Origin of the sequence: Streptomyces sp. P1-3, assembly GCF_050613155.1 — a bacterium.
In the GTDB taxonomy this organism is placed as follows: domain Bacteria; phylum Actinomycetota; class Actinomycetes; order Streptomycetales; family Streptomycetaceae; genus Streptomyces.
The window spans coordinates 3347501-3404762 of sequence record NZ_CP192512.1 but is presented as its reverse complement, the minus strand read 5'-3'; the positions used below and the strand labels follow the sequence as shown (position 1 = coordinate 3404762).

The 57262-nt window shown below is 72.5% G+C and carries 50 protein-coding genes (1 of these 50 only partly in view); 28 read left to right on the top strand and 22 right to left on the bottom strand.

The features are described 5' to 3' along the window. From nadC to ACQUSR_RS14305, 8 genes are all read left to right on the top strand, one after another. Positions 1–372, top strand: the 3' portion of a protein-coding gene (nadC, locus tag ACQUSR_RS14340; protein WP_431042955.1) for a carboxylating nicotinate-nucleotide diphosphorylase. Its footprint begins 720 nt before the window's first position; only the last 372 of its 1092 coding nucleotides appear in the window; its start codon lies off the left edge, out of view; its stop codon occupies positions 370–372. Further along, positions 372–1169 (top strand): type III pantothenate kinase, encoded by a 798-nt coding sequence (locus ACQUSR_RS14335; protein ID WP_431042954.1) that lies wholly within the window; start codon positions 372–374, stop codon positions 1167–1169. Before nadC ends, ACQUSR_RS14335 begins: the two co-directional genes overlap by 1 nt. A gap of 117 nt (positions 1170–1286) precedes the next feature. Further along, on the top strand, positions 1287–3005 hold the full coding sequence (locus ACQUSR_RS14330; RefSeq protein ID WP_431042953.1) for a hypothetical protein: 1719 nt from the start codon (positions 1287–1289) through the stop codon (positions 3003–3005). Between the two features lie 789 nt (positions 3006–3794). Further along, a complete protein-coding gene (locus ACQUSR_RS14325; RefSeq protein ID WP_431042952.1) occupies positions 3795–4934 on the top strand; it encodes a hypothetical protein in 1140 nt (379 codons plus the stop codon). 191 nt (positions 4935–5125) lie between these two features. Then, positions 5126–5305, top strand: a complete 180-nt coding sequence (locus ACQUSR_RS14320; RefSeq protein WP_304463182.1) for a hypothetical protein — start codon at positions 5126–5128, stop codon at positions 5303–5305. 169 nt (positions 5306–5474) lie between these two features. Further along, positions 5475–5870 (top strand): BlaI/MecI/CopY family transcriptional regulator, encoded by a 396-nt coding sequence (locus ACQUSR_RS14315; RefSeq protein ID WP_431042951.1) that lies wholly within the window; start codon positions 5475–5477, stop codon positions 5868–5870. A 22-nt stretch (positions 5871–5892) separates the two neighbouring features. Next, positions 5893–6411 (top strand): amino-acid N-acetyltransferase, encoded by a 519-nt coding sequence (locus ACQUSR_RS14310; RefSeq protein WP_431042950.1) that lies wholly within the window; start codon positions 5893–5895, stop codon positions 6409–6411. Positions 6412–6657: 246 nt separating this feature from the next. Then, on the top strand, positions 6658–6993 hold the full coding sequence (locus ACQUSR_RS14305; protein ID WP_431042949.1) for a histone-like nucleoid-structuring protein Lsr2: 336 nt from the start codon (positions 6658–6660) through the stop codon (positions 6991–6993). Here the strand turns inward: ACQUSR_RS14305 and ACQUSR_RS14300 are convergent. Beyond that, the gene (locus ACQUSR_RS14300) at positions 6924–7517 is read right to left on the bottom strand and encodes an SCO3374 family protein (protein WP_431042948.1); all 594 of its coding nucleotides are present in this window, start codon (positions 7515–7517) and stop codon (positions 6924–6926) included. The two genes, ACQUSR_RS14305 and ACQUSR_RS14300, sit on opposite strands and share 70 nt — an antisense overlap. Before the next feature lie 451 nt (positions 7518–7968). Here ACQUSR_RS14300 and ACQUSR_RS14295 point away from each other — a divergent pair, with 451 nt between their 5' ends. Further along, the gene (locus ACQUSR_RS14295) at positions 7969–10494 is read left to right on the top strand and encodes an ATP-dependent Clp protease ATP-binding subunit (RefSeq protein WP_304463187.1); all 2526 of its coding nucleotides are present in this window, start codon (positions 7969–7971) and stop codon (positions 10492–10494) included. Between the two features lie 83 nt (positions 10495–10577). Here ACQUSR_RS14295 and ACQUSR_RS14290 read toward each other — a convergent pair whose 3' ends face one another. Genes ACQUSR_RS14290 through ACQUSR_RS14280 form a run of 3 tightly spaced genes read right to left on the bottom strand, consistent with a single transcriptional unit; the run spans position 10578 to position 16965 of the window. Next, entirely contained in the window at positions 10578–13583 is a 3006-nt protein-coding gene (locus ACQUSR_RS14290; protein ID WP_431042947.1) for an NACHT domain-containing protein, read from the bottom strand. After that, a complete protein-coding gene (locus ACQUSR_RS14285; RefSeq protein WP_431042946.1) occupies positions 13580–13939 on the bottom strand; it encodes a trypco2 family protein in 360 nt (119 codons plus the stop codon). The genes ACQUSR_RS14290 and ACQUSR_RS14285 overlap by 4 nt, the downstream gene beginning before the upstream one ends. Next, a complete protein-coding gene (locus tag ACQUSR_RS14280) occupies positions 13936–16965 on the bottom strand; it encodes an NACHT domain-containing protein (protein WP_431042945.1) in 3030 nt (1009 codons plus the stop codon). Before ACQUSR_RS14280 ends, ACQUSR_RS14285 begins: the two co-directional genes overlap by 4 nt. A 467-nt stretch (positions 16966–17432) precedes the next feature. Here ACQUSR_RS14280 and ACQUSR_RS14275 point away from each other — a divergent pair, with 467 nt between their 5' ends. Beyond that, the gene (locus ACQUSR_RS14275) at positions 17433–18179 is read left to right on the top strand and encodes a M23 family metallopeptidase (RefSeq protein WP_431042944.1); all 747 of its coding nucleotides are present in this window, start codon (positions 17433–17435) and stop codon (positions 18177–18179) included. Positions 18180–18192: 13 nt separating this feature from the next. On the opposite strand, the gene ACQUSR_RS14270 is transcribed toward ACQUSR_RS14275, so the two are convergent. Further along, positions 18193–18765 (bottom strand): TetR/AcrR family transcriptional regulator, encoded by a 573-nt coding sequence (locus ACQUSR_RS14270; protein WP_431042943.1) that lies wholly within the window; start codon positions 18763–18765, stop codon positions 18193–18195. 308 nt (positions 18766–19073) lie between these two features. Here ACQUSR_RS14270 and ACQUSR_RS14265 point away from each other — a divergent pair, with 308 nt between their 5' ends. After that, positions 19074–20642, top strand: coding sequence for an MDR family MFS transporter (locus tag ACQUSR_RS14265; RefSeq protein ID WP_431047578.1), 1569 nt, complete (start codon positions 19074–19076; stop codon positions 20640–20642). 103 nt (positions 20643–20745) lie between these two features. Here ACQUSR_RS14265 and cseC read toward each other — a convergent pair whose 3' ends face one another. From cseC to ACQUSR_RS14240, 5 genes are all read right to left on the bottom strand, one after another. After that, a complete protein-coding gene (gene cseC, locus ACQUSR_RS14260; protein WP_431042942.1) occupies positions 20746–22065 on the bottom strand; it encodes a two-component system sensor histidine kinase CseC in 1320 nt (439 codons plus the stop codon). Positions 22066–22084: 19 nt separating this feature from the next. Next, on the bottom strand, positions 22085–22792 hold the full coding sequence (cseB, locus tag ACQUSR_RS14255) for a two-component system response regulator CseB (protein WP_431042940.1): 708 nt from the start codon (positions 22790–22792) through the stop codon (positions 22085–22087). Positions 22793–22800: 8 nt separating this feature from the next. Next, on the bottom strand, positions 22801–23499 hold the full coding sequence (locus ACQUSR_RS14250; RefSeq protein WP_431042939.1) for a hypothetical protein: 699 nt from the start codon (positions 23497–23499) through the stop codon (positions 22801–22803). Next, positions 23487–24056, bottom strand: a complete 570-nt coding sequence (locus ACQUSR_RS14245; RefSeq protein ID WP_431042938.1) for a SigE family RNA polymerase sigma factor — start codon at positions 24054–24056, stop codon at positions 23487–23489. The genes ACQUSR_RS14250 and ACQUSR_RS14245 overlap by 13 nt, the downstream gene beginning before the upstream one ends. Positions 24057–24321: 265 nt before the next feature. Further along, complete coding sequence (locus tag ACQUSR_RS14240; protein WP_431042937.1) at positions 24322–25308, bottom strand: A/G-specific adenine glycosylase; 987 nt, start codon at positions 25306–25308, stop codon at positions 24322–24324. Between the two features lie 236 nt (positions 25309–25544). Here ACQUSR_RS14240 and ACQUSR_RS14235 point away from each other — a divergent pair, with 236 nt between their 5' ends. Genes ACQUSR_RS14235 through ACQUSR_RS14225 form a run of 3 tightly spaced genes read left to right on the top strand, consistent with a single transcriptional unit; the run spans position 25545 to position 27935 of the window. Then, entirely contained in the window at positions 25545–27215 is a 1671-nt protein-coding gene (locus tag ACQUSR_RS14235) for a sensor histidine kinase (protein WP_431042936.1), read from the top strand. Positions 27216–27255: 40 nt separating this feature from the next. Continuing rightward, on the top strand, positions 27256–27540 hold the full coding sequence (locus ACQUSR_RS14230; RefSeq protein WP_431042935.1) for a hypothetical protein: 285 nt from the start codon (positions 27256–27258) through the stop codon (positions 27538–27540). Next, positions 27522–27935: a DNA-binding protein gene (locus ACQUSR_RS14225; protein WP_431042934.1), complete on the top strand. Its 414-nt coding sequence runs from the start codon at positions 27522–27524 to the stop codon at positions 27933–27935. Before ACQUSR_RS14230 ends, ACQUSR_RS14225 begins: the two co-directional genes overlap by 19 nt. 9 nt (positions 27936–27944) lie before the next feature. Here ACQUSR_RS14225 and ACQUSR_RS14220 read toward each other — a convergent pair whose 3' ends face one another. Then, complete coding sequence (locus tag ACQUSR_RS14220) at positions 27945–29279, bottom strand: tetratricopeptide repeat protein (RefSeq protein WP_431042933.1); 1335 nt, start codon at positions 29277–29279, stop codon at positions 27945–27947. A 128-nt stretch (positions 29280–29407) separates the two neighbouring features. Between ACQUSR_RS14220 and ACQUSR_RS14215 the strand changes: the two genes are divergently transcribed. The 5 genes from ACQUSR_RS14215 (at position 29408) to ACQUSR_RS14195 (ending at position 31275) form a co-directional block, all read left to right on the top strand. Continuing rightward, positions 29408–29710: a hypothetical protein gene (locus ACQUSR_RS14215; RefSeq protein ID WP_431042932.1), complete on the top strand. Its 303-nt coding sequence runs from the start codon at positions 29408–29410 to the stop codon at positions 29708–29710. After that, positions 29707–29937 (top strand): hypothetical protein, encoded by a 231-nt coding sequence (locus ACQUSR_RS14210; RefSeq protein WP_431042931.1) that lies wholly within the window; start codon positions 29707–29709, stop codon positions 29935–29937. Before ACQUSR_RS14215 ends, ACQUSR_RS14210 begins: the two co-directional genes overlap by 4 nt. Positions 29938–30046: 109 nt before the next feature. Beyond that, entirely contained in the window at positions 30047–30256 is a 210-nt protein-coding gene (locus ACQUSR_RS14205; RefSeq protein WP_431042930.1) for a DUF397 domain-containing protein, read from the top strand. An 11-nt stretch (positions 30257–30267) separates the two neighbouring features. Further along, entirely contained in the window at positions 30268–30453 is a 186-nt protein-coding gene (locus ACQUSR_RS14200) for a hypothetical protein (protein WP_431042929.1), read from the top strand. 87 nt (positions 30454–30540) lie between these two features. Then, positions 30541–31275, top strand: a complete 735-nt coding sequence (locus ACQUSR_RS14195; protein ID WP_431042928.1) for a response regulator — start codon at positions 30541–30543, stop codon at positions 31273–31275. Between the two features lie 65 nt (positions 31276–31340). Here ACQUSR_RS14195 and ACQUSR_RS14190 read toward each other — a convergent pair whose 3' ends face one another. Beyond that, positions 31341–31982 carry a phosphatase PAP2 family protein gene (locus ACQUSR_RS14190; RefSeq protein ID WP_431042927.1) on the bottom strand — a complete coding sequence of 214 codons (642 nt, stop codon included), beginning with the start codon at positions 31980–31982 and terminating at the stop codon, positions 31341–31343. A gap of 174 nt (positions 31983–32156) precedes the next feature. Here ACQUSR_RS14190 and ACQUSR_RS14185 point away from each other — a divergent pair, with 174 nt between their 5' ends. Continuing rightward, positions 32157–32966: a hypothetical protein gene (locus ACQUSR_RS14185; protein ID WP_431042926.1), complete on the top strand. Its 810-nt coding sequence runs from the start codon at positions 32157–32159 to the stop codon at positions 32964–32966. 142 nt (positions 32967–33108) lie between these two features. On the opposite strand, the gene disA is transcribed toward ACQUSR_RS14185, so the two are convergent. Next, positions 33109–34167 (bottom strand): DNA integrity scanning diadenylate cyclase DisA, encoded by a 1059-nt coding sequence (disA, locus tag ACQUSR_RS14180; protein ID WP_304465693.1) that lies wholly within the window; start codon positions 34165–34167, stop codon positions 33109–33111. A 135-nt stretch (positions 34168–34302) separates the two neighbouring features. After that, a complete protein-coding gene (gene radA / locus ACQUSR_RS14175; protein ID WP_431042925.1) occupies positions 34303–35718 on the bottom strand; it encodes a DNA repair protein RadA in 1416 nt (471 codons plus the stop codon). A gap of 389 nt (positions 35719–36107) precedes the next feature. On the opposite strand from radA, the gene ACQUSR_RS14170 reads away from it, so the two are divergent. Then, the gene (locus ACQUSR_RS14170) at positions 36108–37907 is read left to right on the top strand and encodes a BACON domain-containing protein (protein WP_431042924.1); all 1800 of its coding nucleotides are present in this window, start codon (positions 36108–36110) and stop codon (positions 37905–37907) included. Positions 37908–37943: 36 nt separating this feature from the next. On the opposite strand, the gene ACQUSR_RS14165 is transcribed toward ACQUSR_RS14170, so the two are convergent. Further along, on the bottom strand, positions 37944–38882 hold the full coding sequence (locus ACQUSR_RS14165; RefSeq protein ID WP_431042923.1) for a hypothetical protein: 939 nt from the start codon (positions 38880–38882) through the stop codon (positions 37944–37946). 64 nt (positions 38883–38946) lie between these two features. On the opposite strand from ACQUSR_RS14165, the gene ACQUSR_RS14160 reads away from it, so the two are divergent. From ACQUSR_RS14160 to ilvD, 4 genes are all read left to right on the top strand, one after another. Continuing rightward, positions 38947–39879 carry a Ppx/GppA family phosphatase gene (locus ACQUSR_RS14160; protein ID WP_431042922.1) on the top strand — a complete coding sequence of 311 codons (933 nt, stop codon included), beginning with the start codon at positions 38947–38949 and terminating at the stop codon, positions 39877–39879. A gap of 209 nt (positions 39880–40088) precedes the next feature. After that, positions 40089–40913: a sugar phosphate isomerase/epimerase family protein gene (locus ACQUSR_RS14155; protein ID WP_431042921.1), complete on the top strand. Its 825-nt coding sequence runs from the start codon at positions 40089–40091 to the stop codon at positions 40911–40913. Further along, complete coding sequence (locus ACQUSR_RS14150; RefSeq protein WP_431042920.1) at positions 40910–41605, top strand: TetR family transcriptional regulator; 696 nt, start codon at positions 40910–40912, stop codon at positions 41603–41605. Before ACQUSR_RS14155 ends, ACQUSR_RS14150 begins: the two co-directional genes overlap by 4 nt. 136 nt (positions 41606–41741) lie before the next feature. Continuing rightward, entirely contained in the window at positions 41742–43592 is a 1851-nt protein-coding gene (gene ilvD / locus ACQUSR_RS14145) for a dihydroxy-acid dehydratase (RefSeq protein ID WP_431042919.1), read from the top strand. 51 nt (positions 43593–43643) lie between these two features. On the opposite strand, the gene ACQUSR_RS14140 is transcribed toward ilvD, so the two are convergent. Both ACQUSR_RS14140 and ACQUSR_RS14135 read right to left on the bottom strand, forming a co-directional pair. Then, a complete protein-coding gene (locus tag ACQUSR_RS14140) occupies positions 43644–44489 on the bottom strand; it encodes a hypothetical protein (RefSeq protein WP_431042918.1) in 846 nt (281 codons plus the stop codon). A gap of 91 nt (positions 44490–44580) precedes the next feature. After that, positions 44581–46941, bottom strand: a complete 2361-nt coding sequence (locus ACQUSR_RS14135; RefSeq protein ID WP_431042917.1) for a protein kinase domain-containing protein — start codon at positions 46939–46941, stop codon at positions 44581–44583. A gap of 141 nt (positions 46942–47082) precedes the next feature. Between ACQUSR_RS14135 and ACQUSR_RS14130 the strand changes: the two genes are divergently transcribed. Then, a complete protein-coding gene (locus tag ACQUSR_RS14130; RefSeq protein WP_431042916.1) occupies positions 47083–47424 on the top strand; it encodes an SH3 domain-containing protein in 342 nt (113 codons plus the stop codon). A 48-nt stretch (positions 47425–47472) separates the two neighbouring features. Here the strand turns inward: ACQUSR_RS14130 and ACQUSR_RS14125 are convergent, their stop codons facing one another. The 3 genes from ACQUSR_RS14125 to ACQUSR_RS14115 all read right to left on the bottom strand — a co-directional run bounded on the left by ACQUSR_RS14125 (position 47473) and on the right by ACQUSR_RS14115 (position 52222). Beyond that, positions 47473–49707 carry a protein kinase domain-containing protein gene (locus ACQUSR_RS14125; RefSeq protein ID WP_431042915.1) on the bottom strand — a complete coding sequence of 745 codons (2235 nt, stop codon included), beginning with the start codon at positions 49705–49707 and terminating at the stop codon, positions 47473–47475. 266 nt (positions 49708–49973) lie between these two features. Then, positions 49974–51509 carry a SulP family inorganic anion transporter gene (locus ACQUSR_RS14120; RefSeq protein WP_431042914.1) on the bottom strand — a complete coding sequence of 512 codons (1536 nt, stop codon included), beginning with the start codon at positions 51507–51509 and terminating at the stop codon, positions 49974–49976. Between the two features lie 320 nt (positions 51510–51829). Further along, positions 51830–52222, bottom strand: a complete 393-nt coding sequence (locus ACQUSR_RS14115) for a hypothetical protein (protein WP_431042913.1) — start codon at positions 52220–52222, stop codon at positions 51830–51832. 432 nt (positions 52223–52654) lie between these two features. Between ACQUSR_RS14115 and proC the strand changes: the two genes are divergently transcribed. Next, complete coding sequence (gene proC / locus ACQUSR_RS14110) at positions 52655–53464, top strand: pyrroline-5-carboxylate reductase (protein WP_431042912.1); 810 nt, start codon at positions 52655–52657, stop codon at positions 53462–53464. Between the two features lie 264 nt (positions 53465–53728). On the opposite strand, the gene ACQUSR_RS14105 is transcribed toward proC, so the two are convergent. Then, positions 53729–54319, bottom strand: a complete 591-nt coding sequence (locus ACQUSR_RS14105; protein ID WP_431042911.1) for a cysteine hydrolase family protein — start codon at positions 54317–54319, stop codon at positions 53729–53731. A 99-nt stretch (positions 54320–54418) separates the two neighbouring features. On the opposite strand from ACQUSR_RS14105, the gene ACQUSR_RS14100 reads away from it, so the two are divergent. Then, complete coding sequence (locus ACQUSR_RS14100) at positions 54419–55408, top strand: GlxA family transcriptional regulator (RefSeq protein ID WP_431042910.1); 990 nt, start codon at positions 54419–54421, stop codon at positions 55406–55408. 190 nt (positions 55409–55598) lie between these two features. On the opposite strand, the gene trpS is transcribed toward ACQUSR_RS14100, so the two are convergent. Continuing rightward, positions 55599–56666 (bottom strand): tryptophan--tRNA ligase, encoded by a 1068-nt coding sequence (gene trpS, locus ACQUSR_RS14095; protein ID WP_431042909.1) that lies wholly within the window; start codon positions 56664–56666, stop codon positions 55599–55601. Positions 56667–57262 lie beyond the last annotated feature (596 nt).

Genomic DNA, 57262 nt, shown 5'->3' with positions numbered 1-57262 from the left:
GCGCTCGTCAAGGACAACCACGTGGTCGCGGCGGGCGGCGTGGCGGCGGCGTTCACGGCGGTGCGCGCCCAGTTCCCCGACCTGGCGATCGAGGTCGAGGTGGACACCATCGAGCAGATCCCGCCGGTGCTCGCCGAGGGCGCGGACCTGATCCTGCTGGACAACTTCACCCCCGAGCAGACCCGGGCGGCCGTCGAACTCGTCGCGGGCCGCGCCATTCTGGAGTCCTCCGGCCGCCTCACGCTCGACAACGCCCGTACGTACGCGGACACCGGCGTGGACTTCCTCGCGGTCGGCGCGCTCACCCACTCCTCGCCGATCCTGGACATCGGACTGGACCTGCGCGACGACGCCACCGAGGAGCAGGGCTGATGCTGCTCACCATCGACGTCGGCAACACCCACACCACGCTCGGCCTGTTCGACGGTGACGAGATCGTCGAGCACTGGCGGATCTCCACCGACGCCCGCCGCACCGCCGACGAACTGGCCGTGCTGCTCCAGGGCCTGATGGGCACGCACCCGCTGCTCGGCGAGGAGCTGGGCGACGGCATCGAGGGCATCGCCATCTGCTCCACGGTGCCGTCCGTGCTCCACGAACTGCGCGAAGTGACCCGCCGCTACTACGGCGATGTGCCGTCCGTGCTGGTCGAGCCGGGGGTGAAGACCGGCGTTCCGATCCTGATGGACAACCCCAAGGAGGTCGGCGCCGACCGGATCATCAACGCGCTCGCCGCCATCGAGCTCTACGACGGCCCGTGCGTGGTGGTCGACTTCGGTACGGCGACGACCTTCGACGCGGTGAGCGCGCGCGGCGAGTACGTCGGCGGGGTCATCGCGCCCGGCATCGAGACCTCCGTGGAGGCGCTGGGGGTGCGGGCCGCACAGCTCCGCAAGATCGAGATCGCCCGGCCGCGCAGCGTGATCGGCAAGAACACCGTGGAGGCCATGCAGTCCGGCATCCTGTACGGCTTCGCGGGCCAGGTCGACGGCGTCGTCCGGCGGATGGCGCGCGAGCTGGCCGACGATCCGGACGACGTGACCGTGATCGCGACCGGCGGTCTGGCGCCCATGGTGCTCGGCGAGTCGTCGGTGATCGACGAGCACGAACCGTGGCTCACGCTGATCGGCCTGCGGCTGGTCTACGAGCGCAACGTCTCCCGTACGTAGGTCTCCCGCACTTGGGGCGCGGCCCCTGCCGCCACCGCGCGTTCACCACAGGGCAACCATCCGGCCTGGTCGGCTGTCTTGGGGGTGACGAAATCCGGTTCCGGCACGGGGAGAAGCGTGAAGTCCGTAGGGCGCAGAGGAACAGCGGCACAGGTGGCGGCCGCGGGGGCGGTGATCGCACTCGGCGCGGCCGCCGGTGCTCCGGCGGCGTTCGCCGACGGTGGAGTCACCCAGGCGTGGGCCGTCATCACCGCCCCGGGCCAGATCAACCTGGCCGGAAGCGGCCCGGTCGCCCCGTACGTGACCTACTCCTTCGCGGACGGCGGAGCAGAGGTGCCGCTGCCGGAGAACGCCAAGTTCGTCATCGACGCCAGCGGCCTCAAGGGCGTCGCCACCATCAAGGCCAACCACGAGCAGTGCACGGTGTCCGGCGCGGTCGTCACCTGCCTGGACAACGGCAACCTCCACGGCCCGTGGGAGGCGTTCACGCTGACGCCCGAGCCCGGTGCGAAGCCGGGTGCGCGCGGCACGATCACCTACGAGGTGACGGCGGACAAGGGGACCAGTGACACGGACTCGTCCACCGTCGTGGTGGGCTCCCCGAAGCTGGTCGCGGGCAAGCTGCCGGACCGGAAGGGCCTGAAGACCGGCGACACGGTCGACCTCCCCATCGCCGTACGGAACGACGGTGACCTGCCCGCCGAGCGCGTCGAGCTGCGGCTGCGCGGAATTCCCGGCCTCACCTTCGCGAACAGGCCCAAGAACTGCTGGTTCGACGAGGAATACGACGGCCGCCCGGAGGCCCACTGCATGGTGGACGCCACCGTGGAGCCGGGCGCGTCCGCGAAGCTCAGTAACCCGCTGACCGTCAAGGTCACCGACAAGGCGCTCGCCACCTGGGTCGACTTCTCGGCCGAGGCCGTGCCCGCGGGCAGTAACGATCCGCTGGGCGGCACGCGGGGCACCGACGCCCCCCTCGCTTTCGGCCCGTCCGCCGGCGGGGAGTTCGAGACGAAGGCGGAGAGCACGGTCCGCCTCGACGCCGACCACCACGCGGACTTCGCCGCGCGGGGCGGTGCCATCGAGCCGGCGAAGCGGGAGCCCGCGACCGGCGTGCTCCGCTTCGGCCTGGACAACCGCGGCCCGGCCGCCGCGTACCGCCGGGACGGCGAGCCGCTGCTCTACGCGGACGTCACGCTGCCCAAGGGCGTTACGGGCGCGTGGAACGAGCTGGACGAGGAGCCGGACGACGACACCGACGGCGCCTGCCTGACGTATGTCGCCGAGGGCCGGACCAAGCCGTTCGAGCCGGGCCACAGCCGCTACCTGTGCCCCGAGGCATCGAACGAGCTGCCGGGCGGCGGCCAGTCGTATGTCCTCGGCGTGAAGATCGCCAAGGGCGCCGACAAGAAGGCCGAGGGCACGGTCAAGCTGGTGCCGGGCCCGGCGGGCTTCGACCGGCGCGACCCGGACGCCGGCAACGACACCGCCGCGATCACCTTCAAGGACGCCCCGGGCGGCAGCTCGGGCGGCGCGTCGACGGGCGGCGGGGACGGGTCCACGGGCGGCTCGGGCGGCACCGGCGGCGAAACGGATCCGGGCGACGGCTCGGACGGCCCCTCCGACGAGGCGGGCTCCTCGGGCTCCTCGGGTTCCGCGGGCTCTTCGAGCTCCGGTGGCTCTTCGGGCTCCTCCGGCGGCTCTGACGGCGGTTCCCTGGCGCTCACGGGTGCGGGCGGCGTCGGCCTGCTCGCGGGCGGCGCGGCGGCCGCGCTGACCGTGGGCGCGGCAGCGGTGGCCATCACCCGCCGTCGCCGCCAGACCCCCGAGGCCTGACCCATCCGCCGAGCGCCCCGGCGCCGCGACACATCACGCGGCCGGGCGCCCGGGGCACCGAACGCGGGGCGGGCCCGGGGGCGAACCCGGGTGGACCCGGGACCGAACCCTGGGCGGGCCTGGGAGCGAGCCCCGGGGCGCCCAGGGCGCCGAACGGGGGACGGGACCCGGGACCGAACCCTGGGCGGACCCGGGGCCGAACCCGGGGCGGGCCCGGGACCGGACCGCGGGGTGGACCCGGGAGCGAACCCCGGGGCGGGCTTAGGACCGTGCCCCCGGGCAGGCCCCGGGCCACGTCCCTGGGGCGCCTGGGGCGCCTGGGGCGCCTGGGGCGCCTGGGGGCGCCGGACGCGGGGCGGGCCCGGGAGTGAATCCTGGGGCGACCGGGAGCGAACCCCGGGGCGAGCCGGGGCCGACCTCCGGGGCGGGCCCAGGACCGTGCTCCCGGGCAGGCCCAGGCCCGCGTCCCCGGACGGGTCCAGGCGACTCCCGACGCAAGGCCGGGACCGCCCCCTGGGCGAGCCACGGCCGCACCACGGGCGGACCCAGCGCCGCGTCCCCGGACGGGCCAGGCGACTCCTGGCGCAGGCCGGGACCGCATCCTGGGGCGGGCCCACGGCCGCACCCGGGCGGGCTTAGGCCCGCGTTCCCGGGCCACCTCACCCCGCCCCATCACCGCGTCCCCGGGCCACCTCACCCCGCCCCGTCACCCGCCCGCCACCCGCGACATGCCACGCCCGACTTTAAGTGCTAAGCCGATTTTGTCCGGTTAGCACTTAAAGTCACCCCATGCCCACACCACATGGACCCCGCGGCGGAATGGCGTTCAGCGCGGACGAGCTGCGAGTGCTCAGACGCGCCCTCGCCATCGCCCTCCAGCCCACCACCGTTCCCGCGCTGCCCGGCCCCGGCCGGACCCAGGAGGTCCAGGAGTGCCTGCGCCTCGCCCGAGCCGTGGACGCGGCGGTCCGCGAGGGCGGGCGGATGCGCGCCTTTCTCCTCGCCGAACTGGCCCGCTACCGTGCCGCCCTCCCCGGCGCCGCCCCCGGCTACGTCGATCAGCTGCGGCGCGCGCTGGCTGCCGGATACCTGCCGTTGCCCGAGGACCTCGCCGCGCTGCGGCGGCTGTGCGCCGCCCCGTCCGGCGCGGTCGAGAGGGCTCGTCGCCGCGCGCTGCTGAGCCAATGCGAGCGGGTCGCCGAGCGGCGGGTGCGGGCCGTACTCGCGGACCGCGTACCAGGGGCGACGGTGCCGAGCCCGACGGACCACTCCGGTGGAGTGGTGCCCAGGCCGATGGACCGTCGCGATGGGGCGGTGCCGATCCCGTCGGATCACTCTGATGGAGTGAGGCCGATCCCGTCGGATCACTTCGATGGAGCGGTGCCGAGCCCGGCCGACCAACCCGCGGCGGCGCCCAGGGTGACCGGCCCCGTACCGGGCGGCGCCCCGCACCGCGTCCCCGGCGCCCCGGCCGCGCGTCACGCCTTCGGCCCCCTCAGCCCGCACCGCGTGCCCGGCGCACCGCACCCGGCCTTCGGCGCCCCCGCCCACCGCCGTTCCGCCCCGTCACCCCGCTCCCGGGCCGTTCACCCGCTCCGCCCCGGCGGAGGCCGGCTGCTGGCGCTGCCCGGCGGGCTGGCCGCCGCGCGGGGGCAGGGCGCCACGGGCAAGCCCGAGGAGGCGCCGCGCAGCGACCCCAAGCCCGAGCCGCGCAAGAAGCCGGAGGCGCCCGAGCGCAAGCAGCCCCAACGAGCGCAGCCCGATCGCAAGCAGCCCCCCGACCGCGGGCGGCCCGGCCGGGGGGCGCCGAGCCCCGGCAGGCCGGTGCCGACCCCGGCGGAGGTCTTCCCGCCGAAGCGCCGCCCCGCCCCGCCCGCCGGGGCCTGTCTCCCCGCGGACGGGGGCGGCCTGGCCGCCCGTACGGCCTGACCCGGCCACCTGCTGCCCGTACGGCCTGACCTGGCCACCTCGCCGCCCGTACGGCCTGACCCGGCGACCGGCCGCCGCCGCCCCGGGACTCCGCGGCTCCGACCCGCCGCGGCCCCGGTCCCGGGGGCGCGGTCGGCCCCCGTACGACGCCCCGTAATCTGGAAGCCTCACGCAGAAGGAGGCCGAAGGCCATGGATTACGTCTCCGCGCTGGTCCCGCCGATCGTGATGGCGGTGGCCTTCACCGCACTGATCGTGACGATCGTGAAGAGTCAGGGCGGCCCGAACAAGGCCAAGGAAGACGCCGCGGTGGACAGCGCGCTGGCCCGCGCCGAGGCGGCCCGGCAGTCGCAGGGCGCCGAGCAGGCCTGACAGGCGCACGGCACCGAGCGGCCGACCTGGCGCCGGGCGCGCCAGAGGCACTTCAAGGGGCGTACCAGCGGGCGTACGACCCGGCGATCCACCCACGCGCCGGGCCGTACGCCCGTTTCGCTACCGAAATTAAACGGGCATTCGCGACATCTGCCACTATTATTCTCTTGTGCCTCGGCCATTGGGAGACCTCGAAGACGCGGTCATGACGCGGGTGTGGAAGTGGAACCGCCCGGTCACCGTCCGAGAAGTGCTGGAAGATCTTCAGCAGGAACGGTCCATCGCCTACACGACCGTGATGACGGTAATGGACAACCTGCATCAGAAGGGCTGGCTGCGCCGGGAAGAGTCGGGCCGGGCCTATCGATATGAAGCGGTCTCCACCCGCGCCGCCTACTCCGCCGCACTCATGAACGAAGCGTGGTCCGCCAGTGACAACCCCGCGGCCGCGCTCGTCGCGTTCTTCGGGATGATGTCCGAGCAGCAACGGGAAGCGCTCCGCGATGCCATGCGCGTCGTACAACTCGACGAGCCCGGCGAGAGCCCTGGTGAACAGCGCCGCTGACCCATGAGGATAGCGTCCGGCTATGTCCGCTGTATCAAAAGTCGTCACCGTCCGCCGAGCCCGGACCAGCGATGTCCGCGCGGTGCGCCGCCTCATCGACGCCTACGTCGCCGATCGCATCCTCCTCGACAAAGCGACCGTGACGCTTTACGAGGACATCCAGGAGTTCTGGGTCGCCGAGCGGGACACCGACGGCGAGGTGATTGCCTGCGGTGCGCTGCACGTCATGTGGGAAGACCTGGCGGAGGTGCGCACTCTCGCCGTCGATCCCGCCGCCAAGGGAACTGGTGTAGGCCACGCGGTGCTGGACAAGCTCTTGCAGACGGCGCGCTGGCTCGGGGTGCGGCGCATTTTCTGCCTCACCTTCGAAGTCGACTTCTTCGCCAAGCACGGGTTCGTCGAGATCGGAGAGACGCCGGTGGACGGTGATGTCTACAGTGAGCTGCTGCGTTCCTATGACGAGGGTGTCGCCGAGTTCCTCGGACTCGAACGGGTGAAGCCGAACACCCTTGGCAACAGCCGGATGCTTCTGCAACTGTGATCGCGCGTCCTATGTCCGAATCGCTCCCTATCTCGGACCTCGGGAAGAGAGGCTTCCCTCCCGGCTAACTCCCCACACTTCCCCCGCGGCGGCCCCCGGAGGTGTCCGCTGGGATCGGTCGAAGCTTCCCGGGGGTTTGTGTTTTTCCGGGAAAAGCGGTTTCCTAATGCCCCGTACTGTATTTACTGGGGGGTGCCCTTGGAGAGCAGGTGTGCCTCCCCCGGTTTTCTGTGAAAGGAATCCCCCGTGGCCCAGAAGGTTCAGGTCCTTCTTGTCGACGACCTTGACGGCGGCGAGGCGGACGAGACGGTGACGTTCGCGCTGGACGGCAAGAGCTACGAGATCGACCTCAACACCGCGAACGCCGACAAGCTCCGTGCGGCGCTGGAGCCCTTCACCAAGAGCGGCCGTCGCACCGGTGGCCGTGCCGCGACCGGCCGCAGCCGGGCGCGTGCCGGTGTGGGCAGCAGCCAGGACACCGCGAAGATCCGCGCCTGGGCGAAGGAGAACGGCTACGAGGTCAACGACCGCGGCCGTGTTCCCGCGACCGTGCGCGAGGCATACGAGAAGGCCAACGCCTGACGGCGCTGGGCACCCAGCAAACGGGCGCGGTGACACTCCGTCGCCGCGACGCCCACCAGCCGTACGAGATCGGGGGCGCCCCCATCGCCCCCGACGCCTTCGCGCCATCCCTGCCGGAGGCAGGGGGTCGGCAGCGTCGGCTCCACGTCGCACCCCGGCTCGGGAGGGCGCAGCCAGAAGGCGGCCCCCTGCGAGCGACGCCCCCGCGCCCCCGGGGGGTCGGGCGCGAGCATCCTGCCGCCCGATCCGAGGGCGGTCAGATCCAGCGGGATGCCGCCCCACTCCAGCCAGGCGAGCAGCCCCGGCAGCTCGTCCGCGCCGCCCGCGGCCACCAGCAGCCGCATGCGGCGGCCCTCGACCGCGACCGGGCCGGTCCGCGGCACCCGGCGCAGCACCGCGCACCCCGCGTCGGCCGGCAGCTCCAGCACATCGAAGCGCACCCCCGTGAGCAGCTCGACGGGGGCGCTGCCGGTTGTCGGCCAGCCCAGCTCCCGCTCGTACCACCGCCGTACGGAATCAGTCATGTCCGGAACAACTCCCGGGAGCGGAGCGAAGTTACGCTTCGTGTGTGCGGGAATGCGCACTGTGGTGGCAGTGGGGGGTGTGCGACAGGTGAGGGGGCGCAAGGTTGTTCGCTCGTAGCGGAGCGAACCGGTGCGCGCCGCATGGAGTGTCACTCCTTGCGGGTAAGACAGTCCTAGTGGGCGGGGGTGACCCCGCGTGTCGGGTACTCGGCGTTCGCCATCGGCGTACTGATGGCGGGCGTAGATGCCTGGCCTGCGGGAACATCGTCTCGCACCATCGAGTTGGAGCAGTTGTCGGCTGTTCGGGCAGGAGATTCCCCGCGGAAGAGGGGGTGATCCGGACGGGTGTCGGCAGTTGGAATGAGCTGTCCCCTGTTGCGGGACTAGCATGCGGAAGGACAGGGAGGGGATCGTCCCCGATCTTTCTGACCGCTCTGAGGAGCGATTAACGATGTTCGAGAGGTTCACCGACCGCGCGCGGCGGGTTGTCGTCCTGGCTCAGGAAGAAGCCCGGATGCTCAACCACAACTACATCGGCACTGAGCACATCCTCCTGGGTCTCATCCACGAGGGTGAAGGTGTCGCCGCTAAGGCCCTGGAGAGCCTCGGCATTTCGCTTGAGGCGGTCCGCCAGCAGGTGGAGGAGATCATCGGCCAGGGCCAGCAGGCCCCGTCCGGCCACATTCCCTTCACTCCCCGTGCCAAGAAGGTCCTGGAGCTGTCGCTCCGCGAGGCCCTCCAGCTCGGCCACAACTACATCGGTACGGAGCACATCCTGCTCGGCCTGATCCGCGAGGGCGAGGGCGTCGCCGCCCAGGTCCTCGTGAAGCTGGGCGCCGATCTGAACCGGGTCCGGCAGCAGGTCATCCAGCTGCTCTCCGGCTACCAGGGCAAGGAGGCCGCCACCGCCGGCGGCCCGGCCGAGGGCACCCCCTCGACCTCCCTCGTCCTGGACCAGTTCGGCCGCAACCTCACCCAGGCCGCCCGCGAATCCAAGCTCGACCCGGTCATCGGGCGCGAGAAGGAGATCGAGCGGGTCATGCAGGTCCTGTCCCGCCGTACGAAGAACAACCCGGTCCTCATCGGCGAGCCCGGCGTCGGCAAGACGGCGGTCGTCGAAGGACTGGCCCAGGCCATCGTCAAGGGCGAGGTGCCCGAGACCCTCAAGGACAAGCACCTCTACACCCTCGACCTCGGTGCCCTGGTCGCCGGCTCCCGCTACCGCGGTGACTTCGAGGAGCGCCTGAAGAAGGTGCTCAAGGAGATCCGCACCCGCGGCGACATCATCCTGTTCATCGACGAGCTCCACACCCTGGTGGGTGCGGGTGCCGCCGAGGGCGCGATCGACGCCGCCAGCATCCTCAAGCCGATGCTGGCCCGCGGTGAGCTCCAGACCATCGGCGCGACCACGCTGGACGAGTACCGCAAGCACCTGGAGAAGGACGCGGCCCTTGAGCGCCGCTTCCAGCCGATCCAGGTCGCGGAGCCGTCGCTGCCGCACACCATCGAGATCCTCAAGGGCCTGCGCGACCGGTACGAGGCGCACCACCGCGTCTCGATCACCGACTCCGCGCTGGTCGCGGCCGCCACCCTGGCCGACCGCTACATCTCCGACCGCTTCCTGCCGGACAAGGCGATCGACCTGATCGACGAGGCGGGCTCCCGGATGCGCATCCGCCGGATGACCGCGCCGCCGGACCTCCGCGAGTTCGACGAGAAGATCGCCGACGTGCGCCGGGAGAAGGAGTCCGCGATCGACTCGCAGGACTTCGAGATGGCCGCGGGTCTGCGCGACAAGGAGAAGCAGCTCCTCGCCGCGAAGACCAAGCGGGAGAAGGAGTGGAAGGCCGGCGACATGGACGTCGTCGCCGAGGTGGACGAGGAGCTGATCGCCGAGGTCCTGGCCACGGCCACCGGCATCCCGGTCTTCAAGCTCACCGAGGAGGAGTCCAGCCGCCTGCTCCGCATGGAGGACGAGCTCCACAAGCGCGTCATCGGCCAGAAGGACGCCATCAAGGCGCTCTCGCAGGCCATCCGGCGCACGCGAGCGGGCCTGAAGGACCCCAAGCGCCCCGGCGGCTCCTTCATCTTCGCCGGTCCGTCCGGTGTCGGTAAGACCGAGCTGAGCAAGACCCTGGCCGAATTCCTCTTCGGCGACGAGGACGCGCTCATCTCGCTCGACATGTCGGAGTTCAGCGAGAAGCACACCGTCTCGCGGCTCTTCGGCTCCCCGCCCGGATACGTGGGCTACGAAGAGGGCGGCCAGCTCACCGAGAAGGTGCGCCGCAAGCCGTTCTCCGTCGTCCTCTTCGACGAGGTCGAAAAGGCCCACCCGGACATCTTCAACTCGCTGCTGCAGATCCTGGAGGACGGTCGCCTGACCGACTCCCAGGGCCGGGTCGTGGACTTCAAGAACACGGTCATCATCATGACGACCAACCTCGGCACCCGGGACATCTCCAAGGGCTTCAACCTGGGCTTCGCCGCCCAGGGCGACGTGAAGACCGGCTACGAGCGGATGAAGAACAAGGTCAACGAAGAGCTCAAGCAGCACTTCCGGCCCGAGTTCCTCAACCGTGTCGACGACACCGTCGTCTTCCACCAGCTGTCGCAGGAAGACATCATCCAGATCGTCGACCTGATGATCGCCAAGGTGGACGAGCGGCTCAAGGACCGCGACATGGGCATCGAGCTCAGCGGCGACGCCAAGAAGCTGCTCGCCAAGAAGGGCTACGACCCGGTGCTGGGTGCGCGTCCGCTGCGCCGCACGATCCAGCGCGAGATCGAGGACACGCTGTCGGAGAAGATCCTCTTCGGCGAGCTGCGCCCCGGTCACATCGTGGTCGTGGACACCGAGGGCGAAGGTGAGGAGAAGAAGTTCACCTTCCGCGGTGAGGAGAAGTCGGCACTGCCGGACACGCCGCCGATCGAGTCGGCGACGGGTGGGGCGGGGCCCAACCTGACGAAGGACGCGTAAGCGTCCGGATCGCGTGACGGGATCGCCCCGGACCGTTCCTTCGGGAATGGCCTGGGGCGGCTTCGTTTTTGCGCCCGTTTTCTCTACGCCCGTGTTCTTCTGCGCACCCTGAGGCGGTCGCCGAAGAGTTCGGCGCCGATGACGCGCATGGTGTCGTTGAGCACCGTGTTGATCGTCAGCACGAGATTCGTAAGGTCCGCCAGCGGCGTCACATCCAGCTCCTCATGCCCCCTTTCCGGGAAGCTGAAGGAGAGCTTGGTGAGGGAGGGGAACGCCCGCCGCAGCTCGGCCACGTCGATTCCGTCCGACAGGCCCATCAGGAAGAGCTCGCGGACGCCCGGCAGGGCCTGATCCAGGTCGCGGATGGACTGCGGGCAATCGAGCAGCCTCAGCTGGCGCAAGGCGGGTTGGTCGCGCAGGAAGGCGATGTCGGTGAGGTGGGGATTGTCGCGGAACGCCAGATGGCTGGGGGCGATCGCGGCGAGATGGCGGCGGAGTTCGGCCACCGGGAACGGTCCCCGGACGACGAGGCGGCTCAGCGGACCGATGTGCCGCAGCAGCGCCAGTTCCTCACGTCGGCAGACCATCAGCGACAGATCATCCAGCCGAAGCCGCGCCAGCACTTCGGTCGCGTAGGGTTCCGCCGGGTAGTGCAGCCACCCATCCGCCAGACCCTGGCGCACCAGCTTGCTCTCGCTGTCGGCGAAACGCCGCGCGTACGGGATCGCCTCACGGCCGCCCAGCGCGCCGATGAGCCTGGCCACCCGCCATGCCGCCGGTTTGTCCAGACCGCCCGGCCCGGGAAGGTAGGGCAGCAGACCCGGCCCCAGGGACACCAGCCGGCCCAGTGAATCGGAGGACGGGGGCAGCATCGCGCGGATACGGTCGTCCACCTTCCGCCGTACGCCGTCGGCCAGCACCACCGTGTCCAGTGCGCAGCGCGCGGCGAGGATGTGCAGCTGCTCCCGCTTCTCGACCCTCGCCGGGACGGCATCCCCCTGCTCGATGAGGCCCTCGATCAGCTCCCCCAGCTCGCCCGGTCGGCAATGGCCGATGGCCATCAGGATGACGTCCTGCCACTGCTCGTCGCTCGCGTGCCGCAGCAGTTCCTTCAGCCCTCCGCCCTCCACCAGGGCCTTGGCGGCCAGGTAGTCCTGAAAGGTGCGGTGGATGAACTGGACGTCGCCGTCGCCGCGTTCCTGGAGCAGGCCGCTGCGGTTGAGCAGATGCGTCAGTACGGCGGCGGGGGTGCCCTGTTCCCGTACGCGCGGCATCAACCGCAGCGCCAGGTCCAGCTGTTGTTCGGCCTCAGCGCGGGACAGTTGTGCCTGGCCGCCCCGGACCAGCCACACGGCGATCGCCTGGAGCAGTTGCAGGTGCTCCTCCACGCCCATCCGTATGCCCTCGGGAGTGCAGATCCGGCGCTGGTTGTCCCGATCGCCCAGCAGCATGGACAGCGTGGCCCGGTACAGCTCCCAGCGCGTCTCCGGCAGCAGGCCGCCCCGGCGGCGGTGCAGGGCGCAGATGACCGCGCAGAGCAGTGGCGTACCGGCGAGCACGCGCAGCGCCGCGTTGCGCGCGAACTGCTGCTTGAGGTCCTCCTCCAGCTCGGCCAACTCCGCCTGGTCGGTGGAACCCAGACGCGCGGCGCGGTGCCAGGCGGCGACGAACGCCTGGACGTCCTGCTCGCGCATCGGCAGCAGCTTCAGTTCCTCGAACCGCTCCGAGCGCAGCCAGTCGGCGTCGACCGCGCCGGGCCGTACGGTGACCAGGCACCGGGTCTGCGGGTAGAGAGCGAGCAGTTCCGACAGCCAGGCGCGGGCCTCCGCACGGTCCGCGGCGGGCACCTCGTCCAGTCCGTCCACGAGGAGGAACGCGCGGCCGGAGGCCAGCACGCGGCGGGCCCAGCCGTCGGGCGGGTCATCGGACAGGACACCGGCCACGTTCGGCAACTGCGCCGGACCCGGGAATCCGCCGCCCTGCGCGCGCAGCGCGCGCAGCGGCACCACGAACGGGACCAGCCCGTCCAGGGCGGCCAGCTCCGGTCCGAGCGTGCCGCAGGCGGTGTGCGCGGCCAGCCACCACACCAAGGTGGTCTTCCCGGCTCCCGCCTCGCCGCGCAGCAGCACCCGCGGCCGGTCGGCCAGGAGATCGTGGACCCGGCCGGGCTGGCTTCGGGGATGGACCGGGCCTTCTCCGGGCTCCTGTCCGCGAGGCGGGGACTCGGCCTCAAGGGTGAGGTACGCGGCGTCCAGGTCCCACGTGGCGTCACTCGTGCTCAGCGCGTCGATGCCGAAGACCCGGGTCTTGCCGTATCGGGCCCGCAGCGCGCGGGCGTACTCCTCCTCGAAGAGCTGGTCGTGCGGGTGCACGTCGCTGACTTCCGACCACTGGGCGAGCAGCCGCCCGCGCCCCGCCGCGTACGGAGCGTGCGTCCGAGGCCCGACCCGTACCGGTTCGGCCGACGCGTACGGACCGTCGCCGTCCAGCTGGTAGAAGACCGACACCACCGGGACGGCCTCCAGCCGCCGGTGCAGCCGCCCGCGCGGGACCTCCTTGACGACGCCCAGCAGCACCGGGCCCGCGAAGACCGGGGCGCCGGACAGCCCCTCGTACGCCGAGCCGCCGTCGTCCGGATCCGCCACCGACCCGCGCGCCGTCTCGAAGACCAGGGCGTCGCGCATCGTCCCGGCCATCGGCAGCACGCTGCCCTCGTACTGGTCGTATTCGATGTGGCCCGCCTCGTCGTAGCGCTGGACGGCGGGGAAGCCGACGATCTCGCAGTGCGGCAGCGGGGCGCGGGTGGCGAGCCTGCCCAGGCGGATCCGGCCGAGCCGGGCCGTGTCCGCCGCGCCGAGCAGGGGATAGGCGCTGTACAGCACCGCGGCGTCCAGCCGTTCGTCCAGCCAGGCGACCTTGCACGGCACATCGCCGGCGCGGGACGGATGGGCCACCGACACGGCGCGGCGGCCCGCCACCACATGGGCGCTGGTCATGACGGTCCGCTCGGTGAGCAGGACGCCGCTTCCCTGGCCATCCGCCGTGAGGACGACGACGGCGCGGTCGGTGGGCCGGAGCGTGCCGCTCACGAGTCACCCGCCCCCGCGCCGTGACCGAAGCGGTCCGTACTCCCCCGGATGGGGCTGCGGACCCGCCACGGGCTGCCGGTGCGGGCGTCCTTCGCCTTCAAGGTGAAGGAGACCTTGTGGGTCCGGGCCTCGGACCGCGTGTGGTCGGCGCCCGCGTCCACCACCCACGCCTTCACCCGGCCGCCGCCCTTGGTCTCCTTGCGGAGTTCGACCGTGAACTCCATCGCGATGTCGCCGAGTTCGAAGACCACGTCCTGACCGTCCGCGCGCGCGGCGGCGGCGAGCAGTTCGTCCCGCACGGCCTGGACGGCGTCGGCGAGTGGGATGTGTTCGGGGTCGGGTAACGCGTCGCTCATGTCGGGAGTCCCGTCAGTCTCGGTGGCCTGGCATGGGTGGTGATCTCGACGCCGTCCAGGCTCTGTGCGCCGGTCACCGCCGCGCGGGCGATCGAGACCGTCTTCAGCTCGGCGAGGGCGGCCAGCGGGGCCAGGTCGATCCGGCCTTCGTCGGGGCTGCTGCGGAACGTCACGCGGAGGTGGCGCAGCTCGGGGAAGCACCGGGCGATCCGAGGGACGTCCAGCTCTTGGTGGTAGACGTCGAGTTCGAGCCGGGTGAGGAGAGGGAGCGGGGCGCGGGGTATCCGCGGCCCCGGCAGGGTGAGGCGAAGCTGCTCCAGGGTGGTGAGCCTCTCCAGCCCGGCGGGCAGGTCCCGGGGCGGTGGCGGCGCCCAGTCCAGGCTGTGGAGGGACAGCCCGGCCAGCGGGGCCACGTCGATGACCGGGGCACACCGGGTCAGGACGAGGGTGCGCAGCCCTTGGAGGTGGCCGAGGCAGGCGAGGTCGGTGACGTGGCCGCGGTCCAGCCGGAGGTGGGTGAGCTGTCCCGGGGGCAGGAGGGTACGCAGGCGCTCCTTCTCAAAGGCGCCGCGCAGCATCAGCATGCGGTGGCCGTCGGCGAGCAGCATGCGTGCGTGCTCCTCGGTCTCCGCCGTGAGGTACAGGTCGTCCCGGGCAAGGCGGGAGACAACCTCGTCGTAATAGCGCTGGGTGTCGAAGCGCGACCAGCTTGAGGCGAGTTGGGACCGCACCGGGAGGAACGGGTGGCGCACGAACTGCTGTAGGTACGGGATCGCGGCGTCGGTGGGTATGTGGGTCGCCGTGATCACGCATGCTTCGGCTGCCTGATCGATTGCTTCGGCCTCGTTTGTGATGGAGGCGCCCAGCCGCGTGAAGGCCGTCACTCTGTCGGGCAACTCGGCGAGGGGCGGCAGCAGTTCCAGGGCCAGCGGTCCCACCTCGGCCAGCTCGCGGGCCGCTGTGGCGCCAAGAGGGGGGACGACCAACGTCAGACGGTCCATGACCTGGTCGCGGACGCGCGGGTCGAGGTCCGGTGCGTGCTCCAGACAGGCCGCGGCCAGCAGCAGGAGGCGCATCCACGCGGGTTCTTCGGGCAGACCGGCGCGCCCCAGCAGCCCGCTCAGCAGATCCGCCCGCTCACGAGGCCGCGCGTGCGCCACCGCCATCCGGGTCACGTCCTCCCACTGGCTGCTGTGGGAGTTGTTGACCAGCAGGCCGAAGTCCCCTTGCTCTACCGCCGCCTTCGCGCCCAGGTGGTCCTGGAACGTGCGGTGGACGAAGTCCACGGCACCGGCGGCCGGTTCGCGGAGGATGCCACTGCGCAGCAGGAGGTGGTCCAGGACCTCCGGGGCGCCGCCCAGGGCCTGTGCGGAGGGGACGGACGGCAACGCGTCGGCGATGATCCGTTCCGCCTGGGTACGGTCCAGCTCCGCCTGGCCGTTGCGGATCAGCCAGTAGGCGAGCCGCTGGAGGAGCTGGACCTGCGGCTCCTCGTCCAGCAGGACGGGGATCTCCCGCTCGGCGTCCCGCCGGGTGAGCAGCATCGACAGCGCCGCGTCGTACAGCGCCTTGCGGCCGGGCGGCAGATAGCCGTGACGCGCCCGGTGCAGGGCGCAGACCAGGCCGCACATCAGCGGGTTGGTGGTCAGTCTGCTGAGATCTTGCTTGGTGGCGACGGCGGTGAGCAGCTTCCTCTGGTACGTGTCCAGGGCTGCCCGCTCGTCCTCGTCCCGGCAGGTGGTCCGAACCGCGTCGTGCCAGCGGCCGATGAACGCCGTGACCTCGTCGCGGCCCATCGGGGAGAGCGCGAACTCCGTGAAGCCCTGGCCGGACAGCCAGTCGTCGGCGACGGCGGAGGGGCGCGAGGTGACGAGCCACAGGTTGCCGGGGTAGGCGATGAGCAGGTCGTCCAGCCAGGCGCGGGTGCGTTCCCGGTCGCGTTCGGGGATCTCGTCGATGCCGTCGACGAGCAGGACGCCGCGCCGGGCCGACAGCACGCGGTCGGCCCAGCCGGGCGGCTGGGCGCCGTGCAGCGGGTTGCGGACGGCGGCCAGGAGGCGGTCCGGGGTGGGCAGCGCCTCCTGGCGGGCGATGGTGCGCAGCGGCAGCACGAACGGGATGCGGCCGATCAACTGCTCCATCCCGGCCGGGGGCCGCTGCGCGGCGGTCGCGACCGCCAGCCACTGGACCAGGGTGGTCTTGCCGGAGCCCGCCACGCCGCGCAGCAGGACCCGGTCGTGGCCGGACAGGGCCTGGTCGGCGGGGCGCGGGGCGGCCTCGGCGGAGGTCTCGGAGTCCTCGTGCCGGGGTATCGCCTCCAGGCTCAGATAGGCGGCGTCCAGCGGCCAACTCGCCTCCGCCCGGCTCAGATCGACGCCGACGATGGACAGCGTGCCGTACTTGGCGGTGACGTACTTCGCGTACCGGTGCTCGAAGCCGGCGTCCTCGGCGGACTGCGCCGGCAGTCGGCCGATGAGGACGTCGACCTTCGTGATGAGTTCGCCGAGCCGGCCGCTCTGCTCGACGAGGGTGCGGGCGACGAAGGTGGAGCGCTGGGTGAAGAAGTGCAGGATGTGCAGGCAGGTGGTCTCCAGCAGGCGCTGGTACAGGAGGGCTGCGGACGCGCTGAGGTAGCGGTCATGGCCCTGTTCCCCGGCCGTGCCTCCGAGTCGCTGCGCCAGGGCGCGATGTCCCAGCCGCACCGCCTGTACGTCGTCCATGTCGAGGTCGCCGAGCCCGCCAAGCGCGTGAGCCAACGCGTCCGCGACCGCCTGCTCCTCGTCGGCCGGGCAGGGGCGTTCCCCCGGCCCCGCGGCGGCCACGGCCTGCTCCACCAGCTTGGCCGCCAGCTTCCGCAGATCCTTCTCCGTAAGAGTCCGCTTCTCCCCCTTGAACGAGACCAGTGAGGAGATGCGGACCGGCTTGTCGACCAGCCCCGCGCCCGCCCCCTCCCTCACGAACAGTTTCCTGACCAGCGGTGCCACCGCGGTCGATGCCAGGCGTGCGCCGATTGCTCCCGGATCCACGCCGGACAGGCTACCGCCGGCGAGGGGGCCGTTGGTCCCGAACCGGACATGTGGAAAGTCCCGGCGGAAAGGCGTCGATCTTATGTCCCGGTGACATGCGGCACAGGGGTTTTCCCGTCTACGACCCGGAATAGGAGGTGTGAGGTGAAGGCGTCCGGGACTTTCGGCCCCAGGTGCCCGGGACTTTGGTCCGTGAGGGGGGTGGGGCGGTCGTTCTGGTTATTGTTTCCGCAGCTCAGGGTGGGTGTGGAAAAGCTTCTCTCATCCTTTGGGAGGAGGTCCTGTCAGCCTGTTCGGTGATGTCCCATGCCGTCGCGAGGTGTTATTTCCTCGGCTTTCTCTACGAGGGCGGCTAGTAGCAGCGCCTGTTGGCGGCACGGCGATCGCGGGTTACCAAGGAATGGCCATCCCGGCGCGCTGCCGGGATGCATTCATGTTCTGGCGGTCGTCCCGAGAGGCAGTTGTAGATGACGAAGCACCCCCTGACCCGTACCGCGCGCACGTCGGCCCTGCGAACCCGTGCCGCCGTTGTGGCCGCGGGCCTGGGAGCGTCGGTCGCGCTGGGGGCCGGGGTGGCGCTCGCCGCGGACGCCGACGTTTCGCGGACGACCATGCTGACCGCCGCCTCGGCGAGCGTCGCCGACGATGTGCGGGCCCAGGCCGACACGCAGGCGCGGGCCGCCGCGAAGGCCGTCGCCGCGAAGCAGGCCGCCGACCGGGCCGCGAAGCAGGACCGGGCCGCGGCGAAGAAGAAGGCGTCGCGTGGCGCCCCGCGTCCCGCGGTGAAGAGCGTCAGCGACTGGACCTCGCCGCTGCGCTCCTTCGTGCTCGGCTCCACCTTCGGCCTCGCCGGCGACCACTGGTCGCACAACCACAGCGGTCAGGACTTCGTCGTGCCGACCGGCACCTCGGTGAAGGCCGCCCACGGGGGCGTCGTCGTCAAGGCGGGCCCCAACGGCGGCGGTGACGGCCCGGCGTACGGCAACGCGATCGTGATCCGGCACGGCAGCGCCACGTACACCCAGTACGCGCACCTGTCGCAGATCAAGGTGCACGTCGGCCAGTCGGTGGGCAAGGGGCAGGAGATCGGCCTGTCCGGCAACACCGGCAACTCCACCGGCCCGCACCTGCACTTCGAGGTGCGTACGACGCCGAACTACGGCACGGCGGTCGAGCCGCTGAAGTTCCTGCGCGGCCACGGCGTGGGGATGTGATCGCCGGGGAGCGTCACCGGGAGCGGTGAGCCTCCGTGAGCAGATCGAGGGCGACCTCGAGGACGGCCTTGCGCTTGTCCTCGGGGTCGCCCTCGACGTCGTGCAGTGCCATCAGCCCCACGTGCATGGTGAACATCGCGGCCGTGGTGCGGACGTGGTCGGTCAGTGCCGCGTCCGGTGCCCTGAGCAGGTCGGACAGGGTGACCAGCCGCTCCTTGAACGCGCCGCCGATGCTGAGCTCCCGTACGGTCGCCTGGTTCTCCTGGAGGAAGCGGAAGACCGGGGCGGCGTCGGCCAGCGCCTCGCTGTAGCGGCGCAGCAGCTCCTTCTTGGTCTCCAGCGTGTGCGGCTGGGCCTGGCCCCACTCGATCAGCTCGTCCAGCAGCCGCCCGAGGTCCTCGACCACGCTGAGGACGATGTCCTCCTTGGTCTTGAAGTGGTAATAGAGCGCTGCCTTGGTGACCTCCAGCCGCTCGGCGATCTCGCGGAGCGAGGTCTTGTCGTAGCCGCGCTCGGTGAAGAGTTCCAGGGCGACGTCCTGGATGCGCTGACGGGTGTCCCCTCGGCGCGGCTGCGTGCTGGCCACGGTGGCCTCCCCAAGAAACTTACTTGACGACCGGCTAGTGGTCGTTCTACCGTCCCTAGTGTACGCAACTAGCCGGGCGGCAAGTAAGTGTGTGGGTCCGTGTCGCCGGCGTGCACCCAGCCACTTTCGTCAGGGGGAATGACGCCGTGGGGAATGACGCGGTCGGAAAGGCCATCGAGGATGGCGCCGGCGGAAGCAGCACCGGCGGAGGTGACGCCGGCGGAGGCGACGCCCCGGGAATCGACGCCGGCGGGCCGGGTGCCACGCCGGACGGGCGTCCGGATCAGCCGCGCAGCGTGCGCCTCATCATGCTCGCGCTCATGCTGGCGATGCTGCTCGCCATGCTGGACAACATGATCATCGGCACCGCGATGCCGACGATCGTCGGGGAACTCGGCGGCCTGGACCACCTCTCCTGGGTGGTCACCGCCTACACCCTCGGCACCGCGGTCTCCACACCGCTGTGGGGCAAGCTCGGCGACATGTTCGGGCGGAAGGGCGTCTTCCTCACCTCGATCGTGGTCTTCCTGGCCGGGTCGGCGCTCTCCGGCATGGCGCAGACCATGGGGCAGCTGATCGGCTTCCGCGCAGTCCAGGGCCTGGGCGCCGGCGGTCTGATGGTCGGCGCGTTCGCGATCATCGGCGAGCTGATCCCGCCCCGCGAGCGCGGCAAGTACCAGGGCATGATGGCCTCCGTCATGGCCGTCGCCACCGTCGGCGGACCACTGGCCGGCGGCGCCATCACCGACCACCTCGGCTGGCGCTGGAGCTTCTACATCAACCTGCCGCTCGGCGCCGTCGCACTGGCCATGATCACCACCGTGCTGCACCTGCCCGCCCGCCGCTCCCGGGCCCGCATCGACTACGCGGGCGCCGCCCTGCTGGCCGTCGGCATCACCTCGCTGGTCCTGATCACCACCTGGGGCGGCAACGAGTACGCCTGGGGCTCCGCGCAGGTCATCGGGCTCGCCGTGCTCGGCGTCGCCGCCCTCGCCGCCTTCGTGGCCGTGGAGCGCCGCGTCGCCGAGCCGGTCCTTCCGCTGCACATCTTCGGCAGCCGCAACTTCTCGCTCATCACCCTGATCGGCTTTCTCACCGGCTTCGTGATGTTCGGCGCGATGACCTTTCTGCCGCTGTTCCAGCAGACCGTGCAGGGCGCCTCCGCCACCAACTCGGGTCTGCTGCTCCTGCCGATGATGGGCGGCCTGACGCTGCTGTCGCTGGTCGCCGGACGCGTCACCACCCGCACCGGCCGCTACAAGATCTTCCCCGTGGCCGGTGGCGCCCTCATCACCGCCGGGCTGCTGCTGCTCGCCCAGATGGACGTCGGCACCAGCCGCGTCACGTCCGGCCTCTACATGGCGGTGCTCGGCGCGGGCATGGGCCTGCTGATGCAGGTCACCCTGCTCATCGCGCAGAACAGCGTCGAGATGAAGGACATGGGCGTCGCCAGCTCCGCCGCCACCCTCTTCCGTACGATCGGCAGCTCCTTCGGCGTCGCGCTCTTCGGCGCCATCTTCACCCACCAGGTGCGCGACACGATGGTTGGGCGGGCCGGTGAGAAGGCCGCGGACCTGACCTCGGGCGGCGCCCAGATGGACCCCGACAGCGTCGCCGAGCTGCCGGCCGCGATCAAGGACGCCTACCTGCACGCCGTCTCCGACGGCACCCACCAGGTCTTCCTGTGGGGCACGCTGATCAGCCTGATCGGTTTCGCCGCCGCCTGGTTCATCAAGGAGATCCCGTTGCGCGGCAGCGAGCCGAAGCCGAGCCCTGCCGGGCCGGAGGCCGCGGGGGCCGAGCGGGCCGACACGCTCGTGAAGGCCGATCAGCACCGGGCCGAGCCCGTCCCGTCGGCGGCGGCCGACCGCGCCTGACGGGGCGCCGAGGCCGCCCGGCCACAGCCGAGTGGGCGTGCGCCTGTCCTGGGCGCACGCCCTGTCCGCAGGCGCGGGCGCGGTACCAGGCGCGGGCGCGGCCTCAGTCCGGTACGTGGATGACCGGGAAGCTGCCGGTGCTGGTCGGTGCCGACTCCGGCAGCCACAGCACCGCCACCGCGCCCTCCCGGCCCTCGGCGAGCGGTTCGGCGTTGCGGAAGGTCAGACGGGCGCCCAGCACGCGCGCCTGGCCGGCCGCGATGGTCAGCCCCAGCCCGTGGCCCTTGCCCGCCCGGTCCTTGCTGCCCGTACGGAACCGGCTCGGCCCGTCCTTCAGCAGCGTCTCCGGGAAGCCGGAGCCGTGGTCGCGGACCCGCAGCACCCGGCCCTCAACCGTCACCTCGAACGGCGGCTTGCCGTGCCTGGCGGCGTTGGCCAGCAGATTGCCCAGGATCCGCTCCAGCCGCCGCGGGTCGGTGCTGACGTGCGCGTCCCGCAGCACCGTCACCGTCGCGTCCGGCGCGGCCACCCGCACCCGCCGCACCACGAACTCGGCCAGGTCGATCTCCTGGAGCTCCGCGCGCTCGGCGAAGCCGTCCAGCCGGGCGACCTCCAGCACGTCCTCGACCAGGGTGCGCATCGCCTGCGCCCGGTCCCGTACCAGCTCGGTGGGGCGCCCCGGCGGCAGCAGCTCGGCGGCCGTGAGCAGCCCGGTCACCGGTGTCCGCAGCTCGTGCGCGATGTCCGCGGTGACCCGCCGCTCGGCCTCCAGCCGCTCCTGGAGAGCCTCGGCCATGCCGTCCACCGCACGCGCCAGATCGTCGGTCTCGTCCCGTACCCGGCCGCCGATCGCCTCCCGCACCCGTACCTCGGAGTCGCCCTCGGCCAGCTTGCGGGCCGCCATGGCGGCCTTGCGCAGCCGCCGCGAGAGCTGGTCGCCGATGAGCACGCCCAGCGCGATGCCGCCGAGCACCACCGACACCGAGCCGATGATCAGCGCCCGGTCCAGGTCCTTGAGCACCTCGAAGCGGTCCTCGAAGCGCTCGTGCACCGACAGCGTCCGGCCGTCGGGCAACGGGACCGACGCCCACACCTCGGGGGCGCCGGAGCCGGAGTCCTGCAGATAGGTGGCGCGCTGGTCCTTGGCCGTCGCCTTCTTCAGGGCCGTCGGCAGCCGTGAGTCGTTGATCTTGGCGCCGAACTGCGGGATGCCCGTCTTGTCGAACGACTTCTGCGCGGCCACCACGCGCTCGTCCATCACGTCGCGGCTCATGTTCAGCATCGAGACCCTGGCGGCGTTGTGCACCACCAGGCTCAGCGCCACGGCGACCAGCGCGCTCACGGCGGCGATGGCGATACTGACCTTCCACCGCAGACCGGAGCGGAACCACCGCGGGCCGGAGCGGCATACGCGTCTACTCATCGCGTTCCTCGCTCCTCGGTCAGGGCTTGAGTTTGTAGCCGAAGCCGCGGACCGTCTCGATCCGGTCCTGGCCGATCTTGCCGCGCAGTCGCTGCACATGGACGTCGACGACGCGGGTGTCGCCGCCCCAGCCGTACTCCCACACCCGCTCCAGCAGCCGGTCGCGGGAGAGCACCGTGCCCGGCGCCCCCGAGAACTCCAGCAGCAGCCGCATCTCGGTCGGGGTCAGTGCCACCGGCTGCCCGCCCTTGCGCACCTCCATGCCCTCCGGGTCGACCTCCAGGTCGCCGAAGCGCAGCACCCCGCCCTCTTCCTCCTCAGGTTCCGCCGCCTGCCCGGCCCCGCCGGGTCCGCTCGCGTGCCCGAAGCGGCGCAGTACGGCCCGGATCCGGGCGACCAGCACCGTCACCTCGAACGGCTTGGTCACGTAGTCGTCGGCGCCGGCCTCCAGGCCGAGCACGACGTCGATGGAGTCGGCCCGCGCCGACAGCATGATCACTGGAACGGTCGACTCGTCGCGGATCCGGCGGCACAGGCTCACTCCGTCCAGGCCCGGCACCATCACATCGAGCAGCGCGATGTCGGGCCGGTGCGCCCGGAACGCCTCGAGACCGGACAGCCCGTCCGGCGCGGCCGTCACCACGAAGCCGTCCCGCTCCAGTGCGAGCTGGGTGGCTTCGCGGATCACGTCGTCGTCCTCGACGAAGAGGACATGGGTTTCGGCCACCGCCGCTGTCAGCCTTCCGTTCCGTCGCCGGTCGTGGGCCGGTCGTCCTCGCCGTCCCCGCTGCTGTTGTAGTCCGTGGTCCACCGCTTGGTCTCTTCGAACCGGTTCCGGTCCGCCGACCACTGGTACACGATCTGCTCCTCGCCGCTGGGGGCGTCCACGGAGGCGTCCGCGGCGTAGAGCGGCTTGTAGACGTGCAGTTCGCCCTTGCCGACGGGGTCCGCGAAGAGCGGCGCCTGCTCCTCGTCCACGAAGACGTTCTCGTACTTGTCCCCCTGCTTGCGGTACACGTACGCGCCGATCCCCATGCCGTCGCCGCAGGTCAGCACGTTGACCACGATATCGGTCCGGGCGGAGCCGGTCAGCGCGCCGTACGCCACGTCGACCGGGTACTTGTCGTCCACGCACGGCTTGAGGCTGTCCTTGAGCTCTGCGTTGACCTTGGGGTCGGCCTTCACCAGCTCGACGACGTTCACCTTCTTGGGACGCGCACCGGTCGGCTTCGGCGAGGCCGAGGGCTCGCTGTCATACGAATCGGGAGCCGAGCCGGAGCCCTTCGCGGTCTGCGCCTGCCCCTCGTTGCGCACCCCGTCGCTGGTGAAGTCGCAGCCGCCCAGCACCAGGCCGCCGGCGGCGACGAGCGCGACGAGGGAACCGCCCGTGAGCAGGGCGGCCTTGCCGGGAACGGCCTTGGTCAGGCCGCGCACCGCTCCTGCTTCCGTTCGTCGGACGCGTTCCGTTCGCCGGACATGCGGCCGCGGAGGGCACGCTCGTCCAGGTTGCGGTTCTCCAGCTCCTGCCGCAGCCGGGCCAGCGCACGGTGCAGGGTGCTCTTGACCGTACCGGTGGACATTCCCAGGGCCTCCGCCGTCTCCTCCGTGCTCATCTGCTCCCAGTGTCGCAGCACGACGACACTGCGCTGCTTGGGAGCGAGGACGCCGAGGATGTCCATCAGCAGCGCGCGGTCCGCGTGCTGCTCGGTGCTGTCCTCGACACGGGCGTCGGGCAGCTGCTCCGTCGGCACCTCATCGAGCTTACGGGCCCGCCACCACTCCGTACGAGTGTTGATCATCACCCGGCGCAGATAGGCGTCGGCGAGGGACTTGTCGGCTATGCCGTCCCAGCGGCCGTAGGTACGCACGAGAGCGGTCTGGAGGAGGTCCTGTGCCTCGATCGGGTCCGGGACCAGTCGGCGCGCACTGCGCAGCAGCGCGTCCTGCCGGTTGCGTACGTACTCCTCGAAGTCCAGAACCTTGCCGCTCATGTCGCAGCCTCCATTCCGCTCGTTCCCCACGTTGTGTGCCGCCGGTCTTCTGCGGCGCGATGAGGAACTTACGGAGCGGCTGTTGCGGCATTGCGTACGGAAGGACTGCGGCCGTCGCACAGCCAGCCATAGATTGTGTAACAGCGGGGGCGGGAGCGAGGGAGTGTCCTGGACGGGTGCGGGGACTGTCACAGGCGTGTCACAGAAGGGCCCCGCGAGGCCGGGAGCCGGGTCAGGTCACGGCAGCCGATGAGCGGCCGCCGGGTCAGGTCAGCGGCAGCCGGTAGCGGCCGCCGGGCAGCGGCTCCACGAGTCCGTCCGCGACCAGCCCGTCCAGCGCCCGGGCCCGCTGCACCGCCTCGTCCCACACCCGGTCCAGTACGGCCTGCGGCACCGGGTCGACCGCTTCGCGCAGCACGGCGAGCAGCTTGCCGCGCACCTGGCGGTCCGTACCGGCGTAGGTCTGGCCGCGGCGCGGCGGCCCGTCGTGCGCCGGGGAACCGGCCCGCCGCCAGGCGCAGTGCCCGGCGATCGGGCAGCGCGCGCAGTCCGGCGTGCGCGCCGTGCACACCAGTGCGCCCAGCTCCATCGTGGCGGCGGCCCAGCGGGCGGCGGTCGGCTCGTCGTCGGGCAGCAGGGCGCGGGCCAGTTTCCGCTCGGCGGCGGTGGTGGCGTTCGGCGGGTACTGCCGGCCGCCGACGGCGCGCGCGAAGACCCGGCGGACGTTGGTGTCCAGCACCGCGTGGCGCCTGCCGTACGCGAAGGAGGCCACGGCCGCCGCGGTGTACTCGCCGACGCCCGGCAGCGCGAGCAGCTGGGCGTGGTCGCCCGGTACGTCGCCGCCGTGCCGTTCCTGTATGGCGGTGGCCGCGGCGTGCAGCCGCAGCGCGCGCCGCGGATAGCCGAGCCGGCCCCACGCGCGCACGGCCTCGCCGGGCGGCTCCGCGGCCAGGTCGGCGGGGCGCGGCCAGCGGGTCATCCACTGCTCGTAGACCGGCAGCACCCGGTTGACCGGGGTCTGCTGGAGCATGAACTCGCTCACCATCACCCCCCACGCGCCCGCCTCGGGACGCCGCCACGGCAGATCGCGGGCGTGCGCGTCGAACCAGTCGATGACGGGGGCGTGCAGGGCGGGGCCGGGTACGTCCTGGCCTGGTGCGGCGGGGCCTGGTACGTCCTGGCCGGGTACGTGGAGTACGTCAGGGGCGTCGGATACGTCAGGGGCGGCGGGGCGCGCGGGCGTGGCAGTCATGGCATGAACGATCCTGGCACGCACCCACCCCGGCTCGGAAACGTTCGCCTCCGCGCGCCGCGCCTCTCTCTCCCGATCTCGCCTGATCGCTCGTGATCTCTCCCGGGACCTGACCTTCGGCAGGGGCGGTGGGGCGGCGGCCGCTTGTAGCGTCGTACGGGCCGGACCGGGGCGCGCCCCTGGTCAGGCCCGGTCCGGGGCGCGGCCCCGGTGGAGGGGAGACGGGAAGGGGGCCCGTGGACGGTATCGGTGCCCGGCGCCGGCGCGCGCTGGGCGACGCGCTGCTGTGGGGGCTGCTCGCCGTCCCCGTTCTCTGCGGCGACCAGTTCGGACTCGGCGTGCCGCGCCCCTGGTGGCGGACGGCGGCCGGGCTGCTCCTGCTCGCCGTGGCGGTGGCCGGGTCCCGGCGGCACCCGGTGGCGGCGCTCCTGCTGGTCGCGGGCGGGAGCCTGGTCACCTCACCGGCCCTGTTCACGATCTCGTACGGCCCCGCGCTGTCCGTCGTCGCCTACCTGCTGGGCCGCCGGGCCCCGGCCGCGCGCCCCGCGCTGCTCGCCTTCGGCGCGGTGGCGGCGGCCGGGACCGTCCTGACACTCGCCCGCCCGCCCCAGGACCCGGTCGTCGTCTGGCTGCTGCTGGTCGTCACGCTCCTGTTCGGCGTGGTCTTCCCCTGGCTCATCGGGCGCCACCGGCGGCAGGACCGCGCGCTGGTGGCGGCGGGCTGGAGCCGCGCCGCGCAACTGGAGCGCGAGCAGGAGATCGTCGCGGACCGGGCGCGGCTGCGCGAGCGGGCCCGTATCGCCCAGGACATGCACGACTCCCTCGGCCACGACCTGAGCCTGATCGCGCTGCGCGCGGGCGCGCTCCAGGTGGCTCCCGGGCTGGACGAGGCGCACCGCGCGGCGGCGGGGGAACTGCGGGCGGCGGCGTCGGCGGCGACGGAGCGGCTGCGGGAGGTCATCGGCCTGCTGCGGGACGCGGACGCCGCGCCGCTCGCTCCGGCGGGGGAGAGCGTGGCGGCACTGGTCGGGCGCGCGGCGGAGTCCGGACTTCCGGTGCGACTGGTGGGGGCGGTACGGGCGCGGGGGAGCGGGATCGGGGGCGACGCGGGGGACGGGGGCGGGACCGCGAGCGGAACCGGGGGTGGGCTGCCGCCGCTGGCCGAACGGGCCACGTACCGGGTCGTCCAGGAGGCGCTGACGAACGCGGCGAAGCACGCGCAGGGGGCGGAGGTGACGGTGACGATCACCCAGGAGCGGGCGGAGACGGTGGTGGCGGTCACGAACGGCCCACCGACGCGGACGCCGGGCGCCCCCGCGGGGACGGTTCCGCCGCCCGCCGGGGCGGGCACCGGTACGGGTCTGCTCGGGCTGCGGGAACGGGTCCGCCTGGTGGGTGGCACGTTCTCGGCGGGCCCGACGGCTGACGGCGGCTTCCACGTGCTGGCCCGTCTGCCGCACCATCCAGGCCCGGCCGCCCCCATCACGGCCGATCCGCAGCCGGTGCCGGAACCGCCCGCCGCGCACGCGTACGCGCAGGCCCGCAGGGCCACCCGGCGCGGCCTGGCCGTCTCCCTGTGCGTGGCGGGGGCGATGGCCGTGCTCGTGGTGGCCGGGGCGTTCGGCTGGTACGCGTACACCCGCACGCACGCGGTGCTGGAACCGGACGACTTCGCGGCCCTGCGCATCGGCCGGCCTTACGCCGAGGTCGAGCCCGTACTCCCGGACCTGACCGCCACCGACCCACCCACGGAACGCGCCCCAGCGCCCCCACCCGGGGCGGACTGCCGCTACTACCGCGCCAGCCGCGAACTCTTCGTCAGCGTGGACCACTTCCGGCTGTGCTTCCGGGATGGGCATCTGGTGTCGAAGACGGTGGTGCCCCGAGCGGGTACGCGGGCGGGTTAGGCCGCGCCCCAGTTTCCTACTCGTTTGATAAAGTAGATCCATGTCTGAGACATCGCATGGCATCGGCGAGGGGCCGGCGACCCGCGTCAGTCTCTCCCTGCCGGAAGGAACCGCCGAGGCGATCCGTGCGAGGGTGGGCAAGCGCGAGTTCTCCGCGTTCATCACTGACGCGGTGGAACGTGAGCTGCGCGGGCAGATCCTCGATGAGTACCTGGCCGACTACGAGCGCCGCAAGGGGCGGGTCTCCGAAGACGCGCAGAATCGAGCGCGTCAGATCTTCGACGAGGTGTTCGCCGAGGAGGAGCAGTGGCCCGCCGCAAGCTGAGCCACGAGGGGACGCTGGTCCTGGACAGCGAGGGCCTGTCCAAGCTCTTGAGCGATGATGAGTCGGTCGTCGCCCTGGTCGCCGAAGCGCGGCGCCGGGGCATGGAGGCGGTGATCTGTGCGCTCACCGTCATCGAGGCCGTGCATGCCCGGACCGACCGGGCTCGGCTCCGCTGGATTCTGTCCGGTCTCCGTATCGCCCCAGTGGGAGAGGAAGAGGTGAAAGCAGCCTCAGCGCTTCTGATGGATGCTGGGCTGCATGGTCACAAGTACGCCATTGACGCGGCCGTGGCAGCGATCGCCGTGAAGCAGAAGCGTCCTGTGGTCATGCTGACATCCGATGTGGATGACATGACCAAGCTCTGTGGCGATCGGGTTCGGCTCGTCGCTGTGTGAGCTCGCTGATCAGGCCAGTGCCGGGGCGACGGTTCGGGCGCGGTCGTGGAGGTCGCGGGCGTGGCGGTTCTTCAGGTGGGGGCGGATGAGCCGGAACATGTTTCGAAGCCGCTGATCCACCCGCCCGCTTTGTACCAGGGGGTATTCGTCCAGCGCCTCATTCCATGTCGCGCAGGCTGCTTCCAGGTGCCCGGCCTGTAGTTGGAACTCGGCGAGCATGCCCCGCTCCTTCACCCTTGTCCGGCGGTAGATGGCGTAACACAACCTGTCGGACTCCTTCATGGCTTCGACCGCTCCGGGCACGTCGCCCAACTCATGGCGGACGCGGCTGACGTGGTAGTGCAGGGCTGAGGGGTCGTAAGAGCCGAATGCCTTCTCTCGGGACTCGGCCTTCTCCATCGCCACCTCGGCCTCCTTGAGGTGCGTCAGCGCCTTTCTGCGATCGCCTGTCTGTGCGGCGGCATGCGCCTGCTGCCCCGCAAGGAATGCCCGCATACGGGGGCCCGCCTGAGGAGAGGCGGCAGCGGCCGTATCGGCTAGCCGCAGGGCCTCCGGCCCATGCCCCAGGTCGACGGCTTGCACGCTCATCCCGCGCAGTGTTGTGCAGTAGGTGAGGTGGTCCTCGGAAGCCCCCGCCAACTCCAGAGCCTTCACGTAATACCGCTGCGCCAGGCCCTCCAGCCCTTCGTCCACGGCCATATAGCCGGTGAGGTAGCACAGGTCAGACGTGGCCGACATCATCGCCTTGCGTACTGGTTCCGGAGCATCGGCCCTCAGGTACGGCACGACCGTGTTCACGAGGAAGGCAGCGGCCATCGGGCGGGCGTGACGTCCGCCGAACTGGTCGTCAAGCTCTGAAATGCGTTCGGTCATGGCGATGACCGTGTCGACATCGGGCATTCCTACACGCCGGGCCTGACCCGTTTGGACGGCCTCCATCCGGCCCACCACGTCCGGCCAACCGGGGATGGTCAGCGCGACGGAGAACAGGCTCACACCCAGGACACTGCGCCGGGACGGATCCATGTCGTGCCTCCCGAGGTCGACCAGTCCTTCCACCGTACTCGGGCGGGTGTTCGGCTGATTGGCGAGCGGCGGGAAGCCTGCCTCGGCGTGCGTGACGGGGCGGTGCAGCCGACGGGACAGGGCTTCGAGGATCAGCGGTCGGACGTCTTCCCTCGGCACGTGCCCGTTGAGCCACTGGTGCACGGAAGGTTCGCGGTACTTCAGCGGGGTGCCGCGCTCTGTACCGATGCGGTTCACCGCGTGCGCGAACTGCCGCAGGGTCCATCTGGTCTCTCGGTACAGCCGCACAAGTCCAGCGTTCGGCTCACGGGTGCTCATTGCGCCTCAACTCCTCGGTCTGGCCGAGCGCTTAAAGCTCTTAAAACGTGCTGCCGTCGTCACCGTACCGCTCTGCGTAGCCGTGAGGTTGCCTAGAGCGAGGAAGGGTCGCTGTACGGAGGTAATCCATGAGCAGTAGTGGGCCGAGCCCGGGCGCCGCGCGGCTGTTGCCCTGGTCGACGCCGGACGGCAAGCCGTGCTACGTGAACGCCGACGAGCGCGGCGGGCCCGTCTCCCAGCTTGCCATGGGCAGAAGCGTGCTCGGGCATGCGCGTGCGGTCATGGACGACGCCAAGGCGTCGAGGGGGGAACTGCGGTACACGGGCGTGCGGCTGGCCGAGTGCCTGACCGACGCGCTGCGTGTCGCCGAGAGCCGGGGCAACCGGCTGTCCCTGCCGGATCACAGTGACGGCGGGACGGTCCTGCGATGAGCGGTCGCACGGTCATGCGTTACGTCCGGCACCGGATCCGGCACGAACCGGACGGTGGCATCACGGCGGAGGCGTACTGCGTCACGGTCGGCTGCGGCGCCGAATCCGGCCCCCAGGGTGACCTGGACGCCGTACAGCTCTGGTGCCTGCGCCACACCGGACGCACCGGCCATGACCTGTTCCGCAGGGTCTGCACCGACCACGCGCGCGTGACCCGCGAGGAATGACCCCCAGGCTCCCGCCCCGGTCGGGACTTCCCTGACAGGTAGCGCGACCGGGGCGGGGCGCACAACGGCGCGGGGACCGTCTCCCCGCACAGCGAAGGAAGGAAACACCGTGGCGACACGTCCCGAGTTCGCGTTCCGCGCGGCCAGCGCGTGCAAGTACGACAACAACGACCCCAGGTGTGTGGAGGTGGCGACGAACGTCCCCGGCGCGGTCGCCGTCCGCAACTCCGTGACCGGCGAGACGGTCGCGTTCACCACCGTGGAGTGGACCGCCTTTCTCAGCGGTGCCAAGCTGGGGGAGTTCGACCCGGCGGCCTAAAGGGAGCGGCCATGTTCGAGTGCCCCCAGTGCGGTGGCGGCGCGGAGCGCGACCCCGAGCACCAGCGGGTGATCCGCTGCCTGCGGTGCTGGGAAGCCTGGGTGGTCCCGTATGAACCGCGCTGTCCGGGGGCCGGCCGGGGAAGCCTGAGCCCCGCGCTGCGGCTGCTGGAGGACTACCGGCACTTGAACCGCTGACCGTCGTACTCCCCGGCCCCGTCCATCTGCTGATCCACGCGGCAGATGGACGGGGTCGCGCCCCGTGCCGCTGCCTACGCTGGGGGCATGACCGATCCGCACGGCATCCACGGCCTCCATGGCCCTCACGGCGAGCACCCGGCGGCGACGCCGCCCGTACGTGTCGTCCTCGCCGACGACGAGGCGGTGATCCGGGCCGGGGTGCGCGCCATCCTCGCCGCCGATCCCGGGATCCAGGTCGTCGCGGAGGCCGGCGATGGGCGGGCGGCGGTCGAGGCGGTCCGTGCGCACCGGCCCGACGTGGCGCTGCTGGACATCCGTATGCCCCGGCTGGACGGGCTCGCCGCGTGCGAGGAGATCGTGCGGGCGGTGCCGGGCACGGCGGTGGCGATGCTCACGACCTTCTCGGAGGACGCGTACATCGCCCGCGCGCTGGGCGGCGGCGCGACCGGGTTCCTGCTCAAGTCCGGGGATCCGTACGAACTCCTCGCGGGCGTACGGGCCGTGGTGGGCGGTGCGGCGTTCCTCTCGCCCGCCGTGGCACGGTATGTCATCGCCGAACTCGGCGGCGAGCGGCTGGCGCGCGGCGCGGCGGCCCGGGCCCGGATCGACGCGCTGACCGCCCGCGAGCGGGAGGTCCTGGCGCTGGTCGGCGCGGGGCTGTCGAACGCGGAGATCGCACGGCGGCTGCATCTGGTCGAGGGCACGGTCAAGGGGCATGTCAGCGCGGTGCTCGACCGGTTGGCGGTGGGCAACCGGGTACAGGCGGCGATCGTGGCCCACGAGGCGGGGCTGGTCGCGGACCCGGCGGCGGGCGCCTGACCGCCTGACCGCGGCAGGTCCTCCCCGCCTCACCTCACCCCACCCCGTCCCGGTTTCGTCCTCTGTCATCGGACGGGTCGGGTCCTCGGGGCCGCCGGGCCAGGGCCGACCACCCGTGCCGCCACGCCGGGGCGGCGATGCGATGCCGCCGCCGCCCGTATACGCGCCACCCGGGCCGCCACCGGGCCCGCCGGCAGCGCCACGCAGACCGCCGCGGCCAGGGTGCCCAACGCGGCGCCCGCCGCCACGTCGTGGGGGTAGTGGACGCCGACGTACACCCGTGAGGACGCCAGCAGCGCGGCCACCGGCAGCACCAGCGCGGCCGTGCGCCGCCAGGCGAACACCGTGCCCACCGCCAGTGCCGCCGCGAGCGTCGCGTGGTTGCTGGGGAAGGACCAGTCGCCCGGCGGCGGGCACGCGGCGATCGGCGGTGCCGCGCCGGTCACCGCGCGGCAGGGGCGCTCCTCGTCGACGACGGTCTTGAGGGCCTCGCTGCACACGTATGCCGCCACCGTCGCCACCGGCACCAGCAGCGCCAGCGCCATGCCGTGCGCGGTGCCGTGCCGGGCCCGCCACCAGGCCGCGGCGGCGACCGCCGCGAGCAGCAGCAGCCCCGCGTCCGTACCGAATTCGGCCAGTCCGTGCAGCCAGCCGGGCGAGTCGTGGGCGGCGTCGGTGATGTCGCGGTAGAGATCCGTGCTCGTCATGGATCAGGACGGTACGAATCCGTACGCACTCACCACATCGGGCGTTCGGCAGCGGCCGTATCTGACGAAAGTCAGGGGTGCGGCCGCACTGTCCGGTCGGATGATGGGAAAAGTAAGGGGCTTGTGCGGCGGGTACTGGCTGGTGGTACCTCGGATCTCTCGTAGAGTTTCCGCGTGGGATCTCTGCGCAATCCGATCGGGCCGCTCCCCTCCTCCATCTACTGGCGACGGAGGGCAGTTGCGCTGCTCCTGCTCGTGCTTCTCGCCATCCTGGTCATCTGGGCCTTCACCATGGGCGGTTCGGGCGGCGGCAAGCACGACGACAGCAAGGGCACGGGCGGTGGAGCCGCGAGCACCATCACCCCCGGCCCTTCGGCGACCACGCCGGTCAACAGCGATCGGCCCGGCGGGCGCGACGAGGCGGACGACGACGAGGACGGCAGCGGCACGGGCGGCGGTGGCAACGACGGCGCCGCGGGCGGCGGTTCGGGCGGTGGTGGCTCCGGCGGCGGTGCCCAGGGCATCGGTTCCGGCGAGGGCGTCGCCGTACCGGCCGACTCGCAGCTGTCGGACTGCAAGCCCGGCGCGGTCGAACTGACCGTGCGCAGCGTCAAGGGCGGCCGTGTGAAGAACTCCTACGCCGCCGACGAGGAGCCGGCGTTCGAGATCATCGTCAAGAACTCCGCGTCCAGCGCGTGCAAGGTGGACTTCGGCCGCGCCTCGGCGTCGCTGACGATCACCGACTCCGGCAACGACCATGTGTGGGCGTCCGATGACTGCCCGAAGGGCAGCGCGGTCGCGCTGGTCGAGGTCCCCGGTGAGGGCGAGAGCAAGCGCACGGTGAAGTGGGACCGCAAGCGGAGCGCCGAGGGCTGCGCGACCCCGTCGGGCGGTGCCGCCGCCGGGGCCGGTACGTACCTGGTCGAGGCGAAGGTCGGCGGACTCGGCGCCGCGCAGGTGTCGTTCGTCCTCGAGAAGGACTGACGTCCGGTTCCGCCAGTGCCGAGACCGTACGTCCGGTTCCGCCAGTGCCGAGACCGGACGTCCGGTTCCGGCAGTGCCGAGACCGACGGCCGGAGCGCGCACCGCCCGCTCCGGCCGTCCGTTCATACGCGTACGCGCACCGCTACACGTATCGTTCGAGGATCGAGGACTCCGCCAGCCGCGACAGTCCCTCGCGCACCGACCGGGCGCGCGCCTCGCCCACCCCGTCGACCGTCTGAAGGTCGTCCACGCTCGCGGCCAGCAGCTTCTGCAGGCCGCCGAAGTGCTCCACCAGGCGCTCGATGATCGCGCCCGGCAGCCGCGGCACCTTGGCCAGCAGCCGGAAGCCGCGCGGCGAGACCGCCGAGTCGAGGGTCTCGGGGGAGCCGCTGTAGCCCAGGGCCCGCGCCACGATGGGCAGTTCGAGCAGCTCGGCGTGGCTGAGCCGGTCCAGCTCGGCCAGAGCCTCGGCGACCGTGCGGGTCCGCTTCGCCGTCGGCTCCGGGACGTAGTCGCGGATCACCAGCTCGCGCTCGGGCTCCACGCCGGCGATCAACTCGTCCAGCTGGAGGGAGAGGAGGCGGCCGTCGGTGCCCAGCTCGACCACATACTCGGCGATCTCCGTGGCGATCCGCCGCACCATCTCCAGGCGCTGCGCGACCGCCGTCACGTCCCGGACGGTGACCAGGTCCTCGATCTCCAGCGCGGACAGGGTGCCCGCCACCTCGTCCAGCCGCAGTTTGTACCGCTCCAGCGTCGCCAGCGCCTGGTTGGCGCGGGACAGGATCGCCGCCGACTCCTCCAGGACGCGCCGCTCCCCGTCCACGTACAGCGCGATCAGCCGCATCGACTGGCTGACGGAGACGACCGGGAACTTGGTCTGGATGGAGACGCGCTGCGCGGTGCGGTGCCGGGTGCCGGTCTCCTCGGTGGGGATGGACGCGTCCGGGACCAGCTGCACCCCCGCCCGCACGATCTTGGTGATGTCCTTGTCGAGGATCAGCGCGCCGTCCAGCTTGCACAGCTCGCGCAGCCGGGTCGCGGAGAACTCGACGTCCAGCACGAAGCCGCCGGTGCACAGGGGCTCGACGGTCTTGTCCATGCCCAGGACGATGAGGCCGCCGGTGTTGCCGCGCACGACGCGCTCCAGCCCGTCCCGCAGCGCCGTGCCGGGTGCGACGGCGCTCAGCGAGGCGCGCATCAGGTCATCGGCCTTGCCGGGTGCCGCCCGGTCGCCTGCTGCCACTGCACTCCTCCGTCGCCAGGTCTGTCGGTGCCGCGGGCCGTCCCCCGGCCGTCCAGTGGTGCGTACGTACGGGCGAGACCAGGGCAAAGTCTACCGGCGCTCGAGCTCCTCCCGTGGGGCGTCCCGGCGTACGCGCCGCGGCAGCACCCGGAGCGCGTCCCCTATGTCCGCCACCTCCTGAACGCGCATCCCCTCCGGGATCCTGCCGGGGTCGGCCGGGACCAGCGCGTGCGTGAAGCCCAGCCGGGCCGCTTCGGAAAGCCGCCGCTGCACGCCCGTCACCCGCCTGACCTCGCCCGCCAGCCCGACCTCGCCGATCGCCACCAGGTTCTTCGGCAGCGGGGTGTCGCTGGCGGCGCTGGCGAGCGCGAGGGCCACGGCGAGGTCCGCGGCGGGCTCGGACAGCTTCACGCCGCCGACGGTCGCGCTGTAGATGTCGCGCTTGCCCAGAGCGCTGATCCTGCCGCGCTGTTCCAGCACGGCCAGCATCATCGACACCCGCGAGGTCTCCAGGCCGGAGGTGGTGCGGCGCGGTGAGGGGATCTGGGAGTCGACGGTGAGCGCCTGCACTTCGGCGACCAGCGGGCGGCGGCCCTCCAGGGTCACCGTCAGGCAGGTGCCGGGCACGGGCTCGGCGCGGCGGGTGAGAAAGAGCCCGGAGGGGTCGGCGAGGCCGGTGATGCCCTCGTCGTGCAGCTCGAAGCAGCCGACCTCGTCGGTGGCCCCGTACCGGTTCTTCACGCCGCGCACCAGCCGGAGCCGGGCGTGCCGGTCGCCCTCGAAGTGCAGCACGACGTCCACCAGGTGCTCCAGCAGGCGGGGGCCCGCGATGGCCCCGTCCTTGGTGACATGGCCGACCAGCAGGGTGGCCATGCCGCGCTCCTTCGACGCCCGGATCAGCGCCCCGGCCACCTCCCGGACCTGCGCCATACCGCCGGGCGCGCCGTCGATCTCGGGGGAGGCGACGGTCTGTACGGAATCGAGGACCAGCAGCGAGGGCTTGACGGTGTCGAGGTGGCCGAGGACGGCGGACAGATCGGTCTCGGCGGCCAGATACAGGTGGTCGCTGAGCGCGCCGATGCGGTCGGCGCGCAGCCGCACCTGGCTCGCGGACTCCTCGCCGGTGATGTAGAGCGTGCGGTGGTCGTCATCGGCCGCCTTGGCGGCGACGTCCAGCAGCAGCGTGGACTTGCCCACACCCGGCTCGCCCGCCAGCAGCACGACGGCCCCGGGGATCAGGCCGCCGCCCAGCACCCGGTCCAGCTCGGGAACTCCGGTGCCCCGCGCGGTGGCCTGGCGGCCGTCCACCTGCCCGATGGGGATGGCGGCGGAGGTGACCCGGCCGGGCGCGGTGGTCCGCACGGCCGGCGTGCCGAACTCCTCGACCGTCCCCCACGCCTGGCACTCCGGGCAGCGGCCGAGCCACTTGGCGGTGGTCCAGCCGCACTCGGTGCAGCGGTAGGAGGGCCGGTCCTTGGCGGACGAGCGGGAGGTACGGGCAGCCATGCCGTAACGCTAGCGCCGGGGACTGACAACGGAGGACCGGCCCCGGCATGAGGAGCGGGTTCCGGCCGTCGCGCGACGAGTGGGGCACGCCCCCGAGCGATGCGGGGTACGCCTCACCTGCGGCGGGGCGCCCTGTGCGCCTGCGCAACGCGCCGGGGCACGTGCGCCGGGCACATAGCAGGTTGCGCGGAAGTCATCGGATCTTCTGTCCCCCTTTGAGGGAGATGGTCACCCGTAAGGGTTAAACCTGTCCAAGAGTCCCGAGCTGATCTGCATCATCCGCCTACCGTCACCGAGTGATGAGCACACGGTCAGAGCACCCCACGCACGCCACCGGCGCACACCGGGCGCAACGCCGCGTCTCGGGGCCCCTCTCCAGGGGCCCCTCCATGGAGGCACCTTCAGGACGGGGCCCGGGGAACCCGGGAGACGGACATCAGGGAAGCGAGCCTCAGGGAGACGGACCCCGAGGAAACGAACCTTCGGCGAGCGAGCTGCCGGGAAGCGAGCCCGAGGACTGTCATCAGCGCCCTCTGGCGCGCTACGAGCCCTATCTGGACGGCCTCTTCACCTACTGCCTGTCCGTTCTGTGCGACCACGACACCGCGACCGCCGCGCTCGGCGAGGCGCTCGCCGTCTCCGAGCGGCAGCGTGCGCGCGGTCGCCGCACCCCGGCCGACGGCGCGCTGGAACGCCCGTGGCTCTACGCCCTCGCCCGCTGGGCCTGCCAGCGCAAACTCGCCGAGCTGACGGGCTGTGCGCGGCAGGGGACCCGGGAGACGGCACGACGGGGCGGTGCGGGCGGGACCGCCGGCCCGGGCGGCCCGGGGGAGCCGGGCGGGTCGACCGCGCTCTCCGACGCCGTGGCGGCCCAGCGCCACCGCGAACTCGCCGCGCTGGCCTGGCCGGAGGCCGCCGGTACCACCGCCGAGCAGCGCGAGGCCCTCGAACTGGCCGTACGCCACCGGCTTACACCGCAGGAGGTCGCGGCCGTGGTCGGCCGGGAGCGCGACGAGACCCGCGCCCTGCTGGCCAGCGCCGCCTGCGAGGTGGAGCGGACCCGCGCCGCGCTCGCCGTCGTGGAACTCGGGCACTGCCCGGTCGTCGCCCGGCTCGCCGGCGACACGCAGGTGCTGCTGTCCGCCGCGCTCCGCCGGGAACTGGTGCGGCACGTCGACGACTGCCGCGCCTGCCGCCGCCGGGCGGAGCAGGCCACCGCGGGCGGCCCCTGGCCGGGTACCGCCGCCGCGCCCGCCGAGCTTCCGGTGCTCGACGCGCCGCGCCCGGCGGTGCACGCGGCGATGCTGAGCGCACTGCGGGCACGCCCGACCCGTGCGGGCGCGGGACCGCGGTTCGACCGGCTCGGCTTCCCACTGGCCCCCAAGGAGCGCGCCGCGCGCCGCAGCCGGATGCGCAGCCGCGCGATGGCCACCACGATCGTCGCGACGGTGATCGCCGCTCCGGTGCTCGCGCTGTGGGCCGCGTACCGGGGCGCGCCGCTGACCGGCGAGGCCCGCGACGCGGACGCGGTCTCGGCGCAGGAGGACGGTACGGCCGGGCTCGACAGCAGCGGGTACGAGGAGGCGGGCAGCGCCCAGGAGGAGGGCGTCGGCCCGTGGCCGCGCGACGGCTCCGGCCTGGCAGTCGACGTGATCGGTCCGGACGGCGGACGGTGGACGGGGGCGTCGCAGGGCCAGGATGCCTCGGAGGACGAAGGCGCCGACCGCCGTACGGAGCACCGCCGCGCACGCGGCGAGGGGTCGCGGACCCCGCGCCCCGGCCGTCCCGCGCCGGGGCCGGGCCGGCTGACCGTCGACGCGCAGCCGAGCGGCGATGTGACGGTCATCACGCTCACCGCGTCCGGCGGGTCCCCGGTGCGCTGGTCCGCCACCCCGAGCGCCGGATGGCTCCAGCTGAGCCGGACGGCCGGGGTGCTGCGGCCGGGCCAGTCGGTGACGTTCACGGTGTACGTGGACCACGGGCTGGAGCCGGCGGGCCGCTGGAGCGCGCGGGTGGAGGTGGGGCCGTCGGCCGGGGTCGTGGTGATCGAGGGCCGGGGCACGTCCCCGAACCCGACCCCGGAGCCCACGCCGAGCCCGACGCCCCCCACGTCACCCCCGTCGCCGAGCGACCCGCCCCCGGCGGATCCGTCCCCGACCCCGACGCGGGCGACCACTCCGCCGGGCTGAACCGGCTGACCACTCGGCCGGGCTCAGGACGCCGGGTCAGCGGGGCGGGTCGGCCGGGTGGGGGGCCAGGAGCGGGAGGTGTGAGGCCAGGCGGGCCGCGCAGAGCTCCGCCAGCTTCTCGTAGCCCTCCTTGCCCATCAGCTCCGTCAGCTCCGGCCGGTACGACACGTACACCGGGTCCCCGCCGCCGTGCGCCGACGTCGCCGACGTGCACCACCAGTGCAGGTCGTGGCCCCCGGGGCCCCACCCGCGCCGGTCGTACTCGCCGATCGTGACCTGGAGCACCCGGGTGTCGTCCGGGCGGTCGATCCAGTCGTACGTCCGCCGGATCGGCAGCTGCCAGCACACGTCCGGCTTGGTCTCCAGCGGCTCGCGGCCCTCCCGCAGCGCCAGGATGTGCAGGGAGCAGCCCGCGCCGCCCGCGAACCCGGGCCGGTTCTGGAAGATGCACGAGCCCTCGTAGCGGCGGGTCTGGCGGTCGCCGTCCTCGTCCGTCTGCGTCCAGCCCGTCTCGCGGCCGACGTCGTGGAACTGCCAGAGGTCCGGGGTGAGCTTGGCCACCTCGCCCGCCACGCGCTGCTCGTCGTCCTCGTCCGAGAAGTGCGCGCCCAGGGTGCAGCAGCCGTCGGCGGCGCGGCCGGCCTGGATGCCCTGGCAGCCCTGGCCGAAGACGCAGGTCCAGCGGGACGTCAGCCAGGTGAGGTCGCAGCGGAAGACCTGCTCGTCGTCGGCGGGGTCGGGGAACTCGACCCAGGCGCGCGGGAAGTCCAGCCCGGCCTCGTCACGGACGGGACCGGACCCGGTGGCCCGGGCGGACCCGTTGAGCCCGTCGGGCGCGCCCGCGCCGCTCGCGGCGGTACACCCCGCGCCCGCTGCGTCCACGTCCGCGTTCGCGCCGCGCGCCTCCGCCTCAGCCGACCGCTTCACCTTCTTGTTCGCCGTTTTGTCCCGCTTGGCCTTTTTCGTCTTCGCCACCCCACAAGCGTAAGCGGGCGGGGACCCGTGCATGACCGGTCAGCGGGCGCAGTAGCGTGCAGGCATGAGACTCGGAGTCCTCGACGTGGGTTCGAACACCGTCCACCTGCTCGTGGTCGACGCGCACCCGGGCGCGCGTCCCCTGCCCGCCCACTCGCACAAGGCGCAGCTGCGGCTGGCGGAGCTGCTCGACGCGGACGGGGCCATCGGGCCCGCCGGCGTGGAGCGGCTGATCTCGGTGATCAAGGACGCGCTGGTGGCGGCCGAGGACAAGGGCGTGGAGGACGTGCTGCCGTTCGCGACCTCCGCCGTCCGCGAGGCGACCAACGCGGACCAGGTGCTGGCGCGTGTCGCCGAGGAGACCGGTGTCTCGCTGACCGTGCTCAGCGGCGAGGAGGAGGCGCGGCTCACCTTCCTCGCCGCCCGCCGCTGGCTCGGCTGGTCGGCCGGGCGCCTGCTGGTCCTCGACATCGGCGGCGGCTCGCTGGAGATCGCGTACGGGCTGGACGAGGAGCCCGACCTGGCCGTCTCCCTGCCGCTGGGCGCGGGCCGGCTGACCGCCGGCTGGCTGCCCGGCGACCCGCCCGAGCCGACCGACGTCCGCGCGCTGCGGCGGCACGTCCGCGCCCAGATCGCCCGGATCGTCGGCGACTTCAACCGGCTCGGCGCGCCCGACCACGTGGTCGGCACCTCCAAGACCTTCAAGCAGCTGGCCCGGATCGCGGGCGCCGCGCGCTCCGCCGACGGCCCCTACATCACCCGCAAGCTGTCCTTGCGGACCATGGAGGAGTGGGTGCCGAAGCTGGCCGTCATGCCGACGCTCCAGCGCGCGGACCTGCCCGGCGTGTCGGAGGGCCGCGCGGGACAGCTGGTGGCCGGGGCGCTGGTCGCCGAGGGCGCGATGGACCTGTTCGGGGTGGAGGAGCTGGAGGTCTGCCCCTGGGCGCTCCGCGAGGGCGTGATCCTGCGCCGCCTCGACCATCTCCCGACGCCCTGATCGGGCACGGGGCGCCTCGACCGGGCCCCGGGCCCTGGTGCGGCGGGTCCCGGGCCCTGGTCCGGGTGCCGGGCGGGCCCTGGCCCGGGTGCCGGCGCCCCGGCCGCGTCCCCAGGCCCTGACCCTGCTCCGGCGTGTCGACCCACCGCGGGCCTCTTGACGGGCGGCCGTCTCCCTCCGGCTCGCCGGGCGGCCGTACGCTGTCCCTCGTGACAGAGCCAGTGGTGCGCATCCCGGATGCGAAGGTCGCCCTGTCCACGGCCTCGGTCTATCCCGGGTCGACGGCGACGGCCTTCGAGATCGCCGCCCGCCTGGGCTACGACGGGATCGAGGTGATGGTCTGGACGGATCCCGTCAGCCAGGACATCGAGTCACTGCGCCGGCTCTCCGACTACCACCACGTGCCGATCCTCGCCGTGCACGCGCCCTGCCTGCTGATCACGCAGCGCGTGTGGTCCACCGACCCGTGGGTGAAGCTCCAGCGGGCGAAGGCGGCGGCCGAGAAGCTCGGCGCGAGCACCGTGGTCGTCCACCCGCCGTTCCGCTGGCAGCGCGGCTACGCCCGCGACTTCGTCCGGGGCATCTGGCGGATGAGCGACGAGACCGATGTGCGGTTCGCGGTCGAGAACATGTACCCGTGGCGGTACCGCGACCGCGAGATGCTCGCGTACGCCCCCGACTGGGACGTCACCAGCGACGACTACCGGCACTTCACGATCGACCTGTCGCACACCGCCACCGCCCGCACCGACGCCCTCCAGATGATCGACCGGATGGGCGACCGGCTGGGCCATGTCCATCTGGCGGACGGCGGCGGCTCCAACAAGGACGAGCACCTGGTGCCGGGGCGCGGCACCCAGCCGTGCGCCGAGGTCCTGGAGCGGCTGGCCGCGACCGGCTTCGACGGCCATGTGGTCGTCGAGGTCAACACCCGCCGCGCGATGTCCGGCGCGGAGCGCGAGGCGGACCTGGCGGAGGCGCTGGCCTTCACCCGGCTGCACCTCGCCTCGCCGACCAGGGTTCCGCGCTCATGACGTCCGACGACCGCGCGACCGGCTCCGTGACCGGCTCCGCGAGCGGTCCCGTCAGCGGTCCCGCGGGCAGCGGTCCCGCCCCGCGCCGCCGCGGCCGCCCGGCCCGTACCACCGCCGCCGACGGGCCGGCCGCACGCGACCGGATCCTGGACGCCGCCAGGACCGAGTTCGCCGAGCGCGGCTACGACAAGGCGTCGGTGCGCGGCATCGCCAAGGCGGCGGGCGTGGACCCGGCGCTCGTGCACCACTACTTCGGCACCAAGGAGCAGGTCTTCGCCGCCGCCATCGAGCTGAGCTTCGCGCCCGCGATGTCCGTGCCGGATGTGGTGGCCGAGGGCAGCCGGGAGGCGGTGGGGGAGCGGATCGCCCGCGCCATGTTCGGGATCTGGGAGAGCCCGGCCACCAGGGCGCCCATGCTGGCCGTCCTGCGCTCGGCGCTGACCAACGAGACCGCCGCCGCCGTGCTGCGCAAGATGATCGAGCGCCGGCTCCTGGAGCGGATGGCGGGCGAGCTGAGCGACCTGAACGACATCCCGGATCCGAAGTTCCGGGCGCAGCTGGCCTCCGGTCAGCTGCTCGGGATCGCCATGCTGCGGTACGTGATCAAGATGGAACCCATCGCGTCGGCGGAGATCGATGAGATCGTGGCGATGGTCGGTCCGACGATCCAGCGGTATCTGACGGAGAAATGACCGCCGGCGAGGCATGATCACGAACGGCGTGGCCGCGGCCGCGTCGTCCGTAATCCGGACTTCCCGTCCAGATCTTGGATGGGCGGCGTACGCTTCGCAGTAGGCAAGAGCCGTACACACGAGGGAGTGGAGCACTGTGCCCGAGCTGAGGTCCCGCACCGTCACCCATGGCCGCAACATGGCGGGCGCCCGCGCCCTTATGCGGGCGTCGGGCGTAGCGAGCGAGGACATCGGCAAGCCGATCGTCGCGGTGGCCAACTCCTTCACCGAGTTCGTGCCCGGACACACCCACCTGGCGCCGGTCGGCCGGATCGTCTCCGACGCGATCCGCGCCGCGGGCGCGGTGCCGCGCGAGTTCAACACCATCGCGGTGGACGACGGCATCGCCATGGGCCACGGCGGCATGCTCTACAGCCTCCCGTCCCGCGACCTGATCGCCGACTCCGTCGAGTACATGGTCGAGGCGCACTGCGCCGACGCGCTGATCTGCATCTCCAACTGCGACAAGATCACGCCGGGCATGCTGATGGCCGCCATGCGGCTGAACATCCCGGTGGTCTTCGTCTCCGGCGGCCCGATGGAGGCCGGCCAGGCCACGCTCGTGGACGGCACGGTCCGCAAGCTCGACCTGATCAACGCGATCGTCGACGCGGTCAACGAGAACGTCTCCGACGAGGACGTCCTGCGTATCGAGGAGAACGCCTGCCCGACCTGCGGGTCGTGTTCCGGCATGTTCACCGCCAACTCGATGAACTGCCTCACCGAGGCCATCGGCCTCTCCCTGCCGGGCAACGGCTCCGTGCTCGCCACGCACACCGCCCGCCGCGCGCTGTACGAGAACGCCGGCCGCACGGTCGTGGAGATCACCAAGCGGTACTACGAGGACGGCGACGAGACCGTCCTGCCGCGCAACATCGCCACCCGCGCCGCCTTCGAGAACGCCATGGCGCTCGACATCGCGATGGGCGGCTCCACCAACACGATCCTGCACCTGCTCGCCGCCGCCCAGGAGGCCGAGCTCGGATACGACCTCACCGACATCGACGAGGTCTCGCGCCGGGTGCCGTGCCTGGCGAAGGTCGCGCCGAACGTGGCCCCCGGCGGCACGTACTACATGGAGGACGTGCACCGCGCCGGCGGCATCCCGGCGATCCTCGGCGAGCTCTACCGCGGCGGACTGCTCAACGAGGACGTGCACACCGTCCACTCCGCCTCGCTCGCGGACTGGCTCAAGACCTGGGACGTGCGCGGCGGTTCGCCGTCCGCCGAGGCCGTCGAGCTGTGGCACGCCGCCCCCGGCTGCGTCCGCTCCGCCACCGCCTTCTCGCAGTCCGAGCGCTGGGAGTCCCTGGACGTGGACGCCGAGGGCGGCTGCATCCGCTCCGTCGAGCACGCCTACTCCAAGGACGGCGGCCTGGCGGTGCTCAGGGGCAACATCGCCGAGGACGGCAGCGTGGTGAAGACCGCCGGTGTCGACGAGTCGATCTGGACGTTCGAGGGCCCGGCCGTCGTCTGCGAGTCCCAGGATGAGGCGGTCGACAAGATCCTCTCCAAGGTCGTCAAGGAAGGCGACGTCGTCGTCATCCGCTACGAGGGCCCGCGCGGCGGCCCCGGCATGCAGGAGATGCTCTACCCGACGTCGTTCCTCAAGGGCCGCGGCCTGGGCAAGGCGTGCGCGCTGGTGACCGACGGCCGCTTCTCCGGCGGCACGTCGGGCCTGTCGATCGGCCATGCCTCCCCCGAGGCCGCCTCCGGCGGCACGATCGCGCTCGTCGAGGACGGCGACCGCATCCGGATCGACATCCCGGGCCGCTCGATCGAGCTGCTGGTCGACGACGCCACCCTGGCCGCCCGCCGCGAGGCGCTGGGCGGCGTGTACGCCCCCAAGAACCGCGAGCGGAAGGTGTCGGCGGCGCTGCGGGCGTACGCGGCGATGGCGACCAGCGCGGACAAGGGCGCGGTGCGGGACGTGAGCAAGCTCGGCTGACACCTGTATCGGCCCCAGCCGTCACGGCTGGGGCCGTCGCAGCCGGGGTTGTTACAGCAGGGATGCGTCCGCCAGCACCGCGTCGATCTCCTGCCGCCCCTGTTGCGGCGAAAGGCCGAGGAGGAAGGCCGAGCGGCTGTCGTCCACTGAGACGACGGTCATGCGGAGATAGAGGGTGCCGCAGTCGGCGTGGGTCACCTTGAGCACCGCCGTGTGCGCGGGCCGGTCGCTGACCGTCGTCGCCTTGGTCTCCTGGGGCGTCGTCTTGCCGTCCGGGCAGAAGAACTCCGCGTTCGACGAGGCCGCGCGCTCCGTCTCATAGCGCAGTCTGGACTGCGGTATGCCCCCGGTCCGGCCGGCCATGACCGAGCCGCCCTCGCCATTGGAGCCCTTCTTGCCGATCGCCGTGGTGAAGGCATCGATCAGGTCGCCCTTGTCGCGCTTCCAGCCCTCGGGTATCGGGTAGGAGATCCCGGCCTTCTCGTCCTTCACCCGCGGCCGGTCCGCCGGCGTGGAACTCTCCTTCACCTGCGGCCGACTCGCCGGCGCGGGATCGTCCTCGTCGCGGGTCAGCCACCACGCGGTGAGGGCGCCGCCGATCAGCACGAGGACCAACGCGACGACACCGGCCACCACGGCCCGGCGGTTCCGCGGCCCCCCGGGGGCGGGCGGGAGCGGATACGGATGTCCGCTGCCCGGCGGATACGGCTGCGGATGTCCGGTGCCGGGTGGGTACGGCTGCGGATACCCGGTGCCCGCCGGATACCCAGAGTTCTGCGGATACCCAGAGTTCTGCGGGTACGGCTGCGGATACCCGGAGTCCTGAGGGTACGGCGGCTGCGGATACCCGGAGCTGGGCGGATGCGGTGGCGGGCCGGCGGGGGGTGGCGTCGTCATGGGCCCAGCCTTCTGGCCCCGCCCGGCGCCGCCCTGAGTGTTCGTACTCAGACGGGTACTCACCTTCGCCCGGCGGCTCGCCGATACCCCGTCACCAGCGGGACGGGGCCCGCTCGTCCACGCTGAACACCGTGCCGTCCGGGGCCGAGCCGAACACCCTGCCGTCCGCCGCGACCGGCGCCGGCAGCGTGCCCGCGAAGCCCTGGCCCGGCGGCCCCGGACGGGGCGGGGTCTGGCCCAGCAGTTCGCCCTCCACCGCGTCCACCGCCAGCAGCCGCCCGTCCGCCGCCGAGAAGTACAGCCGGTCCTCGGCCGCCACCAGCGGCGACGCGTTGCCCACCGAGGTCTCCAGCCGCCAGCGCTGGGCCGACTCGGAGCCCGCGCGGCGGGTGTCGACCGCCAGCAGGCCGCCGTCGTCGCACAGCACATAGACCCTGCCGCCGCTCGCGGCGACACTCGCGGCGACCACCGGTGCCTCCAGCGGCACCCGCCGCGCGGTACGGGTCTCGGGGTCGTAGCTCACGATCGCGTCGGTCCGGGTCCGGGTGTCGGTCGAGACCAGGTGGAGCACCTCGCCGTCCCCGCCCACCGGGGTGAGGTTCCCGTCGAGCTCCCGCTTCCAGCGGGTCGTGCCGTGCACCGGGTCGAGCGCCGTGACCAGGGTCCGCGAGCCGTCCCCGGCCACGGTGAAGGCGTACGCGGTGCGGCCGGCGGCGTCCGTGTGGAACCCGGGCAGGGCATGCCCTTCGACGCCGTGCCGCCAGCGCCGCCCGTTCGTGGCCGCGTCGATCGCCGTGACCGTACCGTCCGCGGACACCGCCAGCACGGTGTCGCCCGCGCGGTAGATCCGCCCGCCGTACGCCGACACGTCCCGGCTCCAGCGCGTCACATGGGTCACCGGATCGAGCCCCCGCAACCGGGTGCCGTCCGGCGAGAGCACCTGCACCAGGCCGCCGGAGAGCGCGGGCGGCAGCGGGGCGCCGCCGCCGGTGCCACCGGCACGGCCCCCGTCCGCGGCCGGCCGGGACCAGACGACCTCGCCGTCGACCGGGTTCAGCCGCGCGGCCTGGACACCGGCGCCGGTGCAGTACAGCGCGCCGCGCCCATACCCGCAGTACGCCGCCCGCGAGCCCGACCCGGCCGCCCCGTCCGCCGTGCCCGTGCCGCCGCCCGTCGCCTCGTCCGGCGCGCCGAGGCCGGTGTGCCAGGGCCGCGCCGCCGCGCCCGCCGCCTGGTGCGGCTTCTGGTGACGGCCGGACCGGTGGACGGAGTCGAGTCCGCGCAGCGTCCAGACGGTGCCCGCGCCGAGCACCACCGCGAGGACCAGCGCCGCCACCACCCAGGTCCGCACGCCCCGCCGCCCGCGGCGCCCGCTCCCGACGCGCCGCGCCGGAGGCGGGGCCGCGCCGTCGTCCGCGGTCCCCGCGCCCGCCTCGGGCCAGTCCACCACCCGTGCTCCGAGGCCGGGGCCGCCAGCTCCGTCCCCCGCGTCGTCCAACGCGTGGACGTACCCGCCGAGTTCGCCGTCGCCCGCGCCCGAGGCCGCCGCCCCCCGGCCCCGCCGCTCCGCGCCCCGCTGCGTCGGCACCCGCGGAGCCGGTCCGCGCGGTGCGGGCGCGTACGGGCCGCGCACCGCGCGCAGCGCCGCCATCAGCGCGTCGGGGGTGGGGCGCACGGCGGGATCCTTGGCCAGGCAGCGGCGGATCAGCGGCACGAGCTCGTCCGGCACCCCCGCCAGATCCGCCTCGTCGTGGACGACCTGGTACGCCACGATGTACGGACTCTCCGAGTCGAACGGGCCGCTGCCCGTCGCGGCGTGCACCAGCACCGAGCCCAGCGCGAACACATCGGCCGCGGGCCCCACCTGACGCGGCCGCTGGAACTGCTCGGGCGCCATGAACGGCGGGGTGCCGATCAGCTTCCCGGTCTCCGTCCGCAGATCGCTGTCGGCCGGTCGCGAGATGCCGAAGTCGATGACCTTCGGCCCGTCCGCGGCCAACAGCACGTTGCTCGGCTTGAGATCGCGGTGCACCACGCCGGCGCGGTGGATGTCGCGGAGCGCCTCCGCGAGCCCGGCCGCCAGCTGAAGCACCTCGTCCGGCTCCAACGGGCCGTTCCGCTTGACGTGTTCGGCCAGGGTGGGGCCGGGGATGTACAGGGTCGCCATCCAGGGCCGGGCACCGTCCGGGTCGGCGTCCACCACGGGCGCGGTGAAGGCCCCGCTGACGCGTCGGGCCGCGGCCACCTCCTGCCGGAACCGGGCCCGGAACTCCGGATCCACGGCGTGATCCGCGTGCACGACCTTCACCGCGAGGCGCAGCCCCGAGTCGGAGCGGGCCAGATGGACGACGCCCATGCCGCCAGAGCCGAGGCGTGCTTCGAGCCGGTACTGCCCGGCGTACTCCGGATCTTCCGCTTCCGGTCCCGTTCCCGCGTTGCGCAGCGGCGGCATTCCCCCACCCCCGTGAATTCGGCCGCACTCGCGACGCACGGAGCCTAGTCGATGACACGTGCGAGCCCGGAGTGGCTTGCTAGCCTGCGTATGTCCCGTACATGGCGGGATATCCATGAGGATCGACGGGGGAGGGGCCGCATGGCCACGGAAGACATCGCCATAGGAGCCAGAGAAGAAGCCGAAGAAGCCGCCGAGGGGGCGGACGGCACGGTCGGCACGACCGCCGCGCAGGCCGTGACGTATCCGGTCGCCGCCGGCTACCGGGTCAACGTCCGCCGGGGTCCGAGCACGACCAGCCCGCTGATCAAGGTCCTGGCGTACAACGTGCGGGTGCCGATCCGCTGCCAGACCCGCGGGGAGAAGGTCAGCGGCCCGTGCGGCACGACCGACATCTGGGACAACATCGCGCCCGGCCAGTACGTCTCGGACGCGTACGTGCAGACCGGCAGCGACGGCTTCGTGGCCGTGCGCTGCGGCTGACGGTCACGGCGAACGGGCCGTCACCGCCGGGGCGTTACCGCCGGGCCGTCACCGCCGGGGCGTCGACCCGGATCCGGGCTTGGACTTGGACGGCCTGGCCGCGGGCGTCGTCAGCGCCGGCGAAGGCTCCACGTCCGGGTTCCGCGGGTCGACCGTGAAGGCCGTCCCCGTGCTCGTCAGCCCGACGACCGCGTTCCGCGTGAGCGCCACCGGCGGCGGCCCGTACCCGCTGCCGGTGGACGCGCTCAGCGCGGGGCTCTGCCAGAGCTGGTCGCCCGTCCGCACGTCCAGCGCCAGCACCCGGCCGCTCGCCGTGCCCAGGAACACCGTCCGCGAGTCCTTGGAGACCACCGGGGGGCCCAGCTGCTCCACGGGGGTCGGCGTGCTCCACACCTCTTCTCCCGTGCCCGGGTCGACCAGGGTGACGCGGCCGCTGGGCTGCACGAAGAACAGGCGGTCGCCGACGAGCGTCGCCGTACCGATCGTGTGCTCGGGCAGTTTGATCTCGCGTCGGCTGCCGGTGCTCGGGTCGATCCGTATCAGCTTGCGGTTGCGCTCCAGGTCGTTCTCGACGGCCGGCAGTACCAGCAGGTCCCCGTCGTGCGACCCCAGGGGCGGTTGCTCGTCCTCGCTCAGGCGCACGACCTGGTGCTGGTCCCCGTCCTGCTTGTCGAGCCGCACGAGGGCGCTGGAGGTGTCCTCGCTGTCCGTCTCGTAGCAGTGGGCGTAGGGCACGCCCGCGGTCGCTGCGGGCACCAGCTCGCACATGTGTCCCTTGCGCACCGGGCTGGTCCACACGGTCTCCCCGGTCTCGGCGTTCCGCGCGACCAGCGCGGAGTCCGTCGGATTAACGGAGATCACCAGGTCGCCGACCAACCGGGAGCCGTCCGAGGTGGTCACGTTGCGCGACCATGCCACCTTGCCGGAGTCCTTGTGCAGCGCCACCACCCGGTGGTACGAGTCGGCCGGGGCGTCGTGCGCGTAGACCAGGCCGCCACGGACGCCGAACGGAGCGCTGCTGACCATCGGGGGATCTTCGTCGTCGCGCGGATTGGTCATGACCATGTCCTTGGCCCGCCAGTCGACATGCCCGTTGAGCCCGTTGACGCGCAGCGTCGGCAACTCGATCCCGCCGCAGTACAGCGTGGTGCGCTCCGCCGTGCACCCGGGACTCAGATCGCTGGCGTTCCAGGAGGTGGGCGTCGCGCCCGCCGCCTTCGGCAGCGGCAGCTGCCAGGACCGCCACCCCTTGGGCATGGTCATGTCGCGCGCCGTGGCCGACGGGCTTTCGCTGGTCCGGACGCCGTCGTTGCCGGAGGCGTAGTAGGCGATGGCCGAGCCGCCCACCCCGAGGCACAGGGCCGCGGCGCCCGCCGCCAGCAGGGTCCGCCGCCGCCGCTTCCCCGCGGTCGTCGGCTCGTAGTCCCTCACCTTGGGTACGGCGGCCGGCGCGGCGCCCTCGACGCGCGGCGTGCCCTTCTCGGGCAGATCGCGCAGCCGCCGCATCAGGTCGGGGAGCTTCGGCCGCGCGGCCGGGTCCTTGGCCAGGCACTCCGCCACGATCATGCGCAGCGGCTCCGCCAGCGTCTCCAGCGCGGGCGGCTCGTGCACCACCTGGTACGCGGTCATGTACGGACTGTCCGCGTCGAAGGGGCCGCGCCCACTCGCCGCGTACACCAGCAGCGCGCCCAGCGAGAAGACGTCGGAGGCCGCGGTCACGTCCCGGGGCCGGCTCAGCTGCTCGGGCGACATGAACGGCGGGGTGCCCATCACCCGGCCGGTCATGGTCAGCGCCTGGTTGTCACCGGCCCGGGAGATGCCGAAGTCGATGACGCGCGGGCCGTCCTCCGCCATCAGGACGTTCGCCGGCTTCAGGTCGCGGTGCACCACGCCCACCCGGTGGATGTCGTGCAGCGCCTCGGCCAGCCCCAGCGCCAGCCGCCGCAGCTCCGCCGAGTCCAGCGGCCCGCTCTCGGTCAGCCGCTCCGCGAGGGTGGGCCCGGACACGTACAGGGTCGCCATCCACGGCCGCTCGGCGTCCGGGTCGGCGTCGACCACGGGCGCGGTGAACGCACCGCTGACCCGCCGGGCGGCCGCCACCTCCTGCCGGAACCGGGTACGGAACTCCTCGTCGGCCGTGAACTGGGCATGGACGACCTTCACCGCGACCTGCCGGCCGGAGGACGAGCGCGCCAGATACACCACGCCCATCCCGCCGGAGCCGAGCCGGTCCAGCAGCCGGTATGTACCGATGACCTCCGGATCTCCCGCACTCAGCGGCACGGCCACCCCTTCCCGCGTCCCGTCCTCCTCGGCCCTTGACGCAATACTCAGCGAATGCCAAGCGTAAGGGGCACCTGAGGCGGATGGCCTGCTGGTCCGGTGACCCGCGAGTAGCCCCCAGGTGACGGTGGGATCGCCTCCTCCGCCCCGCGGATCCGGGACGGGGGCCGCCGCGGCGCCGGAGCCGGCGGGCGGCCGGAGCCGCCGGGGCGGGCGGGACCGGGCCCCGCCGCGCCGGTCCTGGCGCGGCGGGCTCCCGGACCGGTTCAGACCACCATGCGCGCCGGATCGACCACCGCGTTGTGCCGCTCCGCCCAGCTCGCCAGCGCCATCCCGCACGCGTGGTCCACATGCCGCAGACCGTGCAGGTCCAGCTCCACCGCGCGGTCGCGCGGCAGCGCCTCCAGGTCGTCCAGCAGCTTCGGCAGCCGCAGGAACGTCGCGTTCCCCAGCACCCGGACCCTCACCGGACCGTCGTCCTCCAGTCCAGTGACCTCCACGTGCACGTGGGAGGTCTCCCACGCCGACTTGGCCACCGCCATCAGCAGTCCGATCAGCACGCCCTCGAACATGTTCGTCACCACGATCGCCCCCGCGGTCACGACCAGCACCACCGCCTCGCCCCGGTGCCCGCGCCACAGCGGCACCAGCTCCCGCACCGGGATCAGCTTCCAGCCCGCGTGCACCAGCACACCCGCCAGCGCGCACACCGGGATCACGCCGAGCGCCGCCGGGAACAGCACCGCGAAGACCAGCAGCCAGCCCCCGTGCAGCACCCGCGACACCTTGGTCCTGGCGCCCGCCTGGACGTTCGCGGCGCTCCGTACGATCACGGCGGTCATCGGCAGCGCCCCGAGGACCCCGCACACCGCGTTGCCCGCGCCCTGCGCGATCAGCTCCTTGTCGTAGTCCGTACGCGGCCCGTCGTGCAGCCGGTCCACCGCCGCCGCGCTGAACAGGCTCTCCGCGGAGGCGATGAGCGTGAAGGCCAGGACGGTCCCCAGCACGCCGACCTCGCCGAGCCGCGCCAGGTCGCCGCCGCCGGGCGGCTGCACGGCGTCCAGGAGGCCCTGTACCTCAACCCGGGCGACCGGCAGGTCCAGCACGGCCACCGCCGCCGTGGCGAGCGCGACGGCCGCCAGCGGGGCGGGCAGCACCCGTGCGGCGCGCCGCCACCGCGGCCACAGCGCCAGGACCGCCACCGTTCCGGCGCCCACGGCCACGGCCCGCAGCGCGTCCCCGGACCCGGCGGCGTCCATCACCAGCTTGGGGAGCTCGCCGAGCTTGTCGAGCCCGCTGCTGGGCGCCTTGGCGTCGGCGAGCGCGTACAGCTGGCCCGCGATCAGCACCAGGCCGATGCCCGCCAGCATCCCCTGGACGACGGCCACGGAGATCGCCCGGAACCAGCGGCCCAGCCGCAGCAGCCCCATGGCCAGCTGCAGCACCCCGGCCGCCAGGACGAGGACGCCGAGCGCCCCGAGCCCGTACTCCTCCACGGCTTCGTAGACGAGCACGGTCAGCCCGGCGGCCGGCCCGCTGACCTGGAGACTGCTGCCCGGCATCAGGCCGGTGAGCAGCCCGCCCACGATGCCGGTGATCAGGCCGAGCTCGGCGGGTACGCCACTGGCCACGGCGACGCCGACGCACAGCGGTACGGCGACGAGGAAGACGACGAGGGACGCGGTGAAGTCGGCGCGGAAGGTCGCGGCCCGGAGGGGCGCGGCACCGTCATCGGATGCGGCGCCGCCGGACCTGTGGGGCGAGCCACCGGCCGTGCGGAAACGGTCGAAGAAATTCAGCATGAGGGTTGCCTCCAGAGCGCCGGGCCCCGGGTGCGTGGGGCGCGGTGCGTCGCTGCGTGAAGAGTGGACTACGGAAGGTGATGTTCCGGAAGTGTGGGGGTGTGGCCCGAAGGGACGGCGGAACGTGCGCTGAGAGCGCGAAGGGCGCGGGGTGTGCGGGACCGCTCAGATGGCGAAGCCGCACGTGAGGTGCGGGGCGCACGAGGGGCGCGAAGTACCCGCGCGGTGCGAAGCGCACACGGCGTACTCGGGGGCGCGGCAGGCGCGGCGCACGTGAGCGTGCGTGCGGCAGGGCGCGGCGTACGCGGCGTGTGTCCCTGTCAGCAGCGGAATGTCTGGAGCGCGACCGCCAGTTCGCCCGATCTCGACACCGGGACGGTGGTCTGCCGCGGCGTCCGCGGGACGACGCTCCCGGCCGGGGTCTCCGCGGCGGCCGTATCCCACCCGGAGGCGCATCCGGCCTTGCCGGACGGGGCCGGAACGGTGACCGGGGCCCGCCCGGTGCGGCGACCCTCGCAGTCCGTGTCCTCGCCGCGCTGGCCCCAGGCGTCCTGAACCACCCGATGCGAGCCGTACGTGGCGGCCTCGGCGGCCGAGGCCTCCCCGGCGGCCCGGGTGGGCGGCGCGGCAAGACATTCGACGGCGAGGAAGGCGGCGAACAGGGCGACGACGGCGGCGGCCAGCGCACGGCCGGTCCGCTGGATGGTCGTCATGGTCGCCCCCTCCGACGTCTCGACACCGAACTCCATTTTGTCCAGAGGGTGATGGCGAAGTGCAAGTCGGGGCGTAACCAACTCGTGAACATGGAGGCAGGAGACGGGAACGATCAGCTCCGAATGCTCCGGCGGACGCCGGAGCGGCTGATTCCCCTTTTGGTGCGCCGTGCCGCTCGCGCGCAACCGCCCGCGGGCAGGCGCTCGGCGCGCCGAGCCGCGGGAGAGTCACTAACCTCATGGTGAGCGCGTTTTCGCGAGAACTCATTCCGATTCGTACCGCGGAACTCATCCGATCGGTACGGCCCGCTACGCGGCCCCGTACCGATACGTGGACGCACCGGCCCCGCCCTGCCGCCTGATGGGAGGATGAACAGGCGCCGCGCGGCCGACGCGAGCGCGACGTACCGCCCCGGATGAGGTGAACGCACCATGACGCAGAAGGTCGCCGTGCTGGGCACGGGAAAGATCGGCGAGGCGCTGCTCAGCGGAATGATCCGCGGCGGCTGGGACCCGGCCGACCTGCTGGTCACCGCCCGCCGGCCCGAGCGCGCCGCCGAACTGCACGCGCGCTACGGCGTCGAGGCCGTCTCCAACGCCGACGCGGCCAAGGCCGCCGACACGCTCATCCTCACCGTCAAGCCCCAGGACATGACCGCCCTGCTCGACGAACTCGGCCCGCACGTGCCGGCCGAACGGCTCGTCATCTCCGGTGCCGCCGGCGTACCCACCACGTTCTTCGAGGAGCGGCTGGCCCCGGGCACCCCGGTCGTACGGGTGATGACCAACACGCCCGCGCTGGTGGACGAGGCGATGTCGGTCATCTCGGCGGGCAGCCATGCCACGGAGGAGCACCTCGCGCATACGGAGGAGATCTTCGGCGGGGTCGGCAAGACGCTCCGCGTCCCGGAGTCCCAGCAGGACGCGGCGACCGCGCTCTCCGGCTCCGGCCCGGCCTACTTCTACTTCCTCGTCGAGGCGATGACGGACGCGGGCATCCTGCTCGGCCTGCCGCGCGACAAGGCCCACGACCTGATCGTCCAGGCCGCGATCGGCGCGGCCGTGATGCTGCGGGACAGCGGTGAACACCCGGTGAAACTGCGCGAGGCGGTGACGTCCCCGGCGGGCACGACGATCAGCGCCATCCGCGAACTGGAGCGCCACGGGGTGCGGGCCGCACTGATCGCGGCCCTCGAGGCCGCCCGAGACCGCAGCCAGGAACTGGCCTCCGGCCACGCGTAGCCCCCGGCGGCGAGTGGTTCGTCCCCGGCGGCCCTGGCGGCCCCGGCACCTCGCGTGCCCGCCCCGCCCCGCGCGGCGGGGGGGCGGGCAAGGCCACGCCCTGCGGGTGTGGGGGCCTCACCGCCCCGGACCACGGGGCCAGGGGGCGAAGCCCCCTGATACGGGAAGGGGCGGGACAGGGGAGACACCCACCGGACACGCTGCCCCCGGGCAGGCCGGGCAGGCCGGGCGTGCCCGGCGACAGGGGGGGGCGGGCGGGAAGGGCTACCGGACGGCGGCCGCCGCCACCAGCTCCCTCGTGGTCACCACCCGCGCGAAGCCGCCCCCGTGCAGCGACACCGCCGTCGCCCGGGCCAGCTCCTCCGCCGTCTGCCGCCACCCGAACGGCCCCACCAGGTCGAACGTGTGCGTCGCGTCCAGCGGGAAGTACACCTCGTACCCCAGGTTGCCGCCCATCCGCGCCGTCGTCTCGGCGCACATGTTCGTCTGTATGCCCACCACCACGAACTGCCGCGCCCCCACCGCGTCGAGCCATTCCCGCAGGTCCGGCGTCCCGTAGAACGCCGAGTTCACCGTCTTGGTGACGAGCACCTCCGGCCCGCCGCCCTTGCCCCGCCGCTGCTCCACCGCGTCCTTGAAGTCGTTGCCCGCCTGGCCGGGCCGCAGCGGCGACCCGGGCTTCGGCGAGTCGTGCCGTACGAAGGCCACCGGGCGGCCCGTCGCCTGCCACGCGTCGATCAGCGCGGTGATGTTCTCCTCGGCCGCCGGGTTGTTCCGCCGCCCCCAGAACGACTCCTCGTCGAAGCCCTTCTGTACGTCGACCACAACCAGCGCCGCGCTCTGTGAAATCTCCATGCCCATGATCCTGCTGTCGGCCGGCGCCCCGGCACAGTGGCGGGCATGCCGAGGATCGATGAATTCCTGCCACGCGCACTGACAGGCAGGATGAGCCCCATGCACGACACCTCCGACGACACCCCGCGGCGCCGGCGCATCGCCCTCGTGGCCATCCCCGGCATCCGCGCCTTCGACGTCTCCGTCATCACCGAGGTCTGGGGTGTCGACCGCACCGACCGCGGCGTCCCGCCCTTCGAACTCCGCCGCTGCGCCGCCGACCCCGCGCCCGTCGCCATGCGCGGCGGGCTCACCCTCACCCCAGATCGCGGCCTCGACTGGCTGGACCGGGCCGACCTCGTGGTCGTCCCCGGCCTGGACGATCACCTCACGCCCGCGCCCGCCCCCGTCCTGCACGCCCTGCGCCGGGCCCACGCGGCGGGCACTCCCGTGGCAGCCCTGTGCGGCGGCGCGTTCACCCTCGCCCAGGCGGGCCTCCTCGACGGCCGCCGCGCCATCACCCACTGGCGCCTGGTGGACCTGCTGCGCGCACACCATCCCCGGGTCAGAGTCGAACCGGACGCCCTGTTCATCGAGGACGGCGGCGTGTGGACCGCCGCGGGTACGGCCGCCGGCATCGACCTCTGCCTGCACCTGGTCCGTACGGCGCACGGCGCCGAGACCGCCGCGGCCATCGCCCGCTCCATGGTCACCGCGCCCTTCCGCACCGGCGGCCAGGCCCAGTTCATCGAGCGGCCGACCCCGTCCGCCGACCGGGACGCCGACGCCCTCGCATCGGTACGCGAGAAGGCCCTGCGCCATCTCCACGAACCGCTCACGGTCGCCGACCTCGCCCGCTGGGCGGGCATGTCCCCCCGCACCTTCGCCCGCCACTTCTCCGCGAGCACCGGCACCACCCCGCTGCGCTGGCTCCTGGAACAGCGCCTGGCCGCCGCGCAGAAACTCCTCGAACGCACCGACCTCGCCATCCCCGAGATCGCCCGCCGCGCGGGATTCGGCAGCGAGGTCACCATGCGGCAGCACTTCGCCGCCCGCCTCGCCACCAGCCCGCGCGACTACCGCGCCGCGTTCAACGCCGGTTGCGGGTAGTCGTTCCGAAGGGCTGGTGACCACCCAGCGGTCGTGCTGGGGCCGGTGGGCACAACCAGCCCACCGGCCCACCGGCCCGCACTCGCGCACGGCCACACTCGCGCACGAAACGGCTGGTCCCGCCCGGGGGCGCACCGCCCCCGGGCACGGCTCCGATTCGGCGCCGGCAGTCACACCGGTGGGCCGGCGGTCACACCGGTGGAAGGAGCCCCACCGCCGCATACGCGGCGTCGACCCGCGGTCGCGCCAGCCCGCGCGCCCGCTCGGCACCGGCACGCAGCACCCCGTCCACATACCCCGGGTCGGCGCACAGCTCGGCGTGCCGCGCACGCAGCGGCCGGAGCGTTTCCACCACGGCCTCGGCGGTGTCCTTCTTCAACGCCCCGTACGAGGTGTACTCCTCGGCCAGCACCTGCGGCTTCCCGCCGGTGCACGCGGCGAGCACGTCCAGCAGGTTCGCGATCCCCGGCTGCGCCTCGCGGTCGTACCCGACCTCGCCCGTGCCACCGCTGTCCGTCACGGCCCGCATCACCTTCTTGCGGACCACGTCCGCCTCGTCCAGCAGATAGACGATCCCGCTGGTCTCGTCATGCGACTTGCCCATCTTCGACGCGGGGTCGCGCAGATCCATCACCCGGGCGGCCACCTGTGGATACGTCGCACGGGGAACGGTGAACACCGGCCCGTACCGCTCGTTGAACCGCACCGCGAGATCCCGCGTCAGCTCGACATGCTGGACCTGGTCGTCCCCGACCGGCACCTCGTCCGTCCCGTGGGCGAGGATGTCCGCCGCCATCAGCGCGGGATAGGTGAGCAGGGACAGCCGGACACTGCGCCCCCGCGCCGCCTCCCGAGCGACCTTCTCCTTGTACTGGATCATCCGCCGCATCTCGCCGTCCGAGGCCGTGCACTCCATCAGATACGACAGACGCGCGTGCTCATCGACATGGCTCTGGACGAAGACGGTGCAGCGCTGCGGATCCAGTCCGGCGGCCAGCAGCAGCGTCGCGGCCTGCCGGGTGAGTCGCCGCACCCGGGCGGGGTCGTGCTCCACGGTCAGCGCGTGCAGATCGACGACGCAGAACAGCGCGTCGGCACGGTGCTGATCCTCCTCGACCCAGCGCCGCACGGCCCCCAGGTAGTTGCCCAGCGTCAGATGCCCGCTGGGCTTGAGCCCACTGAAGATCCGCTTCCGTGTCGCCGTGGCCGTCGCTGTCGCCGCAGCCGGTGTCGCCGTGCTCCCCGTCGTCCCTGCCATCGCAGTCTCCCGTTCCCTTCGGTCTCGGAGCCGAGCTCCGGCCGGCCGGCTGCGAAGGAGGGAGAAACGCGAACGGCCGCCGGAGCGGCGGCCGTGTCATCGCATGCGCGTCATGGGGTCGGCCGCCGTCAGGCGGCCCACCACAGCTGGATCTGCGCATGCTTCGTCATGCGCCCGACCCTACGCGCGCGAGAACCTCGCCGCCACAGGTTTGAAGCCGGTCGGCATGTCATGTAGTGTTCTCCGAGTTGTCACGGAGTCCGCGAGGACGAGGTGGCAGCCACTCGCGCCGCGACCGGCGGCAAACCATTACTGCACGGCCCCTGATCGGGATCGATTTCGGCATGCCGAAATTCGGACCGAATGACTCGATTATGAGTCGCCAGGGAAAACCGCTAAAGTAGTGAACACGCCGGAAGGCGCAACCCCCTCCGACGGGGAATCGGAAACGAATTCGGGCCGGGAACGGAACGGAAAAGGATCTGATAGAGTCGGAAAGGCCGGAAAGCGAAAGCGGGAAGGCCGCCCAGCTCCAACAGGGGGCCGGAAACGAAGAGCGGAAACGCGAAACGGATCTGGTAAGGTTGGAAACGCAA

Bases quoted from the DNA above. Each gene is read 5' to 3' on its own strand.
- ACQUSR_RS14335 (WP_431042954.1), top strand. From the start codon at position 372: ATGCTGCTCACCATCGACGTCGGCAACACCCACACCACGCTCGGCCTG.
- ACQUSR_RS14325 (WP_431042952.1), top strand. From the start codon at position 3,795: ATGCCCACACCACATGGACCCCGCGGCGGAATGGCGTTCAGCGCGGAC.
- ACQUSR_RS14320 (WP_304463182.1), top strand. From the start codon at position 5,126: ATGGATTACGTCTCCGCGCTGGTCCCGCCGATCGTGATGGCGGTGGCC.
- ACQUSR_RS14310 (WP_431042950.1), top strand. From the start codon at position 5,893: ATGTCCGCTGTATCAAAAGTCGTCACCGTCCGCCGAGCCCGGACCAGC.
- ACQUSR_RS14300 (WP_431042948.1), bottom strand. From the start codon at position 7,517: ATGACTGATTCCGTACGGCGGTGGTACGAGCGGGAGCTGGGCTGGCCG.
- ACQUSR_RS14295 (WP_304463187.1), top strand. From the start codon at position 7,969: ATGTTCGAGAGGTTCACCGACCGCGCGCGGCGGGTTGTCGTCCTGGCT.
- ACQUSR_RS14285 (WP_431042946.1), bottom strand. From the start codon at position 13,939: ATGAGCGACGCGTTACCCGACCCCGAACACATCCCACTCGCCGACGCC.
- ACQUSR_RS14275 (WP_431042944.1), top strand. From the start codon at position 17,433: ATGACGAAGCACCCCCTGACCCGTACCGCGCGCACGTCGGCCCTGCGA.
- ACQUSR_RS14265 (WP_431047578.1), top strand. From the start codon at position 19,074: ATGCTCGCGCTCATGCTGGCGATGCTGCTCGCCATGCTGGACAACATG.
- cseC (WP_431042942.1), bottom strand. From the start codon at position 22,065: ATGAGTAGACGCGTATGCCGCTCCGGCCCGCGGTGGTTCCGCTCCGGT.
- ACQUSR_RS14245 (WP_431042938.1), bottom strand. From the start codon at position 24,056: ATGAGCGGCAAGGTTCTGGACTTCGAGGAGTACGTACGCAACCGGCAG.
- ACQUSR_RS14240 (WP_431042937.1), bottom strand. From the start codon at position 25,308: ATGACTGCCACGCCCGCGCGCCCCGCCGCCCCTGACGTATCCGACGCC.
- ACQUSR_RS14230 (WP_431042935.1), top strand. From the start codon at position 27,256: ATGTCTGAGACATCGCATGGCATCGGCGAGGGGCCGGCGACCCGCGTC.
- ACQUSR_RS14220 (WP_431042933.1), bottom strand. From the start codon at position 29,279: ATGAGCACCCGTGAGCCGAACGCTGGACTTGTGCGGCTGTACCGAGAG.
- ACQUSR_RS14215 (WP_431042932.1), top strand. From the start codon at position 29,408: ATGAGCAGTAGTGGGCCGAGCCCGGGCGCCGCGCGGCTGTTGCCCTGG.
- ACQUSR_RS14210 (WP_431042931.1), top strand. From the start codon at position 29,707: ATGAGCGGTCGCACGGTCATGCGTTACGTCCGGCACCGGATCCGGCAC.
- ACQUSR_RS14200 (WP_431042929.1), top strand. From the start codon at position 30,268: ATGTTCGAGTGCCCCCAGTGCGGTGGCGGCGCGGAGCGCGACCCCGAG.
- ACQUSR_RS14195 (WP_431042928.1), top strand. From the start codon at position 30,541: ATGACCGATCCGCACGGCATCCACGGCCTCCATGGCCCTCACGGCGAG.
- ACQUSR_RS14190 (WP_431042927.1), bottom strand. From the start codon at position 31,982: ATGACGAGCACGGATCTCTACCGCGACATCACCGACGCCGCCCACGAC.
- disA (WP_304465693.1), bottom strand. From the start codon at position 34,167: ATGCGCGCCTCGCTGAGCGCCGTCGCACCCGGCACGGCGCTGCGGGAC.
- radA (WP_431042925.1), bottom strand. From the start codon at position 35,718: ATGGCTGCCCGTACCTCCCGCTCGTCCGCCAAGGACCGGCCCTCCTAC.
- ACQUSR_RS14170 (WP_431042924.1), top strand. From the start codon at position 36,108: ATGGAGGCACCTTCAGGACGGGGCCCGGGGAACCCGGGAGACGGACAT.
- ACQUSR_RS14160 (WP_431042922.1), top strand. From the start codon at position 38,947: ATGAGACTCGGAGTCCTCGACGTGGGTTCGAACACCGTCCACCTGCTC.
- ACQUSR_RS14150 (WP_431042920.1), top strand. From the start codon at position 40,910: ATGACGTCCGACGACCGCGCGACCGGCTCCGTGACCGGCTCCGCGAGC.
- ACQUSR_RS14140 (WP_431042918.1), bottom strand. From the start codon at position 44,489: ATGACGACGCCACCCCCCGCCGGCCCGCCACCGCATCCGCCCAGCTCC.
- ACQUSR_RS14135 (WP_431042917.1), bottom strand. From the start codon at position 46,941: ATGCCGCCGCTGCGCAACGCGGGAACGGGACCGGAAGCGGAAGATCCG.
- ACQUSR_RS14130 (WP_431042916.1), top strand. From the start codon at position 47,083: ATGGCCACGGAAGACATCGCCATAGGAGCCAGAGAAGAAGCCGAAGAA.
- ACQUSR_RS14120 (WP_431042914.1), bottom strand. From the start codon at position 51,509: ATGCTGAATTTCTTCGACCGTTTCCGCACGGCCGGTGGCTCGCCCCAC.
- ACQUSR_RS14115 (WP_431042913.1), bottom strand. From the start codon at position 52,222: ATGACGACCATCCAGCGGACCGGCCGTGCGCTGGCCGCCGCCGTCGTC.
- proC (WP_431042912.1), top strand. From the start codon at position 52,655: ATGACGCAGAAGGTCGCCGTGCTGGGCACGGGAAAGATCGGCGAGGCG.
- ACQUSR_RS14105 (WP_431042911.1), bottom strand. From the start codon at position 54,319: ATGGAGATTTCACAGAGCGCGGCGCTGGTTGTGGTCGACGTACAGAAG.
- ACQUSR_RS14100 (WP_431042910.1), top strand. From the start codon at position 54,419: ATGCACGACACCTCCGACGACACCCCGCGGCGCCGGCGCATCGCCCTC.
- trpS (WP_431042909.1), bottom strand. From the start codon at position 56,666: ATGGCAGGGACGACGGGGAGCACGGCGACACCGGCTGCGGCGACAGCG.